Source organism: Streptomyces sp. NPDC048002 (assembly GCF_040653275.1).
Classification (GTDB): Bacteria; Actinomycetota; Actinomycetes; order Streptomycetales; family Streptomycetaceae; genus Streptomyces.
The window spans coordinates 169,580-210,018 of the sequence record NZ_JBEZNL010000011.1; the positions used below are offsets into that span (position 1 = coordinate 169,580).

37 protein-coding genes and 1 pseudogene (1 of these 38 cut by a window edge) are annotated in these 40,439 nt (G+C 73.1%); 17 read left to right on the top strand and 21 right to left on the bottom strand.

Translation table 11 applies throughout. The features are described from left to right. From sigJ to fxsT, 5 genes and pseudogenes are all read left to right on the top strand, one after another. A protein-coding gene (sigJ, locus tag AB0E07_RS17120) for an RNA polymerase sigma factor SigJ (RefSeq protein ID WP_362251817.1) crosses the window boundary here: on the top strand, positions 1 to 589 show its 3' portion. Its footprint begins 410 nt before the window's first position; only the last 589 of its 999 coding nucleotides appear in the window; its start codon lies off the left edge, out of view; it ends in the stop codon at positions 587 to 589. A 38-nt stretch (positions 590 to 627) separates the two neighbouring features. Next, positions 628 to 1,031, top strand: a pseudogene (locus tag AB0E07_RS17125) (ubiquinol-cytochrome c reductase cytochrome b subunit); the annotation flags it as partial. Positions 1,032 to 1,178: 147 nt separating this feature from the next. Beyond that, complete coding sequence (locus AB0E07_RS17130; RefSeq protein WP_362251820.1) at positions 1,179 to 2,639, top strand: hypothetical protein; 1,461 nt, start codon at positions 1,179 to 1,181, stop codon at positions 2,637 to 2,639. 26 nt (positions 2,640 to 2,665) lie between these two features. Next, positions 2,666 to 3,598, top strand: coding sequence for an AAA family ATPase (locus AB0E07_RS17135; protein WP_362251823.1), 933 nt, complete (start codon positions 2,666 to 2,668; stop codon positions 3,596 to 3,598). Further along, positions 3,595 to 7,404 (top strand): FxSxx-COOH system tetratricopeptide repeat protein, encoded by a 3,810-nt coding sequence (gene fxsT / locus AB0E07_RS17140; protein ID WP_362251825.1) that lies wholly within the window; start codon positions 3,595 to 3,597, stop codon positions 7,402 to 7,404. Before AB0E07_RS17135 ends, fxsT begins: the two co-directional genes overlap by 4 nt. Here the strand turns inward: fxsT and AB0E07_RS17145 are convergent. The 4 genes from AB0E07_RS17145 to AB0E07_RS17160 all read right to left on the bottom strand — a co-directional run bounded on the left by AB0E07_RS17145 (position 7,347) and on the right by AB0E07_RS17160 (position 12,979). Next, complete coding sequence (locus AB0E07_RS17145; RefSeq protein WP_362251828.1) at positions 7,347 to 9,257, bottom strand: HEXXH motif domain-containing protein; 1,911 nt, start codon at positions 9,255 to 9,257, stop codon at positions 7,347 to 7,349. The two genes, fxsT and AB0E07_RS17145, sit on opposite strands and share 58 nt — an antisense overlap. A gap of 98 nt (positions 9,258 to 9,355) precedes the next feature. Next, positions 9,356 to 9,538 carry a hypothetical protein gene (locus AB0E07_RS17150; RefSeq protein WP_362251831.1) on the bottom strand — a complete coding sequence of 61 codons (183 nt, stop codon included), beginning with the start codon at positions 9,536 to 9,538 and terminating at the stop codon, positions 9,356 to 9,358. A gap of 29 nt (positions 9,539 to 9,567) precedes the next feature. Beyond that, positions 9,568 to 10,701 (bottom strand): hypothetical protein, encoded by a 1,134-nt coding sequence (locus AB0E07_RS17155; RefSeq protein WP_362251834.1) that lies wholly within the window; start codon positions 10,699 to 10,701, stop codon positions 9,568 to 9,570. Between the two features lie 34 nt (positions 10,702 to 10,735). Continuing rightward, positions 10,736 to 12,979 carry a glycoside hydrolase family 9 protein gene (locus tag AB0E07_RS17160; protein WP_362251837.1) on the bottom strand — a complete coding sequence of 748 codons (2,244 nt, stop codon included), beginning with the start codon at positions 12,977 to 12,979 and terminating at the stop codon, positions 10,736 to 10,738. A 306-nt stretch (positions 12,980 to 13,285) separates the two neighbouring features. Between AB0E07_RS17160 and AB0E07_RS17165 the strand changes: the two genes are divergently transcribed. Together AB0E07_RS17165 and AB0E07_RS17170 are read left to right on the top strand one after the other, a co-directional pair. Next, positions 13,286 to 15,661, top strand: a complete 2,376-nt coding sequence (locus AB0E07_RS17165) for a SpoIIE family protein phosphatase (RefSeq protein WP_362251840.1) — start codon at positions 13,286 to 13,288, stop codon at positions 15,659 to 15,661. An 86-nt stretch (positions 15,662 to 15,747) separates the two neighbouring features. Beyond that, positions 15,748 to 16,374, top strand: a complete 627-nt coding sequence (locus AB0E07_RS17170; RefSeq protein ID WP_362251843.1) for a DUF4232 domain-containing protein — start codon at positions 15,748 to 15,750, stop codon at positions 16,372 to 16,374. 39 nt (positions 16,375 to 16,413) lie between these two features. On the opposite strand, the gene AB0E07_RS17175 is transcribed toward AB0E07_RS17170, so the two are convergent. The 6 genes from AB0E07_RS17175 to AB0E07_RS17200 all read right to left on the bottom strand — a co-directional run bounded on the left by AB0E07_RS17175 (position 16,414) and on the right by AB0E07_RS17200 (position 21,988). Continuing rightward, on the bottom strand, positions 16,414 to 18,186 hold the full coding sequence (locus AB0E07_RS17175; protein ID WP_362251846.1) for a ricin-type beta-trefoil lectin domain protein: 1,773 nt from the start codon (positions 18,184 to 18,186) through the stop codon (positions 16,414 to 16,416). 313 nt (positions 18,187 to 18,499) lie between these two features. Continuing rightward, positions 18,500 to 19,468, bottom strand: a complete 969-nt coding sequence (locus AB0E07_RS17180) for an aldo/keto reductase (protein WP_362251849.1) — start codon at positions 19,466 to 19,468, stop codon at positions 18,500 to 18,502. 56 nt (positions 19,469 to 19,524) lie between these two features. Then, positions 19,525 to 20,442, bottom strand: a complete 918-nt coding sequence (locus AB0E07_RS17185; RefSeq protein ID WP_362251852.1) for a PfkB family carbohydrate kinase — start codon at positions 20,440 to 20,442, stop codon at positions 19,525 to 19,527. 87 nt (positions 20,443 to 20,529) lie between these two features. Then, positions 20,530 to 21,063 (bottom strand): hypothetical protein, encoded by a 534-nt coding sequence (locus tag AB0E07_RS17190; protein WP_362251855.1) that lies wholly within the window; start codon positions 21,061 to 21,063, stop codon positions 20,530 to 20,532. An 11-nt stretch (positions 21,064 to 21,074) separates the two neighbouring features. Then, entirely contained in the window at positions 21,075 to 21,350 is a 276-nt protein-coding gene (locus AB0E07_RS17195; protein WP_362251858.1) for a hypothetical protein, read from the bottom strand. A 104-nt stretch (positions 21,351 to 21,454) separates the two neighbouring features. Continuing rightward, entirely contained in the window at positions 21,455 to 21,988 is a 534-nt protein-coding gene (locus tag AB0E07_RS17200; protein ID WP_362251860.1) for a flavoprotein, read from the bottom strand. A 134-nt stretch (positions 21,989 to 22,122) separates the two neighbouring features. On the opposite strand from AB0E07_RS17200, the gene AB0E07_RS17205 reads away from it, so the two are divergent. Together AB0E07_RS17205 and AB0E07_RS17210 are read left to right on the top strand one after the other, a co-directional pair. Then, on the top strand, positions 22,123 to 22,572 hold the full coding sequence (locus tag AB0E07_RS17205) for a nitroreductase family deazaflavin-dependent oxidoreductase (protein ID WP_362251862.1): 450 nt from the start codon (positions 22,123 to 22,125) through the stop codon (positions 22,570 to 22,572). A 312-nt stretch (positions 22,573 to 22,884) separates the two neighbouring features. Then, entirely contained in the window at positions 22,885 to 23,157 is a 273-nt protein-coding gene (locus AB0E07_RS17210; protein WP_362251932.1) for a DUF4235 domain-containing protein, read from the top strand. A gap of 103 nt (positions 23,158 to 23,260) precedes the next feature. On the opposite strand, the gene AB0E07_RS17215 is transcribed toward AB0E07_RS17210, so the two are convergent. From AB0E07_RS17215 to AB0E07_RS17225, 3 genes are all read right to left on the bottom strand, one after another. Beyond that, the gene (locus tag AB0E07_RS17215) at positions 23,261 to 23,653 is read right to left on the bottom strand and encodes a VOC family protein (protein WP_362251865.1); all 393 of its coding nucleotides are present in this window, start codon (positions 23,651 to 23,653) and stop codon (positions 23,261 to 23,263) included. 77 nt (positions 23,654 to 23,730) lie between these two features. After that, a complete protein-coding gene (locus AB0E07_RS17220; RefSeq protein WP_362251868.1) occupies positions 23,731 to 24,195 on the bottom strand; it encodes a pyridoxamine 5'-phosphate oxidase family protein in 465 nt (154 codons plus the stop codon). An 80-nt stretch (positions 24,196 to 24,275) separates the two neighbouring features. Next, positions 24,276 to 24,989 carry a helix-turn-helix domain-containing protein gene (locus AB0E07_RS17225; protein ID WP_362251872.1) on the bottom strand — a complete coding sequence of 238 codons (714 nt, stop codon included), beginning with the start codon at positions 24,987 to 24,989 and terminating at the stop codon, positions 24,276 to 24,278. A 132-nt stretch (positions 24,990 to 25,121) separates the two neighbouring features. On the opposite strand from AB0E07_RS17225, the gene AB0E07_RS17230 reads away from it, so the two are divergent. The 3 genes from AB0E07_RS17230 to AB0E07_RS17240 all read left to right on the top strand — a co-directional run bounded on the left by AB0E07_RS17230 (position 25,122) and on the right by AB0E07_RS17240 (position 30,181). Continuing rightward, a complete protein-coding gene (locus AB0E07_RS17230) occupies positions 25,122 to 26,618 on the top strand; it encodes an APC family permease (protein ID WP_362251875.1) in 1,497 nt (498 codons plus the stop codon). Positions 26,619 to 26,628: 10 nt separating this feature from the next. Further along, positions 26,629 to 28,260: an amidohydrolase gene (locus AB0E07_RS17235; RefSeq protein ID WP_362251878.1), complete on the top strand. Its 1,632-nt coding sequence runs from the start codon at positions 26,629 to 26,631 to the stop codon at positions 28,258 to 28,260. Positions 28,261 to 28,438: 178 nt separating this feature from the next. Then, entirely contained in the window at positions 28,439 to 30,181 is a 1,743-nt protein-coding gene (locus tag AB0E07_RS17240; RefSeq protein WP_362251880.1) for a hypothetical protein, read from the top strand. Between the two features lie 61 nt (positions 30,182 to 30,242). On the opposite strand, the gene AB0E07_RS17245 is transcribed toward AB0E07_RS17240, so the two are convergent. From AB0E07_RS17245 to AB0E07_RS17265, 5 genes are read right to left on the bottom strand one after another with little or no spacing between them, the layout of a single operon-like run. After that, on the bottom strand, positions 30,243 to 31,499 hold the full coding sequence (locus AB0E07_RS17245; protein ID WP_362251883.1) for a cytochrome P450: 1,257 nt from the start codon (positions 31,497 to 31,499) through the stop codon (positions 30,243 to 30,245). Continuing rightward, on the bottom strand, positions 31,496 to 32,104 hold the full coding sequence (locus AB0E07_RS17250) for an ATP/GTP-binding protein (RefSeq protein ID WP_362251886.1): 609 nt from the start codon (positions 32,102 to 32,104) through the stop codon (positions 31,496 to 31,498). The genes AB0E07_RS17245 and AB0E07_RS17250 overlap by 4 nt, the downstream gene beginning before the upstream one ends. Next, positions 32,085 to 32,495, bottom strand: a complete 411-nt coding sequence (locus AB0E07_RS17255; RefSeq protein WP_362251889.1) for a DUF742 domain-containing protein — start codon at positions 32,493 to 32,495, stop codon at positions 32,085 to 32,087. The genes AB0E07_RS17250 and AB0E07_RS17255 overlap by 20 nt, the downstream gene beginning before the upstream one ends. Beyond that, the gene (locus tag AB0E07_RS17260) at positions 32,492 to 32,902 is read right to left on the bottom strand and encodes a roadblock/LC7 domain-containing protein (RefSeq protein ID WP_015655861.1); all 411 of its coding nucleotides are present in this window, start codon (positions 32,900 to 32,902) and stop codon (positions 32,492 to 32,494) included. The genes AB0E07_RS17255 and AB0E07_RS17260 overlap by 4 nt, the downstream gene beginning before the upstream one ends. After that, the gene (locus tag AB0E07_RS17265; protein ID WP_362251892.1) at positions 32,899 to 34,629 is read right to left on the bottom strand and encodes an ATP-binding protein; all 1,731 of its coding nucleotides are present in this window, start codon (positions 34,627 to 34,629) and stop codon (positions 32,899 to 32,901) included. The genes AB0E07_RS17260 and AB0E07_RS17265 overlap by 4 nt, the downstream gene beginning before the upstream one ends. A gap of 263 nt (positions 34,630 to 34,892) precedes the next feature. On the opposite strand from AB0E07_RS17265, the gene AB0E07_RS17270 reads away from it, so the two are divergent. The 3 genes from AB0E07_RS17270 (at position 34,893) to AB0E07_RS17280 (ending at position 36,398) form a co-directional block, all read left to right on the top strand. Next, the gene (locus tag AB0E07_RS17270) at positions 34,893 to 35,255 is read left to right on the top strand and encodes a DUF1304 domain-containing protein (protein WP_362251895.1); all 363 of its coding nucleotides are present in this window, start codon (positions 34,893 to 34,895) and stop codon (positions 35,253 to 35,255) included. Continuing rightward, the gene (locus AB0E07_RS17275; protein WP_362251899.1) at positions 35,252 to 35,815 is read left to right on the top strand and encodes a TetR/AcrR family transcriptional regulator; all 564 of its coding nucleotides are present in this window, start codon (positions 35,252 to 35,254) and stop codon (positions 35,813 to 35,815) included. The genes AB0E07_RS17270 and AB0E07_RS17275 overlap by 4 nt, the downstream gene beginning before the upstream one ends. Positions 35,816 to 36,017: 202 nt before the next feature. Next, positions 36,018 to 36,398: an anti-sigma factor antagonist gene (locus AB0E07_RS17280; protein ID WP_362251901.1), complete on the top strand. Its 381-nt coding sequence runs from the start codon at positions 36,018 to 36,020 to the stop codon at positions 36,396 to 36,398. A 44-nt stretch (positions 36,399 to 36,442) separates the two neighbouring features. Here AB0E07_RS17280 and AB0E07_RS17285 read toward each other — a convergent pair whose 3' ends face one another. After that, the gene (locus AB0E07_RS17285; protein ID WP_362251904.1) at positions 36,443 to 37,396 is read right to left on the bottom strand and encodes a ribose-phosphate pyrophosphokinase; all 954 of its coding nucleotides are present in this window, start codon (positions 37,394 to 37,396) and stop codon (positions 36,443 to 36,445) included. 240 nt (positions 37,397 to 37,636) lie between these two features. On the opposite strand from AB0E07_RS17285, the gene AB0E07_RS17290 reads away from it, so the two are divergent. Next, positions 37,637 to 38,302, top strand: a complete 666-nt coding sequence (locus AB0E07_RS17290) for a DUF4230 domain-containing protein (RefSeq protein WP_362251907.1) — start codon at positions 37,637 to 37,639, stop codon at positions 38,300 to 38,302. 83 nt (positions 38,303 to 38,385) lie between these two features. After that, positions 38,386 to 38,943: a VanZ family protein gene (locus AB0E07_RS17295; RefSeq protein ID WP_362251910.1), complete on the top strand. Its 558-nt coding sequence runs from the start codon at positions 38,386 to 38,388 to the stop codon at positions 38,941 to 38,943. Positions 38,944 to 38,984: 41 nt separating this feature from the next. Here the strand turns inward: AB0E07_RS17295 and tgmB are convergent, their stop codons facing one another. Together tgmB and tgmA are read right to left on the bottom strand one after the other, a co-directional pair. Beyond that, a complete protein-coding gene (tgmB, locus tag AB0E07_RS17300; RefSeq protein WP_362251913.1) occupies positions 38,985 to 39,938 on the bottom strand; it encodes an ATP-grasp ribosomal peptide maturase in 954 nt (317 codons plus the stop codon). Positions 39,939 to 39,952: 14 nt separating this feature from the next. Next, positions 39,953 to 40,144, bottom strand: coding sequence for a putative ATP-grasp-modified RiPP (gene tgmA, locus AB0E07_RS17305; protein ID WP_362251916.1), 192 nt, complete (start codon positions 40,142 to 40,144; stop codon positions 39,953 to 39,955). Between the last annotated feature and the right edge of the window lie 295 nt (positions 40,145 to 40,439).

Sequence of the window (40,439 nt, forward strand, 5' to 3'; positions counted from 1 at the left end):
GGTGTCGCTGGCCCTGCTGGTGGTCCTGGAGTCGCTGACGCCGCTGGAGCGCGCGGTGTTCGTGCTGCACGAGGTGTTCGGCTATCCGCACACCGAGATCGCCGGCATCCTCGACCGCACCCCGGCCGCCGTGCGGCAGCTGGCCCGGCGCGCCCGCGCCCATGTCCACGCGCGACGGCCCCTGTACCGGACCCATCCCCGGGTGCGGCGGGAGGCGACCGAGCGGTTCGTGCGGGCCGCGCTCGGCGGGGACATCGGGGAGCTGCTGGAGATCCTCGCGCCGGACGTCACGGTCTGGTCGGACGGCGGCGGCCACCGCAAGGGGTCGGGCCCGCGTCCGGTGCGGGGGCGGGAGAAGGTGGTCCGGCTGCTCACCGGGCATGTGTCCCGGCAGGGCGAGGGGAACCTGGAGCTGCACTACCGGCGGGTCAACGGCGACGAGGCGGCGGTGCTGTTCCAGGGCGAGGAACCGTACGCGGTGATGGTCATGGACCTCACGCCGGACGGGGAGCGGATCTCGGACGTCTACATCGTCACCAATCCCGAGAAGCTGACCCACGTGGAGCGGGCCGAGAGCGAGGAGGGATGAAGGGCGCCCGGCTTCTTCTTCCTGGTGCTCGGCACGCTGACGGTCCTCGCCGCGATCGCGACGGTCAACCCGGCCTGGGCGCCGCCTGGACCGCCCTCTGTCTGATCCTCCGGGCCGGCGGCGGCAACGACATCGTGGCGACCCAACTGCGCCTGTCCATCAACACGGTGACCTGGTGCATCAGGATCGGCGTCCTGGTCGTCCCGGTGGGGGTCTACGTCCTGACCCGCCGTATCTGCCTGGGCCTGCAACTGCGCGACCGCGAACTCGTCGCGCACGGACGGGAGACGGGCCTGATCAAGCGCCTCCCGCACGGCGGGTACGTAGCCGTCCACGAGCCCTGGACCGGGCCCGCCTGCACACCCTGACCGCGCACGAAAGCCCGCGGGAGTACGTCGAACACGATCCACCGGCCGAACTGCCGCGCCCGCGCCGCCGATAGCCGCCGCCCCGCCCTCGCGCGCCCTGTCCGCCGATTCCCTTCCCCCGGCGACCGTGACCCCTAATCTTGTGTCACTGGCGGTACCGGCGGGTCGTCGGACAGAGCGAGGGTGCGCGTCCCGGACGGGACGTCGGAGGGGGGCCTCCTTTGCGCGAGGAGATCGAGGACCGGGTACGGCGCGCCGCCGTCGACGTCCTGGTGGACTGCGACGGTCTGCGTTCGTCCGAGGACCGGGAACAGTTCCTGGATCTGGTGCTCGAACGGCTCGGACGCAACGGACGGCTCACCCGGCACTCGGTCCCGCGCGGACAGTTCGTCGCCCTGCTGAGGTTCTGCATGCGAGGCGCCCCGGACGGCCGCGCCCCCGACGGGCTGTCCTGTCTGGCGGCCGTGCTGGATCTGCTGGATCCCGGTTCGGCGGAGTCGCTGACGATGTTCCGGCTCGGCGACGAGTGGAAGGCCGCGTGCACCCTCCCGGCCGAACTCCTCACGCGCTGGCCCCTGTTGGAGTCCAGCCTGCTGCCGCTGCCGCTCCACCCGGAGGAGCGCGGCCGTCTGGTGACGCGGGCGACCTCCGCCCGATTACGGACCCCGCCCCCGCACTCCACCACCCCCTGGTCGGACTTCCTGTACCTGGTCGGGCAGAACACGGCACCCGAGCAGATCCCGCCCTGGATGGCGTACCTGGAGGAGGTGGCGGGCCGGCTCGACGACGCGCACCGCCGGGAGGTCCGCGCGATCAACCGGCAGCAGGCCGTGCGCTGGGACTTCGGGGACGCGCTGGACCGCAGACGCTACCCCCGTCAGACGGACCGTCACCTCACCACCCACGACGAGCACCTGGCGATCAGGATCATGCCGGCGCCCTTGGACGAGGGCCACTACACCGTGTCGTACTGGTTCCACTCCGACGCCCGGGGGCCCGACTTCGAGGGGCGCCGGGACAGCGCGGTGATCCCCTTCGCGGACCTCCAGCGCACGGTGAGCGAGGTGATCTCCGAGGTGGAGCGGGCCGAGGGCGACCGGCCCGGACAGCTGCGGCTGGAGTTCGTGCTCCCGCTGGAACTGATCAACCTGCCGGTGGAGTCCTGGCCGCTGGACACCTCCGAGGACCCCCCGCTGCCGCTCGGCATGACCTATCCGGCCGTGGTCATCCGCAGCCTGGAGCGGCTGCTGGACCAGCGCTGGCACGGCAGATGGCGGCTGCGCTGGCAACGGCTGCGGCAGGAGCCCACGAGCGGATCCGTCTATTGGAGCATCCCGGCGGGCCCCCAGCACCAGCACGTGGTCCCCGGACTGCTGGACGAGGAGTATGTCGCCGCGGTGCTCAGCGAACCCCCGGAGGACGGCCGCGCCCAGGGCTGTCTGGAGTTCAAGACCGCGCTGCGCACGGGCTATCCGGTGGTCGTCTGGCACCGTACCGGCGAGTCGACCACCGAGTTCCGCCAGGTCCTCGGCGAACTCTTCGCCGACGGCTTCGCCGACCTGCTGCCCCGCATCACCCGCTTCCGGCGGCAGGCCGCGGCGCTCGGCTCGGCCGCGCCGGAGCACCAGATCGGCCGGCACCTCGCGGTGCTGTGGGACGACCCCGACCGCAAACCGCTGTGACCACGCCGCACAGGGAGGAGACGTCCATGGACACTTGGTGGCTCTACCGGGGCACCGGGGTACCGCTCGACCCGGTCGAACGCGACCGCCGGTGGTCCGCCCCGCCGCCCTGGCGCGCCGGACGCGGAGGCCCGGACGAACCGCCCGTGCCGGCGCACGACGAGAAGGCGGTGTCCGTCCTCGGGGACCCGGGCACCCCGCGGGTCCCCGACCCCGAGGAGGCGGCGCGGGTCAACACCGCGCTCCGGCTGCGCCGTCCGCTGCTGGTCGGCGGCGCGCCGGGCACCGGGAAGTCGGCGCTCGCCCACCGGGTCGCCCGCGAACTCGGCCTGGGACCGGTGCTGCGCTGGCCGGTGACCGGCGCCACCGCGCTCGCCGAGGGGCTGTACCGCGCGGCGGGCGACGGCACGGTCCGGCTGGGACCGCTGGGCACCGCGCTGCTGCCCCGCCGATTACCCCGGGTCGTGCTCCTCGACGACCTCGACCGGGGCGGCTTCGACCTGCCCGACGAACTGCTGGCCGTGCTGCACGACGGGGAGTTCACGATCCCCGAGCTGCTCGGCCCCGACCGTTCCCTCGTGCACACCTGGGACCCGGGGACGACGGCGACGGTCCGGGACGGCCTCGTACGGTGCCACGAACCGCCGTTCGTCGTGGTCACGACCGGCGGTGAGCGCGACCTGGCGCCTTCCTTCGTACGGCAGTGCGTCCGGCTGGAGCTGCCCGCGCTCACCCGGGAGCGGCTCGCCGAGCTGGGCCGGGCCCGGTTCCCCGACGTGCCCGGGGAGGTCCTGGAGGCGTTCCTGGACCGGGCCGGGCAACACCCCGGAGCGGCCCATCGACTCCTGGACGCGCTGCACCTGGCGCACACGGGTGCCCTGGCCGCGATCGGGGAAAGTGAGGAGGAGAGCGCGGCCCTCGACGCCGTCTGGCGGGCGGCCGCACCGGAGGGGCCATGACGTCCGTCAACGATCGGGGCGCCCCGTCCGCGCGCTGGACGGACATCGCCGACCCGCAGGGCATCCTGCGCGCGCTGCGCGGGCTGCGTGCCGTGCCCGGACGGGCCCGCTGGGACGCGGTCGTGGCGGTGGACCCCGATCCCGTGATGGCGGTGTGGCAGGACACGGCCGCGGAGTTCACCGAACTGCTGCGCCGCTCGGGTGTGTTCGGCCGGGTCGACCGGTGCGCCCTGCGCCCCCTGCCACCCGGCGGCACGCGCGCGAACCGGCTCACGCTGGTGGTCACCGACGGCAACGCGCCCGGCTGGCGCACCGGAGAGCTGGGGCACGCGCTGCACCGGTGGGCGGCTGCGGGACCGCTCGCCGTCGTCCATCTGCTGCCCCATCCCGCCTGGCCCGAGTCCGGTGTCCCCACCTGGCCGCTGTCGCTCCGCTCGGCGGGGCCGGGCGCGCCGAACCGCCGGCACAGCGTCGGCCCGCGGCGGCTCGCTCTGGGCGGGCCCGACGAGAACGGGGCCCATCTGCCGGTGCCGGTGCTGGAGTTGGCGCCGCGCAGTCTGAGTTCGTGGGTGCGTCTGGTCTCCGGGGAGCGGGGGCCCTCGGTCCGGCTGCCGGTGACCTTCGCCGCCGCCCGGCGGGAGGCAGCGCCGGACGTGCGCGCCGACGCCGGGGCCCCGGCGCGGGTCGCGGCCTTCCGCCGGGCCGTCTCACCCGAGGTGCGTGCGCTGGCCCCCCTGCTCGCGGCGGCACCGCTCGCCGTCCCGCTGATCCGGCGGCTCCTCACCCGGCTGCGCCCCGCGGCCAGGATCGCCGACTTCACCCTGATGCTCACCCACGGGCTGGTCCACGCCCGTACCGGCCCCGATCCGGCGGCGGCCCCGCGGGTCGCCTACGACTTCGCACCGGACGTCCGCGGCGAACTGCTGGCCGCCGGGCGGTCGGAGGAACTCCGGCAGGTCGTCGCCCTGGTCGGCGAGGAGCTGGGCCCGGCGGCCCGGTCCCTGTGGCAGGTCCCCGACCTGCTGGCCGGGCGGCGGACTCCGCTCCCCGTCGCCGACGGCCCCGGGGCCCGCGCCTGGGCGGAGCCGCAGATCGCGGTGCTGCACGCCCTGTCGGGGCCGCACACCTCCACGGCGCGGGAACTGGAACGACTGATCGGCTCCGGCCCCGCACCGCGCAGTACCGCTCCGTACGTCCTCACACCGCCCCCTTCGCACCTGCGGAAGCAGGAGGATCTGGTGAACCAGCCGAGCAACCCCGCGCAGCCCCGCAAGGACGTCCCGCCGGGCACGCCCCCGGGCACCAACGGCCACCCCGGTACCCCGGCCGTCTGGGGAAACGTCCCTCCGCGCAACCCCAACTTCACCGGCCGGGACGACCTGCTGGACGCGCTGCGCCGCAGGCTGCGCAAGGAGAGGGCGACCGCGGTGCTGCCCAACGCGCTGCACGGAATGGGCGGGGTCGGCAAGACCCTGCTCGCCGTGGAGTACCTCTACCGCCATCTCGGCGACTACGACCTCGTCTGGTGGATCTCCGCCGAACGCACCGCGCAGATCGCCCTGTCCCTGGCGGAGCTGGCGCCGAAGCTCGGACTGGAGGCGGGCAGCGACGCCACCTGGTCGGTGACGGCGGTGCTGGAGGCACTGCGCCGGGGCAAGCCCTACGACAACTGGCTGCTGGTCTTCGACAACGCCGACAGTCCCGAGGCCGTGCGCCCCTACTTCCCGTCCGGCGGTCCGGGCAACATCCTCGTCACCTCGCGCAACCCGCAGTGGGCGAGCGTGGCCAAGGCGCTGGAGGTGAACGTCTTCCGGCGCCCGGAGAGTGTGGCCCTGCTGCGGCGCCGCGGGCCCGACCTCACCGACGAGGAGGCCGACCGGCTCGCGGAGGCCCTCGGCGATCTGCCGCTGGCCGTCGAACAGGCCGCCGCCTGGCGGGCCGAGACAGGGATGCCGGCCGACGAATACCTGCGGCTGCTGGACGAGAAGCTGGTCGACCTGCTGGGCCTGTCCGCCCCGCTCGACTACCAGCTCCCGGTGATAGCGGCCTGGAACGTCTCGCTGGACCAGCTGGAGGCGAAGAACCCGGCGGCGATGCAGCTGCTCCAGCTGTGCGCCTTCTGCGCGCCCGAGTCGATCGCCCGCAACCTGTTCGCCGGCCGCCGCGAGGCGACCATCACTCCCGAACTGGACACCGTGCTGAGGGACCCGATCCGGCTGAGCCAGGCCATCCGGGAGATCGGGCGCTACTCCCTGGCCCGCTTCGACTTCCGTACCAACGCCCTTCAGATGCACCGGCTCGTCCAGGAGGCGCTGAAATCCCGTATGACGGAGGCCGAACGGCGGCGGATGCGCACCGGTACCCATCTGCTGCTCGCGGCCAACGACCCCGCCGACCCGCACAACGCCGGCCACTGGCCGCGGTACGGCGAGCTGTATCCGCACCTGGTCGTCTCCGAGGCGGTGGGCTCGTCCGACCAGTGGGTGCGCAAGCTGATCGTCAACGAGGTGCGCTACCTGTGCCGTTCGGGCAACTACGACGCGGCCCTCCAATTGGCCCGGTCCGCCTACGCGTGCTGGCGGCAGGACGGCGGGGAGGACGACTCGCAGACCATGGAGGTGTCCCGCTGGCTCGGGGTCGTGCTGTTCCTGATGGGCCGCTGGGCGGAGGCCGCCACCGTCAACGACCGGGTGCTGGAGACCTGCCGGCGCGCGCGGGGCGAGGACCACGAGGAAACCCTGGACGCGCTCGGCAACGTGGCCGTGGACCGGCGGAACAAGGGCGACTTCCAGTCCGCCCTGGAACTGTCGGAGTCCGTGCACGAACGGTACGTGCGGCTGCTGGGCGCCGAGGACCCGGAGACCCTGCGCGCCGCGCACAACCTGGGTGTCAGCCTGCGCCTGGTGGGCGACTTCGCCCGGGCCCGGGAGATCGACACGGAGACCTGGCACGTCAAGCAGCAGCACTTCGGCCAGGACCATGTCGTGTCCCTGGTGACCTGGCTCGGTCTGATCCTCGACATAAGGGAACTGGGCGACTACCACACCGCCCTCACCTACCAGCGGGAACTGACCGAACGGGCGATCGGGCTGCTGGGTCGCGACACCCCGTTCGCCCTCTCCAACCAGCGGCACCTGGCGGTCGCGCTGCGCAAGGCCGGCCACCACGAGGAGGCGCTCGCCGCGGCCGAGCGGGCCCAGTCCGACCTGGTCCGCCGGTACGGCGAGAGCAACCCCGGCTCCCTCGCGTCCACGCTGGAACTCACCATCGACCTCAGGCACGCGGGTGACCTGACATCGGCGCGGAGCATGGGCGCGCAGGTCCACCGGCAGTACGCCGACGTCTACGGCCCCACCCACCCGCACACCCTGTCCGCCGAGGTGGACCTCGGGGTCACGCTCCGGCTGCACGGCGACCCGGAGGCCGCGCGCGCCGTCGACGAACGGGCCCTGGAGGAACTCGACCGGGTCCTCGGGGAACGCCACCCCACCACCCTGGTCTGCGCGACCAACCTGGCCAGCGACCTCTACGCGCTGGGCGACTTCGCCGCGGCCCGGGAGCGGGACGAGCGGACCCTGGGCATCTCCAGGGAGGTGCTCGGCGAGGACCACCCCTCCACCCTGGCCTGCGCGGCCAACCTGCCGCTCGACCTGAGGGCCCTCGGCGCTGACGAGGAGGCGGAGCGGCTGCACAGCAGAACGGCGGAACGGCTCAACCGGGCCCTCGGCGCGGACCATCCGGCCGTGCGTCAGGCGGTGTCCTGGGACGACCGCGCGAACTGTGACGTGGATCCGCTGCCCCTGTGAGCGCGGCCCGTGTCCCGGGCGCCGCCCAGCCACCCGGCGAGTTCGGCGGGCGGCGGCGCCTGGCCCGCGCGCCGGGTGACGGCCCGGGACACGGCGCGCAGAACCTCCGGCCGCCCGGCCGCGGTGCCGTCGTGGTCGAGGAGCAGCCCGAGGGCGCCCCACGCGGCGGGCCGGTGCGTCTGCTCTGCGTAGAGCGCGGTGGCCTCGGTCAGGTCGCCCGCCACATAGGCCAGGTCGGCGGGGGTGACGTCCTTCGGGCGCGGACCGCCGCGCCGGGCGGCCTCGAAGGTGCGGGGGTCGGTGATCCTGAGCCGCACCAGATGGGCGAAGGCGTCCAGGCGGCAGCCTGCGGAGTCGGTGGCGACGCTGCCGCCGGGCAGCGCGGCCGGCGGAGGGCCGCCGTCCAGCCAGGACTCCGCGACGGCCCGCACGGTCGCCTCGTCGGGCCGGACGTGGTGGGCGCGCCAGGCGGCCCGCTGATGGGCCGCGGCTTGCTCGGCCAGCAGCAGCACCCTCTCGGGCACCGGTTCGGTGTCCCAGGAACGGATGCTCGCGAGGAGGCCGTGCACCAGGCGGCGGCCTGTTCCGGTCAGCGCGGGATGGGCCCGCAGCGCCTCCAGGGTGGCTCTGGACTCCCGCCGCCACAGGGCGAATTCGAAACGGGCGCGCTCGGCGGCGCTCCCCTCGGCCCGGGTGGCGCGGTCCCGCCAGAAGCGGGCGACACCGGAGAAGGCGAAGGCTCCGTGCAGGACGCCGCTGAGCGGGCGTGGGTCGTCCCGCCACGGCGCGTGGAAGAGGTCGGCGCACTCCTCGGCCAGGGTGGTCAGGTGCATCAGGCCGTTGAGCAGGGTGTGGCGGAACTCGTGCACCAGGGTGACGGCCAGTTCGACCGCCGCCTCGTCCTCGTCGGCCCCGGGTTCGGGCGCGGAGACCATCACACAGCCGAAGGCCTCCGAGGCGGAGGCGCTGCGCGGCCGGAAGCGTTCCGCCGCGGGCAGCGGCACCAGGGAGAAGAGTCCGGCGGCGAGCGCCTCGGCGCTCTCGCGGTGGTCCTCGACGAGCAGCGCCCACGCCCGGTCGAGTGCGCGCCGCCAGGCCGACAGTTCCGCGTCGTCCAGTCGCCCGGGTACGGCGGTCCCGGCGATGACGGGGTAGCGGGCCAGGTCGTCGACGCCGAGGGTGAGGGCGAGCCCGAGGTGACGGACCGAGATCCGGCGCGTGCCCGACCAGTCGGGCGCGTCGACCGCGGGGTCCACCGGGAGGCACACGGCCGGTCCCCCCTCCGCGGCCCGGATTCGGACGGTCCCGTCGTGCGCGCTCACCTCGGCGGTGCTCCACGGACCGGCGCCGTCCAGTCGCGCGCGTCCCAGACCGGGCAGGAGGACGGCCCCGGCGCGGGCCGGCACGGTGATCCGGAAGTCGCCGCCGGCGAGGACGGCGCCGGCGGCCGCGAGCGCGTGCAGCTGCCCGACGTCGGCCCAGAGCGGGTCGGGGGATGCCTCCGAACCGCGCAGCCGACGCAGCGCGTGGGCGGCCCAGAGCCCGGTCTGCGGGTCCATCAGGAGCCGGTGCACCGCTTCCGGCTGCCGTCGCTGGGCCCGCGCCAGCAGGTCCCAGGCCTCGGCCGCGGGAGCGAGCGCCCCGACGGCCGCCGGACGCGCGGACACCTCGTCCACGAGCAGCCGCAACAGCAGCAGACGGCGGCTGTACTCCGCGTCGAGGAGGGCGCGCGTCGCCCCGAGGTGCTCGCCCGCCGAGCAGAGCATGGCGAAGGAGGCGTCGTCGAGACGGTGGGGCCGCAGGGGCTGCGCGGAGCTCTCGGATTCCCCGGCGGCTTCGCTTGACGTGCGCACGAAGGCTTCCCTATTCACGTTGTCCTGGGCGCCGGACCGGTCCGGCGTGATGTGCAGCGCACATTACCGGCCAAGGCGGAGCGGGAGTCGCTTCTCGGTCAACTCGGTTCGCTGCCGCCCCGGGTGCTGAACGGCCTGTCGACACTGCTGAGCAGCATGTCCATCGCCGGCCGGAGCGCGGCCCGCCCGACGCCGGGCAGCTCGTCCAGCGAGAGGTGGGACAGCCGGGGCAGCCAGGACTCGACGCTCGCGGCCTCGACCGCGTCACAGGACTCGTTCATGGGGCCCGATGTTAGACCGGGATCGGGCCTCACCCGGACACTTCGACGATGAGCCGGTGCGCCGCCTCCGCGTCCGGGCTGCTCCCCGCGCACAACAAGATCGCCTCCGCCAACTCCGCGAGCGCGCCGGGGCGTCGGGCGCAGGTGCGGAGGATGCTGATGGTGTCCAGGCGGGGGCGGGCGTGGCGGGGGATCGCGGCCCGTACGCCGACGCGGAGCAGGCCGAGGATCTCCTCGCGGCCCTGCGGTTCCACGAACTCCGCGACGGCGAGCAGGGCGTCCGTGAGGGCGCGCAGGCGGTCGGGGGTGAGGTCGGCGGAGTCGGCGCGGTCGGGTTCGGGGGCGCCGCGGGCGAGGAGCTGGCCCTCGTCGCCGTCCCAGGTGCGGGTCCACAGGTAGGTGGGGGTCTGGGCGGCGAGTCCCTCGGCGCGCAGCCGGGAGAAGCGGGTCCGCAGCCGGTCCATCAGCACGCCCGGGTCCGGGGGCCAGCCGGGGCCGGCCGCTTCCTCGTCCCCGAGCACGGCCAGCGCCTCCCGGCTGAACAGGCCCGTCGAGGCCCCGGCCAGGTTGGCGGCCGCCTCGCCGGGGCGGGCGGCGAACAGGACCGCCTGGTCGCGGGCGGTGCGCGGCATCGGGGTGCCGTAGTCCTCCCGGGGCAGGGGGCGCTTGGCGCGCCAGGGGTTGTGCGGGAGCTGGCAGGCGTCGACCAGCCAGATCTGGCGGGGATGGCGGGGTGCGGCCCGGTAGTGGGTCAGCAGGGTGTCGAAGTCCAGGTTGAGCGGGTCCTGGGAGGTGGCGTCGGCGTAGAAGAGCCGGCGACGGCCCTCGGTGTCGATCACGCCGTGGCCGCCCCACACCACCCACAGCAGCTCGCTGGAGTCCGCCGCGACGGTCCGCAGCAGCGTGCGGTGCACGGTGGCCCGGTCCGCGCCGAGGACGGTGTACGGCACCTCCCGGGCGGCGTCCGACCGGCCGGGAGGTGCGGACAGCAGCGCGGTGATCCGCTCGGGCGGCACGCCCCGGGCCAGGAACCAGTCCGCGAACCGCAGGGCGTCCGAGACCGGGCCGTCGAGCGCCCAGTGCGCCCCCGCCTCGTAGGCGTCGACGCCCACCACGACGACGGTGGTGAGACGGGGATCGGCTTGCGGGACGGGCGAGTTCATGTGCCCAGTGTGCCGCCCGAACGGGCTCGTGGGGTCACCCTTGGTCGGCCACGAAGGACGCCATTCTGGTGAGGGCGGAGTTCCAGTTGATGGTGTGTTCGTTGGTCGACCAGGACTGGATGTCGTCGATGTAGCAGAACTGGCCCACGCAGCCCTGGAGTTTGCTCTGCGCGAAGGGGTCCTGGATGCTGGAGTTGGGTCCGCCGGCGAGGGTTCCGGCCGGCGGGTTGGGCTGACCGGGGTCCAACTGGTGCGCGTACCAACGGGCGTGCTGGTTCTTGGCGTCGACCTCGCCGTAGCCCGTCACGTAGGAGATGTTCAGCGCGTTCCGGCCGAACAGGTAGTCCATGCTCTGGAGCGCCCCGTCGCGGTACTTCGAGGCGCCGGTGATGTCGTAGGCGGTGGCGACGACCACGGCGTTGTGCAGGATCTGGTGGTTGGAGCCCCAGTCGTAGAGGTTGCCCTCGGGTGCGTACGGCATGCCGTACGCCTGGGACTTGAGAGTCGTCAGATAGCGGTCGGCGCCCTTGGTCACGGACTGGCGGACCTTGTCCCGGCCGGGCAGCCGGCTGGGCACGGTGGCCAGGTCGAGGCGGGCGGCCGCCGCGGTGCGAGCCCAGTCGTAGCCGAGCGGGCCGAAGATGTCTGCGGTGTGGACGGGGGAGTTCAGGACGCGGTCGGCGAACTCCTTCTCGCCGGTGGTGAGATACAGCTCGGCCGCCGCCCAGTAGAACTCGTCCGTGACGTTGTCGTCGGCGTAGGTTCCGCCGCCGATGCCGTCGCTCGCGGAGGCGTAGCGGTCGGGGTGGGCGAGCGCGGCCGTCCACGCGGTGCGGGCCGCGGCGAGCGCCTTCGCGGCGAACTGCCGGTCGTAGGGCCGATACAGGCGGGCCGCCTGGGCCGCGGTCGCCGCGAGGTTGAGGGTCGCCGCGGTGGACGGCGGGTGCAGTTCGCGCTTCTGCGGGTCGTCGCTGGGCAGCAGGGGCAGCCCGGTCCACTGTTCGTCGTGGATCTTGTGGTGGGCCATGCCGGCCAGCGGCTGCCCGGCCGGTACCTGCATCTTCAGCAGGAACTCCAGCTCCCAGCGGACCTCGTCGAGGAGGTCGGGCACCTTGTTGCCGCTCTCGGGGATGTCGAGGGTGCCGTCGCCGAGTGCGCGGACGTCCCCGGTGCGGGCGTGCAGGGCGCGTTCGTAGGTGCTGAGCAGTTCCCAGACCGCGATACCGCCGTTGACGACGTACTTGCCGTGGTCGCCGGCGTCGTACCAGCCGCCGGTGACGTCGAGGGTGTAGTCGCAGACGCCGGGTTGGCAGGGCACCGCGCCGTCGCCCTGGTTGGGCGCGACGTCGACGTGGCCGGCCGGGCGGGCGTAGCCGGGGCGCAGGTCGTCGCGGATGGCGATGCCGCTGCGCTGGGTGTAGTAGTACTTCGCCGCGTCCTGCCGCAGCCGTTCGTAGGCGCTCGCGTCGATGTCGAAGGGGCGGCTGGTCTCGCCGTCGGCGACGAGGGTGAGGCCGGTGCCGCGGGACCGGTGGGCGCCGAAGTCGATGGAGTGGACGTTCTGTCCGGAGGAGGCGTCGGTGCCGCGCGGGGTGGTCCAGCCGCGGGCGGCCACCGTGCCGTCGGCGCGCCGCAGTTGCCAGGGCAGGCGGGCGGTCGCGTCGGTGACGAGGGTGGCGTTCTTGGGCCCCGCGGGCAGGTAGGCGACCTGGTTGACGCGGACCCGTGGCCCGGTGTCGGGCTCGTACGGCTCGGGCTCCACGCCGCCGACCAGCGAGACGTCGTCCATGCAGAACCGCCAGGCGTCCGCGCTGCCGCCGACCTGGAGGCCGACCTGGGCCTGGGTGGTGTCGACGGGCGAGGTGAAGGTGTACGAGTAACTGTTCCCGGAGACGCTGAGCTGCGGTGACACCTCGAACCAGGTGTCGTACGGGGCCACTTGGAGGCCGACGATCGCGCGGGCGACGTGCGCGTCGGGGGTGCCGGAGGCGGTGAAGGAGAAGCGGTACGACTCCCCCGCGACCAGGGTGATGTCGTTCTGGCCGACGGCGGCGTCCCAGCGGTTGGCGGTGCCGCCCGGCACCTCGGCGCAGAGCTGTCCGTCGGACAGGGCGGCGGTGACGTTGCTCGTCGTCCACCACGGTTCGGTGGTGGTGTCGAAGGTGCCGTTCCTGACCTGTTCGACCTCGTCTGCGCCCGCGACCGGGGCCGGCAGGGCCACCAGGGCCGCTCCGAGCAGGCCGGTCAGGGACAGCGTGGCGGTTCTGCGTCGTTTCACGTCTGGGCTCCTCGGGGGAGGTGCGGGGTGACGCTCGCGTGGGAGCGCTCCCAGATGCGGACGCAGGCCATGCTTGTGGCAGCTGTGACGCGTCGTCAACGGTCCGGACAGGACGGGTTCCCGCGGGATCACCCGACCGGCCCCGTCCCGCCCGGACCGGCGGGCCGTGGCACTTCGGCCGGTTTTCGACCTTGACTGTTCGAGGGCTCGCACAGGTGGTTCCCCATCCACCGGGGGCCGGGACGCACTAGGCTGGAACGCACGTGACCACCGGTCACTGTGAGTGTCCGCGTTGGAGTGGCGACGATGACCCCGCACGACCCGATCGACGACGCCGCGACGGCTCGGGCCGTCATCGACGAGCACGGCACCCTGCTGCAGTGGAACGCCGGCGCCCGGCTGCTGCTGGGCTGGCCGGCCGCCGACGTCGTGGGCCGCCCCGCCGCCGAGTTGCTGGCCGACGGCTCGATGCCGGTCCCGGACGGCCCGCGCTGGGACGGCACCGTCCCGCTGCGGCACCAGGACGGCCACCGGGTGCGGGTGTGGCTGCTGGCCCACCGCCGCCCGGGACGCGGGGACAGCCCCGCCCACTGGCTGGTGGTCACTCCGCTGGAGTCCGCCGGCCCGCCCTCCACCGAGGACCCGCTCGCCTCGGCCGGCCTCACCCAGTCCCCGTGCGCCGTCGCCGTCTACGACGAGCGGCTCAGGCTGCGCCGGATCAACAACGCCATGAGCGCGGTGATCGGGCTGCCCGAGGACCGCATCCGGGGACTGCGGGCCTCCGAGATCGGCGGCAAGGCGCAGAGCGAGGAGCTGGAGGAGAACATGGCCGGGGTGCTGGCCACCGGCCGGGCCCGGGACGTGCAGACCTACCTGCACGTCGGCGGCGAGGGCCACCCGCACGCCTGGCTGGCCCGGATGGCCCCGGTGACCGACGCGGACGGACGGGTGCGGGGCGTGTGCGTGGCCGCCCACGACTTCACCGAGAACTACCTCTCCCGGCAGCGGCTGCAACTGGTCAACGAGGCCAGCGTGCGCATCGGCACCACCCTCGACGTGACCCGGACGGCACAGGAACTCGCCGACGTGTGCGTCCCGGCCCTCGCCGACTTCGTCAGCGTCGACCTGCTCGATCCGGACGGGGACAGCTCGGGCGCGCCGACCCCGGTGACCGTGCCGGTCCGGCTGCGCCGTGCCGCGCAGCGGTCGCTGACCCCGGGCAGCCCGGAGGTGGTGGTCGAGCCGGGGCACACGGCGCTCTACCCCGGCCGGTCGCCGCAGGCCGCCTCACTGACGGCGGGCCGCGCCGTGGTCGCCTCGGTGCCCTCGGGCGACCTCGACGAGTGGCTCGACCGGGACCGGGTGCGCGACGAGTGGGTCAGGGAGTACGGCATCCACTCCACGATGTCCGTACCGATCAGGGCCCGGGGCCTGACGCTCGGCGTCGCGGTGCTCACCCGGTTCCGGCGGCCGGACCCGTTCACCCCCGACGACGTCCTGCTGGCCGAGGAGATCACCGCGCGCGCCGCGGTCTGCGTCGACAACGCCCGCCGCTACTCCCGTGAGCGGGAGACGGCGCTCGCCCTCCAGCGCAGCCTCCTGCCGCGCGAGCTGCCGCGCACGGCCGCGGTGGACGCCGCCTCGCGCTATCTCCCGGCGGCCCGGTCCGGCGTGGGCGGCGACTGGTTCGACGTGATCCCGCTGTCCGGCATGCGGGTCGCGCTCTGCGTGGGGGACGTCGTCGGCCACGGCATCCAGGCCTCGGCCACCATGGGCCGGCTGCGCACCGCGGTACGCACGCTCGCCGACATCGACCTGGCCCCGGACGAGCTGCTGACCCACCTCGACGACCTGGTCGTACGGCTCTCCGAGGAGGCCGGCGGGGACGGCAGCCCCGGCGAGGTCGGGGCCACCTGTCTGTACGCGGTGTACGACCCGGTGTCGCGGCGCTGCACGCTGGCCCGCGCCGGGCATCCGCCGCCCGTGCTGGTGCCGCCGGACGGTGCGCCCCGCCGGGTCGAGCTGCCGGCCGGGCCGCCGCTGGGTCTGGGCGGGCTGCCCTTCGAGTCGGCCGAGCTGGACCTGACCGAGGGCAGCGTGCTGGCGTTCTTCACCGACGGTCTGCTGGAGCACCGCGACCGTGACGCCGACGCCGGTCACTCGCTGCTCCTGGACGCCCTGGGAGACGCCTCCGGCCCCCTGGAGGAGACCTGCGACCGGGTCCTGCACGCACTGCTGCCGCCCGGCGGCGTCGCCGACGACGTGGCGCTGCTGCTGGCCCGTACCCGGGGTCTGGCCGCCGCCCAGGTCGCCACCTGGGACATCCCGGCCGATCCGGCGCTGGTCGCGCCCATCCGCAAGCAGGTCGTGGAACAGCTCGCGGCCTGGGACCTCAGCGACTCCTCGTTCACGGCGGAACTGGTGGTGAGCGAACTGGTCACCAACGCCATCCGGTACGGCTCGCAGCCCATCCGGCTGCGGCTGATCCATGACGCGGTCACCCTGATCTGCGAGGTGTCCGACTCCAGCCACACGGCTCCCCATCTGCGCCGGGCGAAGACCTGGGACGAGGGCGGCCGGGGCCTGCTGCTGGTCGCCCAGCTCACCCAGCGCTGGGGCAGCCGGCACACCCCGCAGGGCAAGACCATCTGGGCCGAGCTGGCACTCCTCGAGGAACTCTGAACGGACGTACGCCTCCCGGGTTTCCCCCCGCGAGTGACGGATACCCGACCGGGGAGCGCAGACGACCTTCCGGGAGCGTGGCGAACATGGCGCACAGGCCGAGGAGCCTGCCCCGAACCGCCCTGTCGGCGAGCGTGCTCGCCCTGCTCGGGGCGCTCACCGCCTGCGGCGGCCCCGCGTCCGACGGCCCCGCGTCCGGGGGCACCACCGCCACCACGCCGTCGCCGTCCGCCCCCGAGGCCACCGCCCCCGAGCCGTCGCCCTCGCCCTCGGCCGCCGGCGCCGGGAGCGGCCCGTCCCGCTGCCGGACCGCGGAACTGCGCGCCGAGGTCGGCGGGGTGGACCCCGGCGCGGGGCAGCGCAACTTCCCGATCGTCCTGACCAACGCCTCCGCGCGCACCTGCGCGGTGTACGGCCATCCGGGCGCCGCCTTCGTGGACTCGGACGGCGACCGGCTCGGCACCGACCCGGTCCGCTCCCCCGACACGCCGACCCGGGTGACGCTGGAGCCCGGCGACAGCGCCTGGGCGGGGCTGTCCTACTCCAGTCCGGAGGTCAGCGGGGCGCGCACCGCGCGTCCGGCGGCGCTGCTGGTGACCCCGCCGGACGAGCGGGAGCCGATCGAGGTGGCGTGGAAGGGTGGCGCGGTACCGGTCTCCGGCACCGCGTCCTCCGTGAGGCTGACGGTGTTCGCGCCCGGCTCCGGCCCCTGAGGCCCCCTGCCGGGCCCCTTGGGGTTCACCCCGTGGGGTTCAGTTCCGTCCGTCGCCGTGGCCGCCGCCCCAGCCGCCCCCGTCGTGCTCGTCGTCCCCCCAGGAGCAGTCGTAGGGGTCCGCGGCGCAGGTGTCCGTGGCCGAGGGCGTCGGGGTGGGCGACGGGGACGGGGAGGCGCTCGCCTTCGGGGTCTTGGAGGGGGTCGCGGCGGGTTCGGACCCGGCCTTGGGTGACGCGGGCGCGGTCCGGGGCGCGTCCCAGTTGACGGCCGCCATCTGGAGTTCGGGCTCGGAGGAGTCGATGACCCAGCGCTGCGCGCCGTCGTCCTTGCGGGTCTTCAGGACGAGGGCGCCGGAGCCGTCGGTGGCGGCCGGTGTCAGGGCCAGTTCCTGGTTCCAGCGGGGCACCAGGGCGCCCTGTAGGGTGAAGTCGTAGCGGACCTTCCTGGTCTCGGTGCAGGCGCCGAGCCGCACCGAGTAGCCGAGGCGGGAGTCCAGGCACAGGTCGGGCTCGGCCGCGCTGCGCAGCCGGCCGTCGGTCTCGTACACCCACTGCTGCCCGGCCTGGGCGGAGCAGTCCGTCAGCGCGGTCTCGGCGCCCGCGACGACCTTGCCGCCGACGACCGCGACGCACAGTCCGGAGGCGAGGTTGTGCAGCCGTCCGGTCAGGGTGCCCTGGGCGGCCTCCTCGGCCCCCGCCCAGGAGGGGCCGGCCGTCGGCGTGGCGTCGGCCGCGCCGACCGCCTCGGTGTCCCGGCCCGCGTCGGCCCCTCCCTCACCGCCTTCCGAACCCAGCGCGGACCACAGCACCAGCGGCACCAGGACCAGGGCGCTCACGGCGACGACGGCGACCGCGAGGTTGCGGCGGCGCAGGGCGCGGCGGGCGGCCTTGCGGCCCATCCGGCTGCACGGGGGCCGCGGGGCGGGCGGGGGTTCGGGGCTCACCCCGTCGGCGCCGAAGTCCTCCCCCGACACCGGTATCGCCTCCGCGACGGCGGGCACCGCCCCGGCCGGGGCGCTCGTGTCGTCCGCGCTCAGCGCCCGGGATTCCAGGTACTCCGAGGCTCCCCAGCCGAGCACGGCCTCGGCGAGGGCGGGGCCGAGGCCGCGGTTGAAGCCGTCCAGTTGGTCGGCGGTGGACCGGCAGTGCGGGCAGCCGTCCAGATGGGCGCTGAGGTCGGGGTCCACCCCGACTCCGCCGCGGCGGTAGGTGACGTCGAGCAGGCGCACGTAGCGCCGGCACTCCTGGTCGGGTGCGAGTTCGCGGTGGACCTGGAGGCATTCCTCGCGCAACCGGTCGCGGGCGCGGCCGAGTTCGGTCAGGGCACCCGCCTCGTCCAGGCCCAGCAGGCCCGCCGGTGTCCGGAGCGGTTCGGCCTCGACCTCGGTGTGCCACAGCAGGCAGCGGGCCGACTGCGGGAGCCGCTCGAAGGCGTCGGACAGCAGCCGGCGGTGGTCCGGGGTCAGCAGCCGGGCGGCGGCGCGGTCGCCGCCGAGTTCGTCGGACCGCAGGTCGGGGTGGAGGAGGTCACGCCGCTGGTCGGTGTCCCACTCCCCCGCCACGCGCCGTACGGTGACGAGGAGTTGGGGGCGCCAGGCGGCGGTCGGGCCGGTCTGCCGCAGCGTCTGCCCGAAGAGGCGGGTGAACGCGGCCGTGGTGAGCATGCCGGCGGCGCGGGCGCTGCTGGTGCACAGCCGCGCGTAGGCGAAGCCCGCGGCCCAGTGCCGGTCGAGGAGTTCCCCCACGGGCTGGAGCGCGGGGGAGGCCCCCGTCCAGTTCTTGAGTTCGGCGCTCAGTTGAGCGTCGGTCAATTCAAGGGGCTGGGCGCTTCCCGCGGAATTCGGCGAGCCTGCGTCATGCACGGCGGCATTCCTCCGGAGGGCATGCGGTATTGATGGTCCATACCAAGGGGTATGCTCCGGACGCGGCCCTTTCGAGGCGTGCGGCGCAAGGGAGCGACACACCTTTGCACAGGTCAGCCGTGGGGAACAAGTGCTCCATCCGTTTTGTACCGGGAGCGTGCGCCCCGTCGAATTGAACTTGTGTCAATAAAGCCTCGACGTAAACACTCGGTTGAATTGAATCCCCTCCCGGGGAGGGGATTCCGCGTCGGGGCGGCGCCGGTCAGTGGCCGACGATCTCCCGTGCCGTATAGGGCCGTTCCAACTCCTCCATCTCCTTCTCGCTCAGGGTCAGTTCGGTGGCCGCCGCCGCGTCCTCGATGTGCTCCGGCCGGGCCGCGCCGACGATCGGGGCCGTCACGGTGTTCCGCCCGAGCAGCCAGGCCAGGGCGACTTGGGCCCGCGGGACGCCCCGGTCGTCCGCGACCCGGGTCACGGCCTCCACGACGGCGCGGTCGCCCTCGCGGTACAGACGGCTGCCGAAGTCGTCGCCCGCGCTGCGTTCGGTGACGGTGTCCCAGTCGCGGGTCAGCCGGCCCCGGGCCAGCGGACTCCAGGGCAGCACCCCCACGCCCTGGTCGGCGCAGAGGGGCAGCATCTCCCGTTCCTCCTCCCGGTACAGGAGGTTGTAGTGGTTCTGCATGGAGACGAACATGGTCCAGCCGTGCCGTTCGGCGGTGTACTGCATCTTGGAGAACTGCCAGGCGTACATCGAACTCGCCCCGAGATAGCGGACCTTGCCGGCCTTCACCAGGTCGTGCAGGGCCTCCATCGTCTCCTCGACGGGGGTGTGCGGGTCGAAGCGGTGGATCTGGTAGAGGTCGACGTGGTCGGTGCCGAGGCGGGCGAGGCTGTGGTCGATCTCCGCCATGATCGCCTTGCGGGAGAGGCCGCCGCCGTTGGGTCCCGGCCGCATCCGGCCGTGCACCTTGGTGGCGAGCACGATCTCGTCGCGCCGGGCGAAGTCGGCGAGCGCCCGTCCGACGATCTCCTCGCTGGTGCCGTCGGAGTAGACGTTGGCGGTGTCGAAGAAGGTGACGCCCGCTTCCAGCGCCCGCCGGATCAGCGGGCGGGACGCCTCCTCGTCGAGCGTCCAGGCATGCGTGCCCCGGTCGGGCAGCCCGTAGGTCATGCAGCCCAGACAGATCCGCGAGACGTCCAGGCCCGTCGAACCGAGCTTCACGTACTGCATCGTTGCCGCTCCTGCCGTCGAGGTCGGTACCAGCAGGAGCGTACGGGCCCGAGGGGTCAGACCGGGTCGCCGACCGCCTCGGCGGCCCGGGCGAGGAGTGCAGCGCGGCCGATGGCCTCGGCGCGGGTGGACGGCACGGTGCAGGCGTGGGCGCCGGCGACGGAGCCGTACAGGGCGCAGCGGGCCGGGTCCTCGCCGTTCAGCCAGCCGAGCAGGAAGGCCGCGGCGAAGGCGTCGCCCGCGCCGTTGGAGTCGACGACGGGGGCGGGCGGGGGGACGGCGGGAACGTGGGTGAGCGTGCCGTCGGTGAGCAGGAAGGCGCCCTCGGCCCCGGCGGTGGCGACGACGGCGACGGCCCGGCCGCGCCCGGCGATGTCGCGCATGGTGCGCTCGTGGTCGGTCAGGGCGGTGGTCGACAGGAAGACCACGTCCGCGGCGAGCGCGAAGGGCTCGTGATAGGGGTTGGCGCCGTCCCAGTTGTGCAGGTCGGTGGAGAGGGTGGGACCGGCCTCCCGGAGCAGGGACAGCGCCTCGGCGCAGGGGTGGGTGATGACGACGTGCGCGTGCCGCGCGGCGGCGGCCAGGGTGCGCAGGGTCTCCTCCGGGAAGCGGTCCTCCGCCCGGGAGCGCGTGTCGTCGTAGAGCGAGAGCCTGCGGCCGTCGATGCCGACCAGGTTGACGGCGCGCTTGGTGCCGGCGGGCTGCGGCACGGCGGTCAACGGGACGCCGTGTTCGCGGTGGAGGGCGCGGACCAGGTCGCCCTCCGGGTCGTCACCGAGCATGTCCAGGTGGTGGGTGCGCAGCCCCAGCGCGTTGAGGCCGAGCGCGACGAAGTCCCCGCTCTGTCCGGCGCGGGTGGTGATGCCGGGCCTGATCATGTAGCTGTCGGCGTACGGCAGGGGCAGTTCGGGGACGTGGACGATGGTGTCCACGCCCGCACCACCCAGGACGAGGACGTCGGTCTCGGTGCTCACGGTGTCGTTCCTCTCGGCTCGGCACCGTGAGTCAAACAGCCCACGACCGGGACCGCAAGAACTTGCAGAAATTTGCGGCAAGTTGTGTCAGCGGCGGGCGGCGTCCGGCGACTCGCTCCGCAGCGCCGCGCGCATGGCGCGCAGCCGGCGGTTCTGCGTGCGGCTCTGGTGGAGCATCCACCCCATGAAGACCACGGTCAGCGCGGCCATGCCGATGGTCTGCCGCGGTCCCGCGGTGAGGCCCGTGAGTACGGTGACCGAGGTGAAGAGCACCGCCAGGAAGACCAGGGCGGCCCCTCGGTGCCGGGTCCGGTGCAGCCGCTGCTCGACCAGGTCGCTCATGGCGGCCCGCCCCCGGGCGTCCGCGGGGGGCTCGCCGGTGCGCAGGTGCCTCTCCAGTGACACCAGGTCGTCCGTCCGGCCGCCCGCGGCCCGCTTCTCCTTGCGGCGCACGGCCAGGAGGACGCAGATGCCGCCGACGGACAGGACGGCGGTGCGCAGCACCACCGACAGGAACGAACGCCCCGGATACAGCAGCGTGATCAGCGCGGCGGCGGCCAGGACGGACAGGGCGAACTGCGCCCACAGGTGCCGTGCGAGGAAGGAGTTGACCCGTTGCATGGCCCTCCCCCTCAGATCCGGGTCCTGCGCCGGTGGCCGGCGTACACCGTGGCGCCGGCGATCGCCAGCAGGATCCAGGCGACCGCGCTGTACGCCCAGGCCGTCGTCCCGCGCGCCGTTCCGACCGAGCTGACCACGGCCCACAGGGCCAGTACGACGCACAGGGCGGTCCACGCGATGTCGGCGAACCTTCCGCGCAGTTGCTCGCGCTGACGGGTGCCGGGCGGCAGCGTGCTCATGTCGGACCCCGAGTTCTCCTGCGGCTGCACGGCCTCACTCCTCTCCATCGGACCGGATCTCCCGATTACCCGCGCCATCTAGGCACACGCCTGCAAAGAGGGCTGCGGATACGGAAGTTGAGAGTCCGCAAGAGGGTCACCGCCCCGAGGGTTCACGGGGTGGTCAGCAGGTCCAGGGCGCGTCGCCAGCCGAACTCCGGGCGCGTGCCGTCGGGTCGGGGTTCCCCGGTGTACGGCTCGCCGAAGCGGACGCCCATGGCGCGCAGGCGGGTCAGGCTCTCCCGGTACGCGGGGTGGGCGGCGAGCGCGTCCGCCACGCAGGGCAGGGCCACCACCGGGACACCGAGGCCGGGCGCCTCGCAGAGGGTGGCCACGGCGAGCGTGTCGGCCAGGCCCGCCGCCCACTTGTTGACGGTGTTGAAGGTGGCGGGCGCGACCACGACGGCGTCCGGCGGAGGGAAGGGCCGGGGGTCGGCCGGGGTGCGCCAGGCGGAGCGGATCGGGCGGCCGGCGAGCGCCGCCACGGCCTCCGTGTCGAAGAAGCCGTTCATCGCGACGGGAGTCGCGATCACGCCGACCTCCCAGTCCCGTTGCCGCGCGGCGGCGACGAGTTCACCGACCCCGGAGGCGATCCCGGCGGCGCAGACGACGACGTAGAGGAAGGGCGTGCGGGACGGTTCGATCATCCGGAGACCCTAGTCAACCCACCCGTCGGAGTGACGCCCTGTTCGGCCAGATCGCTCAAGCGACGGATGAAACGCGCACGCATCTGTGTTGAATGGGGTGGCAGGCAAGGACACACGACGACGGGACCGATGACATGCCTCTTGAGGGCGAGTACGAACCCAGCCCGGAGCAGTGGGTGCGCGACCAGGTGGAGCTGTACGAGGGCTCCGGCGGCACCAAGGGCACCACCCTGCGGGACACCGGGCTGCCGGTGATCGTGCTGACCACGCTGGGCGCCCGGAGCGGCAAGATCCGCAAGACCCCGCTGATGCGCGTGGAGCACGGGGGCAGCTACGCCGCGGTCGCCTCGCAGGGCGGCGCGCCCAAGCACCCGGTCTGGTACCACAACGTCAAGGCCGATCCGCGGGTCGAGCTCCAGGACGGCCCGCGCAAGTGGGACATGACCGCGCGCGAGGTCACGGGCGCGGAGAAGGCCGCCTGGTGGGAGCGGGCGGTCGCCGCGTTCCCGCCGTACGCCCAGTACCAGGAGAAGACCAGCCGGGAGATCCCGGTCTTCGTGCTGGAGCCGGTCGAGGGCGACTGACACCCCCACGAAAAGATCTTGCACGGGTGGCGCATGAAGACCGGTACGCCGGGCACCCGAGCGTCAGGCCCCGCCGCGTTCCCCCGTCGCGGCGGGGTTCCCCCTTCCCGTACGACGCGGTGTGGGCGACGGTCCGGCCGCGCGGTCCGTACGGTGACCTCCTCGGCCCGTACGCGGTCCGCCTGGCGGATCCGACGGGGCCGCGAGAGGCTGGGCGGCCGGGACTCCGGTACGGGCCCGCCCCGACCACACAGGAGGCAGACCGTGGGCAAGAAGCCGCAGAAGCTCAAGCTCCCCCTCGCCTACAAGCCGATGGGGTTCGCGATCGGCTGGCTGGGCGGCACGCTCGCCGGCTTCGCGTTCCAGGCGACGTGGAAGGCGATCCGGCACGAGGACGACGCACCCGATCCGCTGGACAAGGACCGCGGCTGGGGCGAGGTGCTGCTGGCCGCGGCGCTCCAGGGCGCCATCTTCGCGGTGGTCCGCAGCGCCGTGAACCGCACCGGCGCGAAGGCCGTCGAGCGGTCCACGGGCGTGTGGCCCTCCGACAGCATGAAGGACGCCAAGAAGGCGGTGTCCGCCTAGGGCGTGTGGGGCCTACGGGCTTCGCGGCCCGCCCCCGGCACCCGTCCGGGTGCGGGGGGGGGCGGGCACCCGCCCCGGCCCGGGGCGGCGGTACGGACCGGGGTCAGCCCTGCTTCGGCGCGAGGGACGGCGCGCAGCGCAGGGTGAACGAGTGGCCCGAGGGGTCGGAGTAGCCGCGTTCCTCGAAGGGGCTCGCCGCGTCCTTGGTCTCCAGCGGGCGCCCGCCGAGCCCCACCACCCGCAGTTCGGTCTCGTCCAGGTCCTCCACCACGAACTCCAGGTGGACCTGGAAGGAGTTCTCCGGCCGGGGCCAGCTCGGCGGGGTCGCGTTCGCGTCGCGGCGGAAGGCCAGCCGGGTGCCGTCGGCCCCCCGGATCTCCACCCGGTTGGCGCCGACGTCCGTCTGCTCGGCGTCCAGCAGTTCCGTGTAGAACACCGCGAGTTTCTCGGGTTCGGCGCAGTCCAGGACCAGGACGCCCGCCTTCACCAGTGACATGTCTCCTCCGTACGGTCGCGTGCGCGGAGCCGGACCGCCCCGCCGCCCTGACCGTCGGATTGCCCGGTGCGGCGGAATCAGTCCGCGACCAGCCACACTCCTTCGCGCATCAGGGTCCGCCCGTCCAGTTCGTCGGCCTCGCGCCAGGCCTGGATCCGCCGCGGCCGCACCCGGAAGTACAGGTAGCGCGTACCGAGGTCCCGCGGGTCGAAGCCGGTCCGCCCGGCGAACCGGTCCCCCTCGCCGTCCCGGAGCGCGTCCGCGGTCAGCGTCTCCACGGTCCCCTCGACCATCACCACGTCCCGGGTCGGCCCGAGGCCGAGCCGTACCGTGCCGGTCTCCCGGAGGTTGCGGCCGGTGGGGCTGGTGGCCGGGGTCGACAGGAGCAGCGTCTCGCCGTCCCAGAGGAAGGACAGGGGCACCAGATGGGGCTGCGCGCCGTCGACGCCGGCGGTGGCGACCCACAGGTCCTCGTCGTGCTCCAGCCGGTGCAGGGTGTCGAGCTTGCGCTGCTTCGGGGATCGGGCGGGCGGCGGGGTCATCCGGGACAGCCTCCTGGCGGGAATCGGTCGGCGGGCGCCGGTGCGGCGACGCTCGACGGCGTCAGTCTGGCAGCGCCCGTTCAGGCGTGTCCGCGGATTTCCGCCAGCCGTGCCGCGGCGGCGGCGAGCAGCAGGTCCAGCGCCGCCGGGTAGGAGCTGCGCGGCATGTCGGCGACCAGGTGGCGGGCGGTCGCCGCGATGTTCGGGTGGGTGTCGGCGGGCAGCCGGGCGTACGTCGCCTGCCATACGGCGCGCTCGGCGTCCTGCGCGGCGCGCGGCAGGGCGGTGCTCGCCGAGTCCAGGGCGCCGAAGGCGAGGGACTGGTCGACGAAGGCGTGGTAGACGCGGACCGCCTCGGCGTCGGGGAAACCGGCATCGCGCAGCACGCCGAGGATGGTCTCCACGGCCTGGATCTCGTGCTCCCGGCCGGTGACCCGGAAGGCGCTGAGCACGGCGGCCCTGGGCCGCGCGAGCGCGCCCGCGTGCATCCGCAGACCCAGGTCGCGCAGGTCGGCGCGCCAGTCGCCGGTGGGCCGCCAGGTGCGCAGGGTCCGGCCGATCAGCTCGTCGGCGACGGCCAGCATCAGATCGTCGGTGTGCCGGAAGTAGCGGTACAGGGAGCTGGGGTCGGCACCGAGGGCACGGCCGAGGCGGCGCACGGACAGGGCCTCGGCGCCGTGTTCCTCGATCAGCCGCAGCGCGGTCGCGACGATCAGCTCCTCGGACAGCACCACGCCCTGTTTGGTGGGTCGCCTGCGGCGCCGGTCGGCGGCGGGGACGACACGGTCGCTCATGGTTCCTCCCCGGACGCGGTGCGGCGCTGCGCGGCCATCTTATGACAACACCGTTGACCTGTGAAGCGCGCGAGCAGTTTCATGTGCGGTCACCGGGGCCGACCAGGCCCCCTGGTGCGAGCGGAGCCCGCCATGACCCTCACTCCTCCAGCCGTGGACCCACCCGTGCTGCGCAAGTCCCTCGGCGTCCTCGACGGCGTCGCCATCGCCGCCTCCAGTACGGCGGCCACCACCAGCATCGGCATCGGCCTCGGGGTCACCGCCGGGGTGGTGGGCCTGCATCTGCCGGCCATCATGCTGCTGGCGTTCCTGCCGGTGCTGGGCATCGCGGGCGCCTTCGCCCGGCTCAACCGGGTCGAGCCCAACGCGGGCAACGGCTATGTCTGGGTGGGCCGTTCGCTCACTCCCTGGCTGGGCTTCATGGTCGGCTGGGTGAGCATCGTGGCGACGGTGGCCTTCCTCGCCTACACCACGGCGATCACCGGCTCGGCCCTGATCCAGCTGGCCGGGGACGCCGGGGTGCACCGGGTGGGCGGACTGGACCTGGACCCGGGTTCGACGGCCCAGACCACCGCGGTGGGCGTGGTGGTGCTGGCCGCGGTCACGCTCACGGCGGTCACCGGCATCCGCAAGGCGGCCCGCCTCCAGGGCTGGCTGCTGATCTTCGAGTACGCGGTACTGCTCGGCTTCTGCGGGTACGGCATCGTCACCGGACCGCACGACTTCAGCCTGAGCTGGTTCAACCCCTTCGACATCCCGTCCCCGACGGCTCTCGCCCAGGGCCTGCTGCTGTCGGTGTTCTGTTACTGGGGCTTCGAGGCCGCGTTCAGCGTCAACGAGGAGGTGCGCGACCCGCGTGACGCGTCCCGGGCCGGCTTCATCACCCTGTGCACGATGCTGGGGATGTTCCTGCTCGGCTCGATCGCCTTCCAGCGCGTGCTGTCCGAGGAGGAACTGGCCGGCCACGGCGCCGAGGGACTCGCCTACTTCGGGGAGCGGCTGGCCTCGCAGCCGCTCGCGGTGCTGCCCCTGGTGGCGCTGATGTTCTCGGCGGTCGCCTCCCTCCAGGCCGGGGTCATCCCGGCGGCGCGCGGCATGTTCGCGATGAGCCGGGACCGTACGCTCGGGCCGGTGTGGTCCAGGGTCAGCCCGCGGTTCGGGACCCCGGCCGCCGGGACGCTGCTGATCGGCGCGCTCGCGGCGGCGGTCGCCGCGCTGTCCCTGGTGATCCCCCGGCTCGCCGATCTGATCATGGCGACGGTGACCGCGGTGGGCATCATCGTCGCCCTGTCCTACGCGCTGACCGCGCTCGCGGCCGCCGTCCGCTTCCGGTCCCTGCTGCGCGAGGACTGGCGGCAGGGTGTGCGGGCGGTGGTCCTGCCCACACTGAGCGCCCTGTCCCTGCTCGGCCTCGGCGGCTATCTCGGCTGGTCCTTCTACACCTCGGCCGACCACTTCGAGGTGAGCGCCGACAACGGTTGGTTCCTGCTGGCCACTCCCCTGGCGATGATCGCGTCCGGCTTCCTGGCCGCCGCCTACGCCCGCTGGGTGCGCAGGTCGCCGTACTTCCGCACCGGCCGGGGCACCGACGCCGAGGCACCGCACCTGATCCCCACGACCCCCCACTAGGAACGGAACCATGCACGCAGACCTGCTCTTCACCGGCGGCCCCGTCCTCACCCCCGAGGGCCGCACCGCCACCGCCGTCGCCGTCACCGGCGACCGGATCACCGCCGTGGGCCACGACGAGGTCCGGGACCTCGCCGGGCCCCGCACCGAGGTGGTCGACCTCGCCGGCCGGCTGCTGGTGCCCGGATTCCAGGACGCCCACGTCCATCCGGTCCCGGCCGGGCTGGAGATGACCCAGTGCGATCTGACCGGGGCCAGGACGGCGGCCGAGTCCGTCGCCGCGGTCCGCGCGTACGCCGAGGCGCACCCCGAACGGGAGTGGATCACCGGCGGCGGCTGGTCCATGGAGGCGTTCGAGGGCGGCACCCCGACCAAGGAACTGCTGGACGCGGCCGTGCCGGACCGGCCGGTGTACCTGCCCAACCGCGACCACCACGGCGCCTGGGTCAACAGCCGGGCCCTGGAACTCGCCGGGATCACCCGCGACACCCCCGACCCGGCCGACGGGCGGATCGAGCGTGACGCGCACGGGGAACCCAGCGGGACGCTCCAGGAGGGCGCGATGCAGTTCGTCGGGCGGCTGACTCCCCCGGCCACACCCGAGGACCGGCTCGCCGCCCTGCTGCACGCCCAGCGTCATCTGCACTCGCTGGGCATCACCGCCTGGCAGGACGCGCTGGTCGGGGACTTCCTGGGGATGGACGACCCGGCCGAGGCGTATCTCGCCGCCGTCGACGCCGGTGCGCTGACCGCCCGGGTGGTCGGAGCGCTGTGGTGGGACCGCGGGCGGGGCGCCGAGCAGATCCCCGAACTCGTCGAGCGCCGGGCGGCGTTGAGCCGGGGCCGGTTCAGCGCCAGCACCATCAAGCTGATGCTGGACGGAGTCGCGGAGAACGGAACGGCCGCGCTGCTGGATCCGTACCTGGACGGCTGCGGCTGCGCCACCGCCAACCGGGGCACCAGCTTCGTCGATCCCGGGCAACTGCCCAAGTACGTCACCGAGCTGGACGCCCTCGGCTTCCAGTGCCACTTCCACTCGCTGGGCGACCGGGCGGTGCGTGACGCGCTGGACGCCGTCGAGGCGGCGCGGGCGGCGAACGGTCCGAGCGACACCCGGCCGCACCTGGCCCACCTCCAGGTGGTCCACCCCGACGACGTGCCCCGCTTCGCCCGGCTCGGCGCGACGGCGAACATGCAGCCGCTGTGGGCCGCGCACGAACCGCAGATGGACGAGCTGACCATCCCCTTCCTCGGAGCCGAACGGGCCGGATGGCAGTACCCGTTCGGCGCGCTGCTGCGCTCCGGCGCCCGGCTCGCGGCGGGCAGCGACTGGCCGGTGAGCAGCCCCGATCCGCTGGAGGGCATCCATGTGGCGGTGAACCGGGTGACCCCGGGCGGATCGGGCCCGGTGTTCCTGCCGGAGGAACGCATCGGCCTGGAGGCCGCGTTGACGGCCTACACGGCCGGATCCGCCTATGTGAACCACCTGGACGACACCGGCCGGATCACAGTGGGCGCGCTGGCCGACCTGGTGGTGCTGGACCGGGATCCCTTCGCCGGTTCCGCCGAGGAGATCGCGACGACCCGGGTGACACAGACCTTCGTGGGGGGCGGGCGAGTATACGCAGCTCAACTGGGTTGAGCAGTAACGGAGATCACGGCCGGGTCACGGTGTAGATCATTTACGCTCTGGGCAGTCTCGTTCCGCTTCTCGATTCAACTGACGCATCGGGAACGCGAGTTCGATGGAGCGGGCGGTCGTACGGCCGCCCGCCGCAGGGCCGGGGGGACTCTGCTCCGTGCCTTCCGAAAGGAAACCCATGCCTAGGGACGTCCGGCTCGATCTGCCCTCCGGTGGTCCGGAGACCTCCGCCGACCGCGCGTTCCCGGTCCAGCCGGGCGCCCGGCAGCGGTCGGCGCGGGCGGGGAACCCCCTGGCCCGCCTCATGGAGAAGCACGTCCGTGGGAGCACGGAGCACTTCCGAGAATGCGAGGAGGCCGCCCGAGTGCGGCTGGACGCCTTCGGATCCCCGCCCGCCGGCACCGCGCTGCGCGTGGAGGGGGCCCTCCGCGCCGCCTCGCGCACCCTGCTCCCGCCCGACGAGGAGGGCCTGGCCAGACTGAAACGGCTCGACGCCGCGCTGGGCGTGATCCAGGCGGCCTTCCCCCAGGTCGGCACCGACGTCGAGATGTGCCGGCTGACCTGCGCGCTGCTGGAGGGGGCCTGGCGGACCCGGGCCCTCACCCCGCCGCACGAGGCGGAACCGGCGGCCGACTGCCCCTGCGTCCTGTGCCTCCGGCTGCCCACCGCCCCCGAACGCACCCTGGCCGACTACGGCTGGCGGCAGAGCGCCGGCCGGCCCCTCGTGGTCAAGCTGTGGCCGTACCACCGGGAACTCGACAGCGTCCTGACCGGCGGCTGGTCCCTGGCCCGGCAGCTCAACGACCACGAGCGCGACCTCGGCCAGCGGTACCGTTTCGAGGACGACATCCTCCTCTTCCACGAGTACAAGCGGGTCATCGACACCATCGACACCGCGGAACTGACCCGGATCGTCGAGGCGCGGCTGGCCGAGAACTTCAGCGTCAACACCGCGCGGGCCCTGGTCTGCGGGCTCTACGCGGCCCACAAGCGGTCCGTGGACGAGTACTGGCTCCAGCGGCACGCCGCGGGCGAGGTCGTCCTCCCCCAGACCAACCCGCTGGGCCAGAGCACCTATTCGGTGCTCCAGATGATGGACTGCCTGTTCTGGCACGTCTCGCCCGACACCGAACTCTGGCAGGAGGAACACCTCGCCTCCCTGCTGCTGTGCCGCGTCGTCGACGACATGTCCGACGTGCGGGTCGACGCCCTCACCGGCGAGATCAGCAACTTCTGGCTCTCCGACATGCCCGCCCACACCAAGGCGCTCTACGCCGCCTCAGCGATCTCCCTGATCAAGTTCGGCTGCACGCCCGAGGCGCACGCCCCGATGTGGAACACCTGGCTGATGACCAGCACCGTCGTCTGGATGGGGCTCACCGGGCGGCACGCCCTGTGGTTCGACGGCATCACCCGGGGCCTCCCGTCGGCCGAGGAGTGCCCGCTGTGCGACCTCCAGCCCAACGCCTGCACGGGCATCCTCACCGACGGCACCACGCTCACCCTCGCCGAGCGGCCCGCCGCGCCGGCGCTGAGCCCCCGCACCGCCGTGCTCTCCGCCCGCTGCCGGGCCGAACACCCCGCGGCCTGGGCCCTCTTCGACGCCGAGCTGCACGCCTTCGAGGCGCTCCACGGCCCTTGGCACGGGGACACCGACAGCGTGTGGGAGATCCTGCACCGCACCTACCTCGCCGCCGTGGAGGCCTCCCTGGCCGGCGCCTCGACGGAGCGCGCCCGGGAGATCCAGCAGGACTCCGGCGCGGTCGGGTCCGAGTTGTTCCACATCCTGCACGACCCCGACACCGGCCGCGAGGACAACGCACTGCTCGCCTACATGTTCGGCTGCGCGCACCCGCACTTCCTCTGGAACGGCACCGGTCACCGTCCGGCGGAACTCCAGGGCGACTGGCTCGACGGCTGACACCGGACACCGGAACGCCGGTGCCCCGAGGGGCATCGGCGTCCGGGGGGCGAGGTGCGGCCTAGACCGCGAACTCGACCGGCAGGCTGTTCAGCAGGGACATCCAGGTGGACGCGGTCGCGCCGAGTTCCTCCGGCGGCACGGCCAGGCGCAGACCCGGCAGACGGTGCAGCAGGACGTCCACCGCGACCTCGATGATCGACATCCCGATGCTCTGCCCGGGGCACTCGTGCGGTCCCGAGCCGAAGGCCAGGTGCGCCTGGTTGCCCTGCACGGAGGCGCTCGGGTCGGGCCGGACCTCGGGGTCGTGGTTGCCCGGGGCGAGACCGAGGACGAGCAGGTCGCCCTCCTCGATGGAGTGCCCGCCCAGTTCCACGTCGCTGGCGGCGAAGCGGCCCGGCAGGACGGCCAGCGGCGGATGGTTCCACATGGCCTCCTCCATCACCGCCGTGATGGTCAGCTGGCCGCTGATCAGCCCGGAGAGCCGGGAGGCGTCGGTCAGCACCAGTTCCAGCACCCGGGCCAGGAGGCTGGTGGTGACGTGCGCGGCGATGAGCACCGCGCGCAGATGGGCCACGACCTCGTCGTGGTCGAGGCCCGCGTGATGCTCCAACAGGCCGGTGGCGAGGTCGGATCCGGGCTCGGAGCGCCTGCGCTCGGCGAGTTCGCCGAAGATCTCCCGGATCACGCCGTCGTGCATGACGGCGTCCTCGCCGCCCTTCATCACCTGGGCGCAGGACTCGACCAGGCGGCGCCCCTCCGCCTCGGCGAGGCCCAGGATGCGGGCCATGACGAGCATCGGCAGCAGCTCGGAGTACTCCGACACCAGGTCCGCGCGGCCGGTCCCCGCGAAGGTGTCGATCTGCTTGTTGGCGAAGTGCGTGGCGTGCCGCCGGATACCGCGGTCGGCGGCGGACTGGAGTCCGTCGCTGACCGCGCCGCGCAGCCGGCGGTGCGCCTCTCCGTCCTGGGAGACGCAGTCGGGGCGCCAGGCGAGCATCGGCACCAGCGGGGAGGTCTCCGCGACCCGGCCCTCCCGCCAGTCCCGCCAGATCCGTCCGTCCCGGGCGAACTGGCGGGGGTTGTCGAGCACCCGCCGGCTGTCCCGGTAGCCGAGCACCAGCCAGGCGGGGATGTCGCCCTCCAGCAGCACCGGCGCGACCGAACCGTGCTCCTTGCGCAGCCGCTCGTAGATGCCCTGCGGATCGGTCGCCGCCTCGGGACCGTACAGCCGGACCGGGTCCGAGGAGTGGTGCGCGACCGGGCAGCCGCGGGGGGCCCCGGGACCGGCCGTGCCTTCGCGGTTCTCGTCGTTCATCGCGGCTCCAGGGCGACGGCGGAGCGTTCCTTGAGATGGCGCATCAGCGTGATGAGCACGTCCCGGCTGGAGGCGCGGTCCCGGGCGTCGCAGACCACGATCGGGGTGTGCGCCGGGATGTCGAGGGCGTCCCGAATCTCCTCGATGGGGTGCTCGGTGGAGTCCGGGAAGACGTTGAGGGCGATCACGAAGGGCACCTCCTGCCGCTCCATCTCCTCGATCGCCCGGAAGCTGGAGGCGAGCCGGCGGGTGTCCACCAGCACGACCGCGCCGAGCGCGCCCTTGAACAGGCCGTTCCACAGAAACCAGAAGCGTTCCTGGCCCGGGGTGCCGAACAGGTACAGCATCAGGCTGTCGTTGATGCTGATCTTGCCGAAGTCGAGGCTGACGGTGGTCTCCGTCTTGTCGGCCACGCCGATGAGGTGGTCGACGTCGGCGCTCGCCTGGGTGAGGGTCTCCTCCGTGGTGAGCGGCTTGATGTCGCTCACGGAACGCACCATGGTGGTCTTCCCGGTGCCGAACCCGCCGGCGATCATCACCTTCACCGAGCGGGTGCCGCCCGACCCCGCCGGCTCCCCGGGGTGGTCAAAGCCTTTCAAGTCCACTGAGTACCTCCTCAAGGAGCGCGAGGTCGGGCCCGCGACCGGCGCCGTGCACCGGGATGGGGTCACGGGCTTCGACGCGGCCTGCCTCCAGCAGGTCCGCCAGCAGCACCGCGAGAATGTTGAACGGTAATCCGAGGTGGGCGCCGAGTTCGGCCACCGACAGCGGATCGCGGCAACGCCGGAGGATCTCCTCGTGCTCGTGCTGCAGTCCCGGTCCGGGGGCCGCGCGGGACACGATGAGGGTCGCCACGTCAAGACTCGACGCCGAACCGCCCGGTCCGCTGCGCCCCTTGGTCAGGACGTAGTAGCGCTCAAGACCTTGGGGGTCCCCCCAAGTCGAGCGGAGCCGAGAACTCGGGGGAGGGTCCGTGGGCCGGCGGGGGGCACTCATCCAGAGTGCTCCTCCAGGCGCGGGGTGGTGCCGAGCAACTCGCCCATCCTCCGCGCCAGATCCCTCATCTGATGCCCGAGCAGCCCCTGGTCGAGCCCCTCCCGGGCGAGGACGCCCAGGTAGGTCTCCACACCGGCCCGGACGACGAACAGGTGACCGCCGTCGACCTCGATCATCGCCAGCCGCAACTGCCCCGCGTACTTGGGGAACTGCTCGGCGACCGGCTGGGCCAGCGCCTGGAGCCCGGCCACCACGGCGGCGAAACGGTCCACGTCGTCGGGGTCTTCGGCGCCGTAGGAGGTGATGGCCTTGCCGTCGCTGGAGGCCACCAGGGCGAAACGGATCTCCGGGATGGACTCCACCAGATCCCGGAGCGCCCAGCTCACGTCGGTTCCCTGCTGCGTCATGCGGACTTGTCGCTCTCTTCAGTCTGGTGCTCGGTGGACTCGCGTCCCGCGGTGGCCCCGGGGCCCTCGGCGGTCCCGCTCGCGTCGGGCTCGCGGCCCGCGGTGGCGAAGGCGGCGAGACCGGCGAAGGACGCGTCCGGCGGAACCGCCGCGACCGCGGTGACCTCGCCGCGTTCGGCGTGCTCGGCCGGCTCGTGCCGGGCGGGCTCGCTCCGCCTGCTGCGGCGCCGGGGCAGGCCCCCGGGCGTGGTCTCCACGTCCGGGTCCGGCTCCGTCCCGGCCGGCGCGGTGCCGGCGGTACGGGACGGGAGTTCCGTCGCGGCCGGGGCGACGGCCGCCTGGGCGGCCGGAGCGGCGACCGGGGCGGACGCGGGCAGCGGGCTGAAGTACTTGTGCGGGACCACGACGACCACCGAGGTGCCGAGCCACGGCGAGTCCGCGTAGGTGACGCGGATGCCGTAGCGGCGGGCCAGGGAGCCGACGACGCGCAGCCCGATGCTGGCGTCCTCCGAGATCCCGCCCAGACCGGCGCCGGGCGCGGTACCGGCCAGCGCGTGCTCGGCCTCGCGCTTCTTCTCCTCGCTCAGGCCCTTGCCGGAGTCCTGGATCTCGATGCCGACGCCGTTCGGCACCTCCTTGCCGGAGACGACCACCGGCTCGGTGGGCGGCGAGTAGCGTGCCGCGTTGTCCAGCAGGTGGGCGAAGATCAGCGTCAGGTGGTCCACCAGACCGCCGTCGACACCGAGTTCGGGCAGATGCCGTACCTCGACGCGGTGGAAGTCCTTGATCCGGCCGATGCCGCCGCGGACCACGCTGAGCAGCCGCTGGGGCTCCTGCCACTGCCGTCCGGGCCGGTCCGAACCGCCGAGCACGCCGACGCTGGCGGCGAGACAGTCGGCCGGGCCGATGGCCTGGTCCAGCTCCATCAGACCGCGCGCCACGGACGGCAGCCGCCCGTGCTCGCCCTGCATCTCGTGCAGTCGGCCGCGCAGCTTGCTGGTCAGGACGTGGATCCGGTTGCCGATACTGATCACGGCCTGCTCGGCGGAGGTCGAGCGGTTGAACTCCGCCTCGACCCCGATCAGCGCGGTACGCAGCACCTTGCGCAGCTCGGCCTGGAGCTCCGGGCCGACCTTCGCGGCACCGCCGGCCGGCAGCAGGTCGTCCACCGCGTCACCGGCGCGCAACCGCTCCAGCGCCTCGGGCAGTTGCTCCCCGGCGAGCCGGGCCACCGCGTCGTGCTGGTGGGTCAGCTGCTCCCTGAGGACCTCGGCCTGATCGGCGAGCTGGGCCTCGTAGGACTGAGCCTGGGCGGTCAGCCGCTCCTCGAAAGCCCTGGTCTGCTCGGCCAGTTGCGCCTCGTAGGCGCCGGCCTGTTCGGCGAGGCGGACCTCCGCCGCGGCGCGCTCGCCCTCCTGGGCGACCCGCTCCGCGGCGAACTGGCGCTCCAGACCGGCCACATGCTGCTGCCACTGCTGGGAGTGCTCGGCCTGCTGGGTGCGGAAGCCGCTCTCGGCGCGGCCGAGGCGGGTGCGGGTGCGGATCAGGAGCCGCACGCACACACTGCTCGCCGCGGTGGCGGCCGCTCCGGCCACCGCCACGGCTATGCGCTCGGAGCTCATGAATGTCGCGGCTACCGTCCCGCCGCCTAAAGCAAGAGGCATCAGCCACCAGCTGTACCAGGCGACAGGGGCCCGCGCCGCCGGCGGCGGAGTGGCGAGTTCCATCTGCATCCTTCGAACCAACACGATCGAAACAGGGGGGTGTGCAAGGGACCGCACTCATGAGTACGCACCACGAACGACCGATCGCGACCGGGTCAACTCGCAGCGCCGTACGGGAGCTTATCGGGTTCGCAGGCAAAAGGATCAACCACACCCGGTCGACGGAGGTGAGGGTTCCGTCACTCTCCGCCACGAATCGGCCAAATCGAGCTGGACAGATGCCCAGATATGCTGGACACCTGTCCAGAAAATCAGAGGGAGGATCCATGGAGGCGTTGGCGAACGTGCTGGTGGGCCTGGTGGCCGCGCTGCACGTCTACATCCTGGTGATGGAGATGTTCCTGTGGCAGAAGAAGCCAGGCCGTTCCCTGCACGGTTTTGATCCGGAGACGGCGCGGGCGACCGCCCCCATGGCCGCCAACCAGGGCCTGTACAACGGGTTCCTGGCGGCGGGTCTGGTCTGGGGCCTGATCGCCGCCGACCCCACCGGGTACCGCGCCCAGATCTTCTTCCTGTCCTGCGTGGTGGTCGCGGGCGTGTTCGGCGCGGTCACGGCCAACCCCCGCATCCTGGTGGCGCAGGCCCTGCCGGGCGCGGTGGCCCTGGCCGCGGTCCTGGCCGCCGGGTGAGCGGCCCGCCGCCCGAGGACCCGCGGGCCGCGCGCACCCGGGAGCGGCTGCGCCGGGCCCTGTTCGAGGAGTGCGCCGAGCGCCCCCTGGACCGGGTCTCCGTCGCCGGGGTGGTCCGCCGGGCCGGGGTCGGCCGGGCCACGTTCTATCTGCACTACGACGCACTGGAGGCGCTGGCCGTCGACGCCTGCGCCGATGTGGTCCGGGAGGCGGTGGAGGCGCTGCACGCCTGGCGGGGCCGTCCCGACCCGGTGCGCGCCCCGGCCGCGCTGGTGGGGTTCTTCGCCTCGCTCACCCCGCACGCGGCGCTCTACCGGGAGCTGCTCACTCCGGGTGGGGGCGGTCCGCTCGGCCGTGTCCTGCACCGGGACCTCAGGGCGTACAGCCTGCGCGAGCGGGAACTGGCCGGCGCGGCGGACGCCCCGCTCGTCGCGTCCGCGGTCGCCGCCACCTTCGCCGGGGTGCTGGCCGACTGGCTGCACGGCATGATCGACGCCGACTCCGCCGAAGTGGCCGACCAGGTATGGCAGTTGCTGGTCGCCCTGCACGCGAGCCGGTGACCGCGCGGACGCCGGCGCTCACGCGGGGCCGGGGAGGCGCAGCGACACCGACGTCTCAGACGATCTCTGCGCGATTCAAAGACATATGTCAATCGAACATGCTCTGATTCACTCCATCGAGGGTAACTTCCAGTGCGGGGAACGGTTTTGCTCTCGCTCGGCGCCCGGTGCCGTCGAAGGAGCAGTTGGAGGCGATGTCGTCGTGCAGCAGGAACCCGCGCCACCCACCCGGCACTTACAGGTCCGCCGGGAGCGGGGGTACACGGTGCTGGAGTTCCGCGGCGAGATCGACATCGCCGCCGCGGTCGAACTCCTCCCTCACCTGGACCGGATGACGGCGGTGCCCGGCGCGCGCCTGGTGATCGACCTCGGGCGGGTGGAGTTCTTCGACTGCTCCGGACTGCGGCTGCTGCACCGGGCGCGCACCCGGGTGCTGGACCACGGCGGGGAACTCCGGCTGGTCTGCGTCCAGCCGCTCACGCTGCGCGTCCTGCGCCTGACCGGACTGGCCCGGCTGCTGCCCCCGCATCCCACGCTGGAAGCGGCCCTGGGCCGGCCCGAGACCACGTCCGGCCCGGTATGAGCGCCGCCCAGTGTGAGCGCCGCCCGGCGTGAGCGGCCCTGCGCCTACGCGCTGTGCGGCGCGTCGAACAGGGCGCTCACGGACTCGCCGTTGTGAATCCGGCGCACCGCCTCGGCCAGCTGCGGGGCCACGGTGAGCACCCGCAGCTTGTCGGTGCGCTCCTCCTCGGGCACCGGAACGGTGTTGGTGCACACGATCTCCAGCACGTCCTGCTGCTCGCCGATCCGCTTCAGCGCGCCGGACGTGAACAGGCCGTGCGTGCAGGCGACCCGGATCGAGCGCGGGCCCAACTCCCGCAGCCTGGCGAGGAGTTCCAGAACCGTGCTGCCCTTGGCGATCTCGTCGTCCAGCACGATCACATCGCGGTCGGCGACCTCGCCGATCACGGAGTTGATGCTCACCCGGTCGTCCGCGAAGCGCTGCTTGGCACCGGCGGCCACCTGCGCGCCGAGCATCCGGGCGAACGCGGCCGCCTCCTTGGCGTTGCCGAGGTCGGGCGAGACGACGGTCGTCCGGGACAGATCGAGGCGGCGGAAGTGGGTCGCCAGTTCGCGCAGGGCGTGCAGATGGTCCACCGGGACCGAGAAGAAGCCGTGCACCTGGGGTGAGTGCAGGGTCATCGCCAGCACCCGGCTCGCTCCGGCCGCCACCATGAGGTCCGCGACCAGGCGCCCGCCGAGCGAGATCCGGGGGGCGTCCTTCTTGTCGGAGCGCGCGTAGGAATAGTGCGGCATGACGACGGTGATCCGTCCGGCCGAGGCCCCGCGTGCCGCGTCGCACATCAACAGCAGTTCCACCAGGTGTTCCTGGACCGGGGCGACCAGCGGCTGGATCAGGAAGACGTCCCGGTCCCGGCAGTTGGCCTGCAACTGCACCTCCAGACAGTCGTTGGCGAACCGGCTGACCCGGGTCGGGCTGAGGGGCACGCCCAGGTGCGCGCAGACCTCCGCGGCCAGCTCGGGGTGGGCGCTACCGCTGAACACGGCGATGTCTCGCACGAATCCGCTCCTCGCGTGATCATTTGGCTGCCGCGCTCATGCTACTGAGCCCACCGCCACACGACGACGGCGTCCGCACGGGCGCGCGGCTCACCGCGGACCGGGGCGAGCGCCCCCTTGATGGCGGCGCCTCCCCCCGATGCGCCCCGCCGGCCTCCTTCAGCGGCGCCATTCGGTCAACCGGCAGGTCTCACACCGCCATTGGGGGGCATCCGGTCAGTAGGAAGGAGGGCCGTCACCATGACGACTCCCATGAAGCGCCTCCCCAGGCGCCTGCCCGGCTGGGCGAAGGCCGTGAGCGCCGTCGTGGTGGTGCTCGCCGTGCTGTTCGCCGGGATGGCGCTGAGTGTGCTCCCGGGTCTGAAGGACGTGTTCGGCACGGAGACCCACGACCGCTCGGGCCCCGCGTTGCTGGAGTCCATCCAGGACATCAGCCGCTACGACGCGGCCTCCGGCAACTTCCAGGTCGTCGTCGACCTGGAGAAGGACGCCAAGTACCTGCCGGACGCCATCCGGGGCAGCCGCACGCTCTACGTCGGGGCGGGCACCGTCGACGCCTACGTCGACCTCGGCAAGGTCGGCGAGAACGACGTCAAGGTCAACAAGGAGCGTACGTCCGCCACGATCCGGCTGCCGCACGCGGCACTCGGCGAGCCGGCGCTCGACCCCGACCGCTCCTACGCCGTCTCCAAGCAGCGCGGGCTGCTCGACCGGATCGGCGACCTGTTCTCCGACAACCCCAACAGCGAGCAGGCGGTGCAGAAGCTGGCGGTGAAGCACATCGGCGAGGCCGCCAAGGAGAGCGAGCTGACCCAGCGTGCCGAGGGGAACACCAGCGACATGCTCAAGGGTCTGCTGCGCTCCCTGGGCTTCGAGAAGGTCGAGGTCGTCTACGAGAAGGCGTGAACGGACGGGCCTGCGGCGGGAATCGTCGGCCCGACCGCGGGTATCCGCTCGGCACGTCAGGGAAGTTGAAGACTGGAGGACCAATGGCTCGTGCAGCCCTGAGCTCCCGCACCGGGGTGCGCCGCCCACGCATCCGCAGATCCGCACCGGCGGCCGGGCCCGCCAAGACGCCCCGTTCCGGGGGCGTGCTCCGGGTGCTGGCCCGCATCATGGTGATGGCCTGCGCGTTCGTACTGATGGTGGCGTTCGCCGTGGTGCTCGCCAAGCTGACGCTGCAGCCGTCCCCGGCCTCGGAGGCCCTGACCCACACCAACCTGCATCCGGGCCGTTCCCTGCAGGCCTATCTGGACCAGCCTGAAATGCACGACGCGCTCAAGCAGATCGGCGGGAACCTGCTGCTGGGCGTTCCGTTCGGTGTGCTCGCCCCGGTCCTCGCGCCCCAGGCGCGCGGACTGCTGAGGGTACTGCTGCTCACGGCGACAGTGATGCTCATGGTCGAGTTCGCCCAGGGCGCCCTGATCACCGGCCGCGCCTTCGACATCGACGACGTCATCCTCAACACCAGCGGCGCGCTGATCGGTTACCTGCTGCTGGGCCGCAGGATGAGCCGGGCGGTGCACCGGCGGGAGCCGCGGACCTGATCCCGCGCGTCCCGGCGCCCGTCGCCGCGGTACCGACCGCCTCATCGCCTCCCGGCGGTGGGGCGGTCGAGTGCGCGGTGGGCCAGCCAGCCGGCGACCGCCGCGGAGATCGGCTGTCCCGTCTCCAGCTCCACGAAGCCGAACTGACCGCCCTGGTTGCACTCCAGGAACCACCAGACGCCGTCCTCGTCCTCGGCGAAGTCGAAGGCCGCGTAGGCCAGGCCGGCCAGGTCGAGGTACGCGCGCACCGAGGCCGCGATGCGTCCGGGGACGGCCACCGGCTCCCAGGTGTGCCCGGTGTCGCCGTAGCGTCCGTCGACCTGATCCGGCGCGGCCTTCTTGCACGCGGCGAACAACCGCGCGCCCACCCCGGTCAGCCGGATGTCGGCGCGCTTGGGGACGTAGCGCTGGAGCAGGGCGGGGCCGGCCGCCACACCGGAGAAGTCGGCGTCCGGGCCGATCAGGGTGGTGGGCAGGGCCACCCCGGGTTCCCCGGGCGGCGGGCCGGAGGCCGATTTGACCACCACCTCGCGGTGCTCCTCGGCGAATTCCCGCGCCAGCCGCGGCGAGGTGGTGAACACGGTCGGGGGCACCGCGAAGCCGCTGCGGTGGGCGGCGCCCAGCTGCCAGGGCTTGAGCCGGGCGCGGTCCGCGTTCTGCGGGTGGTTCATCCAGCGCGCGGAGGCGGAGTGGAGCATGCCGTACAGGGCCTGGCGGGTCTCCGCGGTCAGCCACGGCGAGGGGTGGGGCGCGTGGGCCGCGGGTTCGCCGGGCCTGCGGATCCAGACCGAGCGCAGACCGCTCATGCTGAGCACATGCCCGTTGACCGAGAGGTGGCCGGTGAAGTCACCGTGCGCGTAGTCGGCGGAGAGCACGGCCTTGCCGGGCAGGTCGGCGGGGTCCAGCCGCAGCACGGGCGTGCCCGTCGCGTGCAGCCTGGCCACCACCAGGTCCGCGGTCACGTCCTCCTCGGACGTGAGGATGAGTACGGTCATGCTCCGCCGGGTCCTCAGTCGTCGAAGTGCGTCTGGGAACCCGCGGTGGACGCCGTCGTCCCGGCCGCGAGGAGGAGTTCCCGGTCCAGGACGGCCGGACGGCCGTCGGCCAGGACGTTCAACTGCAGTGCGGCGTCGTAGTGGTACGGGGTCACCACCGTCGTCAGCCCGCTGGGGTAGGCGTAGTTGAGGGTGAACGGTCGCACGGGAAGGACCTCCGGGAATCGCGCGTTGGCTGCCTACAGTCCCTTACGCACCTGTTGCGTAAGGAATTCATCACTTTCGGCTACATGGGCGTGAAGGTCGTCACATCGTCCACACCGCCGGCACGGCAGCCTTCAGGTGTCACCCTGCCGTAACTCATGACCCCGGCCTCCCGGACGCCGGGGCCCGAAGCTGCGGGCGGCTAGATGAGTGAGTCCGATGTTCTCAGTGGTCGTAGGCGATGAGAGATCGTTTGATCTTGGCGCCGGTGGTCCAGTTGTGCCAGATGCCGGCGGC

Coding starts and splice junctions, on each gene's coding strand:
- AB0E07_RS17170 (WP_362251843.1), top strand. CDS start 15,748: ATGGCGCACAGGCCGAGGAGCCTGCCCCGAACCGCCCTGTCGGCGAGC.
- AB0E07_RS17220 (WP_362251868.1), bottom strand. CDS start 24,195: ATGACCCCGCCGCCCGCCCGATCCCCGAAGCAGCGCAAGCTCGACACC.
- AB0E07_RS17260 (WP_015655861.1), bottom strand. CDS start 32,902: ATGACGCAGCAGGGAACCGACGTGAGCTGGGCGCTCCGGGATCTGGTG.
- AB0E07_RS17200 (WP_362251860.1), bottom strand. CDS start 21,988: ATGATCGAACCGTCCCGCACGCCCTTCCTCTACGTCGTCGTCTGCGCC.
- AB0E07_RS17240 (WP_362251880.1), top strand. CDS start 28,439: ATGCCTAGGGACGTCCGGCTCGATCTGCCCTCCGGTGGTCCGGAGACC.
- AB0E07_RS17290 (WP_362251907.1), top strand. CDS start 37,637: ATGACGACTCCCATGAAGCGCCTCCCCAGGCGCCTGCCCGGCTGGGCG.
- AB0E07_RS17245 (WP_362251883.1), bottom strand. CDS start 31,499: ATGAACGACGAGAACCGCGAAGGCACGGCCGGTCCCGGGGCCCCCCGC.
- AB0E07_RS17270 (WP_362251895.1), top strand. CDS start 34,893: ATGGAGGCGTTGGCGAACGTGCTGGTGGGCCTGGTGGCCGCGCTGCAC.
- AB0E07_RS17225 (WP_362251872.1), bottom strand. CDS start 24,989: ATGAGCGACCGTGTCGTCCCCGCCGCCGACCGGCGCCGCAGGCGACCC.
- AB0E07_RS17295 (WP_362251910.1), top strand. CDS start 38,386: ATGGCTCGTGCAGCCCTGAGCTCCCGCACCGGGGTGCGCCGCCCACGC.
- fxsT (WP_362251825.1), top strand. CDS start 3,595: ATGACGTCCGTCAACGATCGGGGCGCCCCGTCCGCGCGCTGGACGGAC.
- AB0E07_RS17195 (WP_362251858.1), bottom strand. CDS start 21,350: ATGGAGAGGAGTGAGGCCGTGCAGCCGCAGGAGAACTCGGGGTCCGAC.
- tgmB (WP_362251913.1), bottom strand. CDS start 39,938: ATGACCGTACTCATCCTCACGTCCGAGGAGGACGTGACCGCGGACCTG.
- AB0E07_RS17155 (WP_362251834.1), bottom strand. CDS start 10,701: ATGAACTCGCCCGTCCCGCAAGCCGATCCCCGTCTCACCACCGTCGTC.
- AB0E07_RS17205 (WP_362251862.1), top strand. CDS start 22,123: ATGCCTCTTGAGGGCGAGTACGAACCCAGCCCGGAGCAGTGGGTGCGC.
- AB0E07_RS17215 (WP_362251865.1), bottom strand. CDS start 23,653: ATGTCACTGGTGAAGGCGGGCGTCCTGGTCCTGGACTGCGCCGAACCC.
- AB0E07_RS17230 (WP_362251875.1), top strand. CDS start 25,122: ATGACCCTCACTCCTCCAGCCGTGGACCCACCCGTGCTGCGCAAGTCC.
- AB0E07_RS17190 (WP_362251855.1), bottom strand. CDS start 21,063: ATGCAACGGGTCAACTCCTTCCTCGCACGGCACCTGTGGGCGCAGTTC.
- AB0E07_RS17210 (WP_362251932.1), top strand. CDS start 22,885: ATGGGGTTCGCGATCGGCTGGCTGGGCGGCACGCTCGCCGGCTTCGCG.
- AB0E07_RS17265 (WP_362251892.1), bottom strand. CDS start 34,629: ATGGAACTCGCCACTCCGCCGCCGGCGGCGCGGGCCCCTGTCGCCTGG.
- AB0E07_RS17150 (WP_362251831.1), bottom strand. CDS start 9,538: ATGAACGAGTCCTGTGACGCGGTCGAGGCCGCGAGCGTCGAGTCCTGG.
- AB0E07_RS17235 (WP_362251878.1), top strand. CDS start 26,629: ATGCACGCAGACCTGCTCTTCACCGGCGGCCCCGTCCTCACCCCCGAG.
- AB0E07_RS17165 (WP_362251840.1), top strand. CDS start 13,286: ATGACCCCGCACGACCCGATCGACGACGCCGCGACGGCTCGGGCCGTC.
- AB0E07_RS17255 (WP_362251889.1), bottom strand. CDS start 32,495: ATGAGTGCCCCCCGCCGGCCCACGGACCCTCCCCCGAGTTCTCGGCTC.
- AB0E07_RS17135 (WP_362251823.1), top strand. CDS start 2,666: ATGGACACTTGGTGGCTCTACCGGGGCACCGGGGTACCGCTCGACCCG.
- AB0E07_RS17180 (WP_362251849.1), bottom strand. CDS start 19,468: ATGCAGTACGTGAAGCTCGGTTCGACGGGCCTGGACGTCTCGCGGATC.